Source organism: Carboxydothermus ferrireducens DSM 11255, from assembly GCF_000427565.1.
GTDB classification, from domain to species: Bacteria; Bacillota; Z-2901; order Carboxydothermales; family Carboxydothermaceae; genus Carboxydothermus; species Carboxydothermus hydrogenoformans.
In genome coordinates this window covers 1-57,500 of record NZ_ATYG01000022.1, presented here as the reverse complement: position 1 = coordinate 57,500, position 57,500 = coordinate 1, and the positions used below count along the sequence as shown (strand labels likewise).

60 protein-coding genes and 1 pseudogene (1 of these 61 running past the window's edge) are annotated in these 57,500 nt (G+C 40.0%); 58 read left to right on the top strand and 3 right to left on the bottom strand.

What is annotated here, in order from left to right; translation table 11 throughout:
* The 23 genes from CARFE_RS0109155 to CARFE_RS0109035 form a co-directional block, all read left to right on the top strand.
* Positions 1–11: the 3' portion of a class II aldolase/adducin family protein gene (locus CARFE_RS0109155; protein WP_028052550.1), read on the top strand. The gene continues 622 nt to the left of window position 1, outside the view; 11 of the gene's 633 nt are visible here — the last part of the coding sequence; its start codon lies off the left edge, out of view; its stop codon occupies positions 9–11.
* Positions 12–20: 9 nt separating this feature from the next.
* Entirely contained in the window at positions 21–1,349 is a 1,329-nt protein-coding gene (locus CARFE_RS0109150; protein WP_028052549.1) for a pyrimidine-nucleoside phosphorylase, read from the top strand.
* A complete protein-coding gene (locus CARFE_RS0109145; RefSeq protein ID WP_028052548.1) occupies positions 1,342–1,764 on the top strand; it encodes a cytidine deaminase in 423 nt (140 codons plus the stop codon). Before CARFE_RS0109150 ends, CARFE_RS0109145 begins: the two co-directional genes overlap by 8 nt.
* 330 nt (positions 1,765–2,094) lie before the next feature.
* On the top strand, positions 2,095–2,781 hold the full coding sequence (deoC, locus tag CARFE_RS0109135; RefSeq protein ID WP_028052547.1) for a deoxyribose-phosphate aldolase: 687 nt from the start codon (positions 2,095–2,097) through the stop codon (positions 2,779–2,781).
* Between the two features lie 423 nt (positions 2,782–3,204).
* The gene (gene hydG / locus CARFE_RS0109125; protein WP_028052546.1) at positions 3,205–4,578 is read left to right on the top strand and encodes a [FeFe] hydrogenase H-cluster radical SAM maturase HydG; all 1,374 of its coding nucleotides are present in this window, start codon (positions 3,205–3,207) and stop codon (positions 4,576–4,578) included.
* Positions 4,579–4,587: 9 nt separating this feature from the next.
* Positions 4,588–5,781, top strand: a complete 1,194-nt coding sequence (gene hydF / locus CARFE_RS0109120) for a [FeFe] hydrogenase H-cluster maturation GTPase HydF (protein ID WP_028052545.1) — start codon at positions 4,588–4,590, stop codon at positions 5,779–5,781.
* Complete coding sequence (locus CARFE_RS0109115; RefSeq protein WP_051250258.1) at positions 5,774–7,972, top strand: sigma-54-dependent Fis family transcriptional regulator; 2,199 nt, start codon at positions 5,774–5,776, stop codon at positions 7,970–7,972. Before hydF ends, CARFE_RS0109115 begins: the two co-directional genes overlap by 8 nt.
* Positions 7,973–8,276: 304 nt before the next feature.
* On the top strand, positions 8,277–9,341 hold the full coding sequence (locus CARFE_RS0109110) for a hydrogenase small subunit (RefSeq protein ID WP_028052543.1): 1,065 nt from the start codon (positions 8,277–8,279) through the stop codon (positions 9,339–9,341).
* Positions 9,341–10,768: a nickel-dependent hydrogenase large subunit gene (locus CARFE_RS0109105; RefSeq protein WP_028052542.1), complete on the top strand. Its 1,428-nt coding sequence runs from the start codon at positions 9,341–9,343 to the stop codon at positions 10,766–10,768. The genes CARFE_RS0109110 and CARFE_RS0109105 overlap by 1 nt, the downstream gene beginning before the upstream one ends.
* Before the next feature lie 11 nt (positions 10,769–10,779).
* Complete coding sequence (cybH, locus tag CARFE_RS0109100) at positions 10,780–11,409, top strand: Ni/Fe-hydrogenase, b-type cytochrome subunit (RefSeq protein WP_028052541.1); 630 nt, start codon at positions 10,780–10,782, stop codon at positions 11,407–11,409.
* Positions 11,410–11,418: 9 nt separating this feature from the next.
* A complete protein-coding gene (locus tag CARFE_RS0109095) occupies positions 11,419–11,880 on the top strand; it encodes a HyaD/HybD family hydrogenase maturation endopeptidase (RefSeq protein WP_051250257.1) in 462 nt (153 codons plus the stop codon).
* 38 nt (positions 11,881–11,918) lie between these two features.
* Complete coding sequence (locus CARFE_RS0109090) at positions 11,919–12,260, top strand: hydrogenase maturation nickel metallochaperone HypA/HybF (RefSeq protein WP_028052539.1); 342 nt, start codon at positions 11,919–11,921, stop codon at positions 12,258–12,260.
* Positions 12,261–12,262: 2 nt separating this feature from the next.
* Positions 12,263–12,925, top strand: coding sequence for a hydrogenase nickel incorporation protein HypB (hypB, locus tag CARFE_RS0109085; RefSeq protein WP_028052538.1), 663 nt, complete (start codon positions 12,263–12,265; stop codon positions 12,923–12,925).
* Positions 12,926–15,190 carry a carbamoyltransferase HypF gene (gene hypF / locus CARFE_RS0109080; RefSeq protein WP_028052537.1) on the top strand — a complete coding sequence of 755 codons (2,265 nt, stop codon included), beginning with the start codon at positions 12,926–12,928 and terminating at the stop codon, positions 15,188–15,190.
* 7 nt (positions 15,191–15,197) lie between these two features.
* Positions 15,198–15,413 carry a HypC/HybG/HupF family hydrogenase formation chaperone gene (locus CARFE_RS0109075; protein WP_028052536.1) on the top strand — a complete coding sequence of 72 codons (216 nt, stop codon included), beginning with the start codon at positions 15,198–15,200 and terminating at the stop codon, positions 15,411–15,413.
* Positions 15,410–16,480: a hydrogenase formation protein HypD gene (gene hypD / locus CARFE_RS0109070; protein ID WP_245570773.1), complete on the top strand. Its 1,071-nt coding sequence runs from the start codon at positions 15,410–15,412 to the stop codon at positions 16,478–16,480. Before CARFE_RS0109075 ends, hypD begins: the two co-directional genes overlap by 4 nt.
* 5 nt (positions 16,481–16,485) lie before the next feature.
* On the top strand, positions 16,486–17,481 hold the full coding sequence (gene hypE, locus CARFE_RS0109065; RefSeq protein ID WP_028052534.1) for a hydrogenase expression/formation protein HypE: 996 nt from the start codon (positions 16,486–16,488) through the stop codon (positions 17,479–17,481).
* A 179-nt stretch (positions 17,482–17,660) separates the two neighbouring features.
* On the top strand, positions 17,661–18,728 hold the full coding sequence (locus CARFE_RS0109060; protein ID WP_028052533.1) for a BMP family lipoprotein: 1,068 nt from the start codon (positions 17,661–17,663) through the stop codon (positions 18,726–18,728).
* A 138-nt stretch (positions 18,729–18,866) separates the two neighbouring features.
* Positions 18,867–20,390, top strand: a complete 1,524-nt coding sequence (locus CARFE_RS0109055) for an ABC transporter ATP-binding protein (RefSeq protein ID WP_028052532.1) — start codon at positions 18,867–18,869, stop codon at positions 20,388–20,390.
* On the top strand, positions 20,390–21,499 hold the full coding sequence (locus tag CARFE_RS0109050) for an ABC transporter permease (RefSeq protein ID WP_028052531.1): 1,110 nt from the start codon (positions 20,390–20,392) through the stop codon (positions 21,497–21,499). Before CARFE_RS0109055 ends, CARFE_RS0109050 begins: the two co-directional genes overlap by 1 nt.
* 2 nt (positions 21,500–21,501) lie before the next feature.
* Positions 21,502–22,419 carry an ABC transporter permease gene (locus CARFE_RS0109045; RefSeq protein ID WP_028052530.1) on the top strand — a complete coding sequence of 306 codons (918 nt, stop codon included), beginning with the start codon at positions 21,502–21,504 and terminating at the stop codon, positions 22,417–22,419.
* A 96-nt stretch (positions 22,420–22,515) separates the two neighbouring features.
* Complete coding sequence (locus tag CARFE_RS16940) at positions 22,516–23,451, top strand: lytic transglycosylase domain-containing protein (RefSeq protein WP_051250256.1); 936 nt, start codon at positions 22,516–22,518, stop codon at positions 23,449–23,451.
* Complete coding sequence (locus CARFE_RS0109035; RefSeq protein WP_179393728.1) at positions 23,441–24,136, top strand: pseudouridine synthase; 696 nt, start codon at positions 23,441–23,443, stop codon at positions 24,134–24,136. Before CARFE_RS16940 ends, CARFE_RS0109035 begins: the two co-directional genes overlap by 11 nt.
* Here CARFE_RS0109035 and CARFE_RS0109030 read toward each other — a convergent pair.
* Positions 24,133–24,375, bottom strand: coding sequence for a hypothetical protein (locus CARFE_RS0109030; protein WP_011344437.1), 243 nt, complete (start codon positions 24,373–24,375; stop codon positions 24,133–24,135). The genes CARFE_RS0109035 and CARFE_RS0109030 overlap by 4 nt on opposite strands.
* A gap of 177 nt (positions 24,376–24,552) precedes the next feature.
* On the opposite strand from CARFE_RS0109030, the gene CARFE_RS0109025 reads away from it, so the two are divergent.
* The 25 genes from CARFE_RS0109025 (at position 24,553) to CARFE_RS0108905 (ending at position 44,559) form a co-directional block, all read left to right on the top strand.
* On the top strand, positions 24,553–25,389 hold the full coding sequence (locus CARFE_RS0109025) for a DegV family protein (protein WP_028052528.1): 837 nt from the start codon (positions 24,553–24,555) through the stop codon (positions 25,387–25,389).
* A 12-nt stretch (positions 25,390–25,401) separates the two neighbouring features.
* Positions 25,402–26,988: a DAK2 domain-containing protein gene (locus CARFE_RS0109020; RefSeq protein WP_051250255.1), complete on the top strand. Its 1,587-nt coding sequence runs from the start codon at positions 25,402–25,404 to the stop codon at positions 26,986–26,988.
* 11 nt (positions 26,989–26,999) lie between these two features.
* Positions 27,000–27,905: a selenium metabolism-associated LysR family transcriptional regulator gene (locus tag CARFE_RS0109015; RefSeq protein WP_011344434.1), complete on the top strand. Its 906-nt coding sequence runs from the start codon at positions 27,000–27,002 to the stop codon at positions 27,903–27,905.
* Complete coding sequence (locus CARFE_RS0109010) at positions 27,905–28,636, top strand: NAD+ synthase (RefSeq protein ID WP_028052526.1); 732 nt, start codon at positions 27,905–27,907, stop codon at positions 28,634–28,636. The genes CARFE_RS0109015 and CARFE_RS0109010 overlap by 1 nt, the downstream gene beginning before the upstream one ends.
* Before the next feature lie 23 nt (positions 28,637–28,659).
* Entirely contained in the window at positions 28,660–29,394 is a 735-nt protein-coding gene (locus CARFE_RS0109005) for a YebC/PmpR family DNA-binding transcriptional regulator (protein WP_028052525.1), read from the top strand.
* A 44-nt stretch (positions 29,395–29,438) separates the two neighbouring features.
* Complete coding sequence (gene ruvC, locus CARFE_RS0109000) at positions 29,439–29,915, top strand: crossover junction endodeoxyribonuclease RuvC (protein ID WP_028052524.1); 477 nt, start codon at positions 29,439–29,441, stop codon at positions 29,913–29,915.
* Positions 29,912–30,499, top strand: coding sequence for a Holliday junction branch migration protein RuvA (gene ruvA, locus CARFE_RS0108995; RefSeq protein WP_011344430.1), 588 nt, complete (start codon positions 29,912–29,914; stop codon positions 30,497–30,499). Before ruvC ends, ruvA begins: the two co-directional genes overlap by 4 nt.
* A 21-nt stretch (positions 30,500–30,520) precedes the next feature.
* The gene (ruvB, locus tag CARFE_RS0108990) at positions 30,521–31,540 is read left to right on the top strand and encodes a Holliday junction branch migration DNA helicase RuvB (protein ID WP_028052523.1); all 1,020 of its coding nucleotides are present in this window, start codon (positions 30,521–30,523) and stop codon (positions 31,538–31,540) included.
* A gap of 10 nt (positions 31,541–31,550) precedes the next feature.
* Entirely contained in the window at positions 31,551–32,087 is a 537-nt protein-coding gene (locus CARFE_RS0108985) for an epoxyqueuosine reductase QueH (protein WP_028052522.1), read from the top strand.
* A 3-nt stretch (positions 32,088–32,090) separates the two neighbouring features.
* Positions 32,091–32,306: a DUF2905 domain-containing protein gene (locus tag CARFE_RS0108980; RefSeq protein ID WP_011344427.1), complete on the top strand. Its 216-nt coding sequence runs from the start codon at positions 32,091–32,093 to the stop codon at positions 32,304–32,306.
* 50 nt (positions 32,307–32,356) lie between these two features.
* Positions 32,357–32,995: an RNA polymerase sigma factor SigI gene (gene sigI, locus CARFE_RS0108975; RefSeq protein WP_028052521.1), complete on the top strand. Its 639-nt coding sequence runs from the start codon at positions 32,357–32,359 to the stop codon at positions 32,993–32,995.
* A gap of 2 nt (positions 32,996–32,997) precedes the next feature.
* A complete protein-coding gene (locus tag CARFE_RS16575) occupies positions 32,998–33,831 on the top strand; it encodes an anti-sigma factor domain-containing protein (protein ID WP_028052520.1) in 834 nt (277 codons plus the stop codon).
* Complete coding sequence (locus CARFE_RS0108965) at positions 33,740–35,131, top strand: SpoIID/LytB domain-containing protein (RefSeq protein ID WP_245570774.1); 1,392 nt, start codon at positions 33,740–33,742, stop codon at positions 35,129–35,131. The genes CARFE_RS16575 and CARFE_RS0108965 overlap by 92 nt, the downstream gene beginning before the upstream one ends.
* 9 nt (positions 35,132–35,140) lie before the next feature.
* Positions 35,141–36,157 (top strand): tRNA preQ1(34) S-adenosylmethionine ribosyltransferase-isomerase QueA, encoded by a 1,017-nt coding sequence (queA, locus tag CARFE_RS0108960; RefSeq protein ID WP_028052518.1) that lies wholly within the window; start codon positions 35,141–35,143, stop codon positions 36,155–36,157.
* Between the two features lie 11 nt (positions 36,158–36,168).
* On the top strand, positions 36,169–37,284 hold the full coding sequence (gene tgt / locus CARFE_RS0108955) for a tRNA guanosine(34) transglycosylase Tgt (protein ID WP_154652753.1): 1,116 nt from the start codon (positions 36,169–36,171) through the stop codon (positions 37,282–37,284).
* Positions 37,285–37,338: 54 nt separating this feature from the next.
* Positions 37,339–37,617, top strand: a complete 279-nt coding sequence (gene yajC, locus CARFE_RS0108950; protein WP_051250254.1) for a preprotein translocase subunit YajC — start codon at positions 37,339–37,341, stop codon at positions 37,615–37,617.
* Between the two features lie 21 nt (positions 37,618–37,638).
* The gene (locus tag CARFE_RS0108945) at positions 37,639–38,298 is read left to right on the top strand and encodes an HD domain-containing protein (protein ID WP_011344420.1); all 660 of its coding nucleotides are present in this window, start codon (positions 37,639–37,641) and stop codon (positions 38,296–38,298) included.
* Positions 38,299–38,367: 69 nt separating this feature from the next.
* Entirely contained in the window at positions 38,368–39,594 is a 1,227-nt protein-coding gene (gene secD / locus CARFE_RS0108940) for a protein translocase subunit SecD (protein WP_011344419.1), read from the top strand.
* A gap of 12 nt (positions 39,595–39,606) precedes the next feature.
* Positions 39,607–40,470, top strand: coding sequence for a protein translocase subunit SecF (gene secF / locus CARFE_RS0108935; RefSeq protein ID WP_011344418.1), 864 nt, complete (start codon positions 39,607–39,609; stop codon positions 40,468–40,470).
* Positions 40,471–40,554: 84 nt separating this feature from the next.
* The gene (locus CARFE_RS0108930) at positions 40,555–40,830 is read left to right on the top strand and encodes an ACT domain-containing protein (RefSeq protein ID WP_011344417.1); all 276 of its coding nucleotides are present in this window, start codon (positions 40,555–40,557) and stop codon (positions 40,828–40,830) included.
* Positions 40,831–40,841: 11 nt separating this feature from the next.
* Positions 40,842–42,200, top strand: a complete 1,359-nt coding sequence (locus CARFE_RS0108925) for a PFL family protein (protein ID WP_028052515.1) — start codon at positions 40,842–40,844, stop codon at positions 42,198–42,200.
* A 37-nt stretch (positions 42,201–42,237) separates the two neighbouring features.
* On the top strand, positions 42,238–42,519 hold the full coding sequence (locus tag CARFE_RS0108920; RefSeq protein WP_028052514.1) for a DUF5665 domain-containing protein: 282 nt from the start codon (positions 42,238–42,240) through the stop codon (positions 42,517–42,519).
* A 23-nt stretch (positions 42,520–42,542) separates the two neighbouring features.
* Positions 42,543–43,184, top strand: coding sequence for a yteA family sporulation protein (locus CARFE_RS14860; RefSeq protein WP_051250253.1), 642 nt, complete (start codon positions 42,543–42,545; stop codon positions 43,182–43,184).
* Between the two features lie 17 nt (positions 43,185–43,201).
* On the top strand, positions 43,202–43,636 hold the full coding sequence (gene lspA, locus CARFE_RS14855; RefSeq protein ID WP_034541970.1) for a signal peptidase II: 435 nt from the start codon (positions 43,202–43,204) through the stop codon (positions 43,634–43,636).
* A gap of 5 nt (positions 43,637–43,641) precedes the next feature.
* On the top strand, positions 43,642–44,559 hold the full coding sequence (locus tag CARFE_RS0108905; RefSeq protein WP_028052513.1) for an RluA family pseudouridine synthase: 918 nt from the start codon (positions 43,642–43,644) through the stop codon (positions 44,557–44,559).
* Here CARFE_RS0108905 and CARFE_RS0108900 read toward each other — a convergent pair.
* On the bottom strand, positions 44,556–45,017 hold the full coding sequence (locus CARFE_RS0108900) for a bifunctional nuclease family protein (protein WP_028052512.1): 462 nt from the start codon (positions 45,015–45,017) through the stop codon (positions 44,556–44,558). The genes CARFE_RS0108905 and CARFE_RS0108900 overlap by 4 nt on opposite strands.
* Before the next feature lie 206 nt (positions 45,018–45,223).
* Between CARFE_RS0108900 and pyrR the strand changes: the two genes are divergently transcribed.
* From pyrR to pyrE, 9 genes are all read left to right on the top strand, one after another.
* On the top strand, positions 45,224–45,775 hold the full coding sequence (gene pyrR / locus CARFE_RS0108895) for a bifunctional pyr operon transcriptional regulator/uracil phosphoribosyltransferase PyrR (RefSeq protein ID WP_028052511.1): 552 nt from the start codon (positions 45,224–45,226) through the stop codon (positions 45,773–45,775).
* Between the two features lie 99 nt (positions 45,776–45,874).
* Positions 45,875–46,813 carry an aspartate carbamoyltransferase catalytic subunit gene (locus CARFE_RS0108890; protein WP_028052510.1) on the top strand — a complete coding sequence of 313 codons (939 nt, stop codon included), beginning with the start codon at positions 45,875–45,877 and terminating at the stop codon, positions 46,811–46,813.
* Complete coding sequence (locus tag CARFE_RS0108885) at positions 46,803–48,089, top strand: dihydroorotase (RefSeq protein ID WP_051250259.1); 1,287 nt, start codon at positions 46,803–46,805, stop codon at positions 48,087–48,089. Before CARFE_RS0108890 ends, CARFE_RS0108885 begins: the two co-directional genes overlap by 11 nt.
* A 1-nt stretch (position 48,090) precedes the next feature.
* Positions 48,091–49,179 (top strand): glutamine-hydrolyzing carbamoyl-phosphate synthase small subunit, encoded by a 1,089-nt coding sequence (gene carA, locus CARFE_RS0108880; protein ID WP_028052508.1) that lies wholly within the window; start codon positions 48,091–48,093, stop codon positions 49,177–49,179.
* Positions 49,172–52,366, top strand: a complete 3,195-nt coding sequence (carB, locus tag CARFE_RS0108875) for a carbamoyl-phosphate synthase large subunit (protein WP_028052507.1) — start codon at positions 49,172–49,174, stop codon at positions 52,364–52,366. Before carA ends, carB begins: the two co-directional genes overlap by 8 nt.
* Before the next feature lie 11 nt (positions 52,367–52,377).
* Positions 52,378–53,145, top strand: a complete 768-nt coding sequence (locus CARFE_RS0108870) for a dihydroorotate dehydrogenase electron transfer subunit (protein ID WP_028052506.1) — start codon at positions 52,378–52,380, stop codon at positions 53,143–53,145.
* Positions 53,142–54,065, top strand: a complete 924-nt coding sequence (locus tag CARFE_RS0108865) for a dihydroorotate dehydrogenase (protein ID WP_028052505.1) — start codon at positions 53,142–53,144, stop codon at positions 54,063–54,065. Before CARFE_RS0108870 ends, CARFE_RS0108865 begins: the two co-directional genes overlap by 4 nt.
* Complete coding sequence (gene pyrF / locus CARFE_RS0108860; protein ID WP_028052504.1) at positions 54,058–54,780, top strand: orotidine-5'-phosphate decarboxylase; 723 nt, start codon at positions 54,058–54,060, stop codon at positions 54,778–54,780. The genes CARFE_RS0108865 and pyrF overlap by 8 nt, the downstream gene beginning before the upstream one ends.
* On the top strand, positions 54,767–55,333 hold the full coding sequence (pyrE, locus tag CARFE_RS0108855) for an orotate phosphoribosyltransferase (RefSeq protein WP_034541963.1): 567 nt from the start codon (positions 54,767–54,769) through the stop codon (positions 55,331–55,333). The genes pyrF and pyrE overlap by 14 nt, the downstream gene beginning before the upstream one ends.
* Here the strand turns inward: pyrE and CARFE_RS0108850 are convergent.
* Positions 55,264–57,015, bottom strand: coding sequence for an Rqc2 family fibronectin-binding protein (locus CARFE_RS0108850; RefSeq protein ID WP_028052502.1), 1,752 nt, complete (start codon positions 57,013–57,015; stop codon positions 55,264–55,266). The two genes, pyrE and CARFE_RS0108850, sit on opposite strands and share 70 nt — an antisense overlap.
* Positions 57,016–57,234: 219 nt before the next feature.
* Here CARFE_RS0108850 and CARFE_RS14850 point away from each other — a divergent pair.
* Positions 57,235–57,500: pseudogene (locus CARFE_RS14850) on the top strand (IS200/IS605 family accessory protein TnpB-related protein); the annotation flags it as partial.

The following is a 57,500-nucleotide window of genomic DNA, read 5'->3' as shown; positions in this document are numbered from 1 at the left end:
GGCAAAGGTAGGGATAAAAAATGAGAGCGTACGACATTATCTTGAAAAAACGGAACGGAGAAAAACTTTCTAAAGAGGAAATTTACTTTTTTGTCCATGGTTTTACCCGGGGTGAGATTCCTGACTACCAAATGGCAGCCTTCCTAATGGCAGTTTATTTTCAAGGAATGGACGATGAAGAAGTTGCCGATTTGACCATGGCAATGGTGGAGTCCGGGGATAAAGTAGATCTTTCAGCAATTTCCGGGATAAAGGTTGACAAGCATAGTACCGGGGGTGTAGGTGATAAAACAACTTTAGTTTTAGCACCGCTTGTGGCTGCGGTGGGGGTTCCGGTTGCCAAAATGTCCGGACGCGGCTTGGGACACACCGGTGGAACTTTAGATAAGTTAGAATCCATTGCCGGATTTAATGTAGCTTTATCCCCGGAAAAGTTTATAAAGCAGGTTAATGATATAGGTATAGCGGTTATAGGGCAGACGGCAAAACTTGCTCCAGCTGATGGCAAAATGTACGCTTTAAGAGATGTAACAGCTACGGTGGATAGTCTCCCGCTGATTGCTTCCAGCATCATGTCCAAGAAAATTGCTGGTGGCGCCGATGCCATAGTCTTAGATGTTAAAACCGGTAGCGGAGCTTTTATGAAGGATTTAGAAGGAAGCATTCGGTTGGCACAAGCCATGGTGAAGATCGGCGAGAGGGTTGGGAGAGAAACGATCGCTGTTATATCAGAAATGGGTGAACCTCTGGGGTTTGCCGTGGGTAATAGCTTGGAAGTGAAAGAGGCAATAGCGACCTTAAAGGGTGAAGGGCCGGAGGATTTAACAGAACTTTGTCTTACCTTAGGTGGATATATGGTTTTTCTCGCCCGGAAGGCCGATACTTTTGAAACCGGTAAGGAGATGTTAAAAGAAGCATTGCAATCGGGTAAGGCTTTTGCCAAGTTAAAAGAGTTTGTAAAAAGCCAGGGAGGTAATGTGCACCAAATTGACGACCCTGCGCTTTTACCAAAAGCTCAAGCGATATCCCAAATTAAAGCGGAACAAGAAGGCTTTGTTATTGAGGTTGATGCGTTAAAGGTTGGTTTAGGTGCCATGTACTTAGGAGCTGGCAGGGCAAAGAAAGAAGACAAAATTGACCACAGTGTTGGGATTGTTTTAAGGAAAAAAGTTGGAGATAAAGTGCTAAGAGGAGATGTCTTAGCCGAACTTCACTATAATGATGAAAAGAAATTGGAAGATGCGCAAAAAATTGTATTTGCAGCTTTTAAAATTGATAGTAGGCCCCCTCAAAAGGCTCCATTTATTAAAGCTGTGGTGACGTCTAAGGGAGTAGAGAAATATGTCTGATTTAAAAAACCTATTGTATGAAAAAGCCAAAGAAGCCAGAGAAAATGCTTATGTTCCTTATTCGGGGTTTAAAGTTGGTGCTGCAGTATTAGGAGAGTCGGGAAAAATTTATCAAGGGGCTAATATAGAAAATGCCTCTTACGGGCTAACTATATGTGCCGAAAGGGTAGCTATAACAAAAGCAATAAGTGAAGGTGAGAAAAAGTTAAAAGCCATTCTGGTAGTAGGGGACACACCAGGACCTATCTCGCCCTGCGGCGCTTGCCGTCAATTCATGGCCGAATTTAAGATTGAGACAATTTACTTAGCTAATCTGGCAGGGGACATAAAAGAATTTACTTTAGAGCAAATTTTACCTTATTACTTTACCTTAGAGAAGGAGGCAGCAACAGTTAAGCCAAACAATGCAGAATAGTGCAATAATACTTACTCAGCAATGGATAAAGTTTAATTGTACAAAATCGTAAATGTGGTGAAAGCCGTGAAGTAAGTCATAACAATACAGGCACGGTTATTTCCAAAGGCAGAGGAGAAAGAGGTAGTAGATCCGCTGAAGAGAATACTCGTAAGCGGTATGGGAGAAGGTGGCTGAAAGGCCACGGCCAGTTCCTGCTTCTTGGGGCAGGGGCTATGGCTGTCCCAAATTCCGCCAGTTGGGGCTGGGACAGTCTGAAAGGCGGACAACAAATACCCCAACCTTCTAAACTGATGCAGTTTTGCACAGTTTGGATGACCAGGAAAATTAATGGTAAGTTCTACTGAAATTGCGCAAATGATTGACCATACTCTCTTAAAAGCGACGGCAACTTATGCCGATATTGAAAAATTATGTCAAGAAGCTAAGGAGTTTAATTTTAAGAGTGTCTGCGTTAATCCTGCTTTTGTACCGTTTGCATCCCAATTATTAAAAGACTCTGAAATTAAAGTTTGTACTGTAATTGGCTTTCCGCTGGGGGCAACCAGCACTGCGGTAAAGGCCTATGAAGCTTCCTGGGCCGTTGAAAATGGAGCATTGGAAGTTGATATGGTAATTAATATTGGTGCTTTAAAAGCGGGAAGGTACGAAGAAGTTTTAGAGGACATAAAAGAGGTAGTAAGTGCGGCAAAGGGAAAAAATCCCACCGTTGTGGTTAAGGTCATTATCGAAACCTGTTACCTAACCGATGAAGAAAAAATTAAAGCTTGTGAATTGGCTGTTGAAGCGGGAGCAGATTTTGTAAAGACTTCAACGGGGTTTGGAACCGGAGGGGCAACCGTTGAAGATGTTCGTTTAATGAAACGGACTGTAGGCGAAAAAGCAGAAGTTAAAGCTTCCGGGGGAATACGGTCCTTTGCTGATGCCATTAAAATGATCGAAGCCGGGGCAACGAGACTGGGGACCAGTTCCGGTGTTTTAATAATGCAGGGGTTGGTTAGCGGCGAAGATTATTGATACAAAGCAGGGCAATTTGCCCTGTTTTTTAAGTGGTGACAGAAAATTTATAAAATAAAAAAATATTAAGTGAAAGTTGACACAATAACAAACATCGTTTACAATATAATTAAAAGAAAGTTTTGGAAAAAATACTATTTAACTAAAAGGCAGGTGGCATAACGATGGTTGTATATATAATTGTATTTCTAATGCTTTGTCTTGTGGCTATAAACGGAATTATCGGAATTGGAGGGTTATATTTTGCTCTCAAAAGTTACAAAAGTCACAATAAAATGGCTTTAATGAGGAAAACTCTATCGGCAGTAGATAATTAGTTTTTAAAGGAATTTAACACTAAGGAGCGCAAATTTGCGCTCTTTTTTTTTGTGTTAAAAAAAGTTATTATTAATAAAAAATATCAAAAAAAGAAGGGATTAAAAGATGACTCAGGAAATTATCACGTTAGTGCAAAGAACTTATGAAATTGTAAATAAAGTTAACCGGAATCCCAAGGAGGAGATTTCCCAAATAATTCAAAAATTGCAAAAGGGAGAGCGCCTAAGCCTGATTGAAGCGGGCATAGCTTTTGCCAATGACACTGAAGAGTTAGATCAAATTTTATTTTGGCAGGCCAGGAAGGTAAAAGAAGAGATTTACGGTAAAAGAATTGTTTTATTTGCACCCCTTTATTTAAGCAATATTTGCATTAATAACTGCAGTTACTGCAGTTTTCGTCGGGAAAATAAGGAATTATCTCGTGTTCGCCTGCCATTGGAAGAGGCTGTGGATGAGGCTAAAGCTATTCGGGAGATGGGACATACGCGCATCCTGTTAGTTATGGGAGAGGAACCGGAAGATAAAACATTATCTTATTTAGAGGAAATAATTCCTGCTATCTATTCCGAGGTAGATATTCGGAGAATAAATGTAAATATAGCTCCTCTTACCCTTAAGGGGTATGAGCGCTTAAAAAAACTAAAAATTGGAACGTACCAGCTGTTTCAGGAAAGCTATAATCCGGAAGTTTACCGCGAAGTCCATCTGGAGGGTCCGAAAACAAACTTTCTCTGGAGGCTTACCGCTGTTGAGCGGGCGATCGAAGCGGGAATTGATGATATAGGAATTGGAGCGTTATTTGGGCTTGGAGATCCGCTTTTTGAATTACTTGGAGTTATTGCTCATGCCGATTATCTAAAGAAAAAATTTGGAATTGGACCTCATACAGTTTCGGTTCCGCGTTTAAAGCCTGCACTGAATTCGGTATTTTCTAATGACTATAAGATAAGTGACCACAAATTTAAAAAGATAGTCGCTCTACTTAGAATAATGCTGCCTTACACCGGCATAATTCTATCTACCCGGGAACCGCAGCATTTACGGGATGAATTAGTAGAACTTGGTGTTTCCCAAATGAGTGCTGCGTCCCAAACCGGTCCGGGAGAATACCGGGGAAAAAAAGGCGAAGAAGAAAGACAACAATTTTTACTTTCGGATCATCGCTCCTTAGCAGAAATTGTCGAGGTTTTAATTGATAAAGGGTTTCTTCCCAGTTTTTGTACCGCCTGCTATCGCAAACGAAGAACTGGAAAAACATTTATGGGATTGGCTGACCGAGGGCAGATCAAAGATTTTTGTACTCCCAATGCGCTTTTTTCGTTTGCGGAATATCTTTATGAGATAAGAGACAAGCATCCTGAACTATATAAAAAAGGTAATGGATATTTGTTGCAGGTGGTAAAGGACTTACCCAACTTTGAAAGCATAGGGCGGGCTATTGAGTACATTTTAAAGGGCGAAAAAGATGTATTTATATAGGTGATGAATATGGAAAATTCATTACGACTGTTTCGGAAAACGATTGGTATTTTTGGACGGTGTAATGCTGGGAAATCAACATTGTTAAACAATATTATCGGTGAGGAAAGAGCCATAACCTCTTCAATTCCTGGTACTACCACCGATCCTAACCGTAGAGCTTTTGAACTTTTACCTTATGGTCCGGTTGAATTTATCGATACACCAGGATTGGACGATACTTCCGTTTTGGGAGAAATAAGAAAGGCTAAAACCCGAGAAGTTTTAGCTACTTGTAGTGTTGTTATTTTGGTTGGTAATACAGGATTTAAGCCGGAGGATTGGGAATTACAGTTTATTGAAGAGAATCAAACCACGAAAAAGATAATTGGGATTATTAATATGGTTGAAAGCAAAACGGAAAACTTAGAATCTTGGAAAAAGTTTTTTGAAAAATTTAATATTCCCTATTTACTTCATGATTGTAAAAATGGTGCAAGTTCAGCGGTGCGTAATTTTTTAGTTCAAAATCTTCAGGAAAAAGTTCAAAAAACAGTGGTAGCGGACTTAGTACCTGAGGGAAAATCCGTTGTCTTAGTGATACCAATCGATGCTGGAGCCCCTAAAGGTAGGCTAATTCAACCCCAAATGCTTGTGTTAAGAGAACTCTTAGATTATCATATTATAGCGCATGTGGTTCAACCGGAAAGCCTAAAAGAGCTATTTTTAAGTCTTAAAGAGGAACCTGGCTTAGTTATTACTGATTCTCAGGCCTTTGCTCAGGTTCGGGAACAACTTCCGGATAAGATTCCTTTAACATCTTTTTCAATACTTATGGCGAGATTTCGCGGCGAACTTGCCTTTTTTTTGGAAGGAATACAGCATATGAAGCGTTTAGAAGAGGGTGCAAAGATTGGAATTTTTGAAGCCTGTGTTCACCACGTTCAGAAAAATGATATTGGTTCGGAGAAAATACCAGCAATTTTAAAAAAACTTACCGGGTTAAATTTTAATTATACGTTTTACAAAGGAAGAGAGTTTAAAATTAACGGTGATTTGGATTTGGCAATTCACTGTGGAGGATGTATGTTAACCCAGGAAGAAATGGAAAAACGAATTGAGTTTTTTAAAGAAAAGGGTATTAAAATAATTAATTACGGCATGCTTTTTGCTTACGATGCAGGAATTTTAGAACGGGCTCTAAAACCTTTAGGGGGTGCGTAGATTGCAAATTGTAACAACCGATAAGGAAAAATGCAAAGCTTGCTATGCTTGTGTTAGAAACTGTCCGGTTAAAGCAATAAAAATTGAAGAGCAAAAAGCGGAAGTGTTAGAGGAGAGATGTATTGCTTGCGGCAATTGCGTTCGGGTTTGCAGTCAGGGGGCAAAAAAAATTTATTCGTTTAAAGAAATTGTTTTAGAAAAAATAAAAAACGGTGGCAAAGTAATAGCGCTTTTGGCCCCTTCCTACCCGGTGTCTTTTTATCCGTTAAAACCCGGGGAGGTCCACGGTAAGTTAAAAGCTTTTGGTTTTACCAGAGTGGAGGAAGTAACCGCTGGAGTTGAAATAATTTTACCGGAGTACGGAAAATATTTGAAGGAAACACAGGATTATGTTATTAGTTCTGCCTGTCCTGCTATTGTATCCTTAATTGAAAAACATTATCCAACTTTGGTAAATCACTTGGCTCCTATAAAATCACCTATGGAAGCATTAGCAAAGTATATAAAAATGGAGGAACCGGATGCGTTTTTGGTTTTTATAGGTCCCTGTATTGCTAAGAAAAATGAGGCCTTAAATTTTAGAGAAAATTATATTGATGCAGTTTTAACTTTTAAAGAAATAAAGGAATTGTTAAAAGGTGTCAATGGTGGGGATACTTACGAGTATCCGCGAAACTTTACTCAGTCCTTTCCAATACCTGGAGGTTTAATTTTGTCCTTAAAACAACGAGGTTATGAAATTGAAAGCCGGCGGAGTATTTCAGTGGAAGGAAAGGAACAAATAATCGAGACTTTAGAAAGCCTTACAAATAATAGAACGTCGGGAGTATTGTTTTACGATTTATTATTTTGCAGAGGATGTATCGATGGGCCGGAAATAGATAGTGAATTAACGTATATCGAAAGACGACAGTATTTATTAGAATTAAGTAAAGGGAATAAAACAATTTTGTCCAAGAAACCTGCTGGAACCTTTAGAGCAAGATATACGGTAAAAGCCAGAAAACTACCGTTGCCCACCGAAGAAGAAATAAGAGAGATCTTGGCTTATACCGATAAATTTACCCCCGAAGATGAATTAAATTGTGGAGCTTGCGGATATAATTCTTGTCGGGAAAAGGCGATAGCTGTATATCAGGGACTTGCGGAAATTGATATGTGCCTTCCTTTTTTATTAAAGAAAACCCGGGGTGAAGCGGAGTTTTATCGTAATAAATACGAAATGGAAAATCGCAAAAAATACTATTTGGATGGTATTACCGGCCAGACTGAAAAAATAATTGAAGTAAAAAAATTAATTGAAAAAGCGGCCATGTCCGATGGTAATGTGCTTATTCAAGGAGAAAGTGGAGTTGGTAAGGAAATTGCGGCCCGAACTATCCATTATTTAAGTGAGAGGGCGGACAAGCCGTTTGTAGCCATAAATTGTGCTGCAATACCGGAAAGCTTGCTTGAATCGGAGCTTTTTGGCTACGAAGAAGGGGCTTTTACCGGTGCTAAAAGAGGAGGTAAGGCGGGAAAAATAGAACAGGCTGATGGGGGAACATTATTTCTCGATGAGATAGGCGATATGCCACTAAGTATGCAGGTTAAACTTTTACGTTTTATTCAAAATCGCGAATTTGAACGGATTGGTAGTAACACGCCGAGAAAGGTGGACATACGAATTATTGCTGCTACCAATCAACCGCTTGCCAAATTGGTAAAAGAAGGCCGTTTCCGGATGGATCTTTATTACCGTTTAAATGTTTTTAACATAAATATTCCGCCTTTACGCGAACGCCGGGATGATATCCCGCTGTTAGTTAATAGATTTATGAACGAATTTTGTGAGCGAAGAAAAATGGCTCCCAAAATTGTAACGAGCGAAGCTATGAATATCTTAATGAATTATTCGTGGCCGGGAAACATTCGCGAGTTGCAAAACGTTATTGAACGTGCCTATTACCTGGCCGAGGGCAATTTAATAAAACCTGAACACCTTCCTGCACAGTTAACCTCCAAAGCGCTGTCGGGGGAGAGAATTACAAAAATTACAACTTTCAAGGAGGCAGTAGCGGAAGTTGAGAAAAAACTTATAATTGAGGGTTTAAAAGCTACTAACTATAATAAATTAGCCTGTGCAAAACTTCTGGGTATTCCCCGGGCTACTTTGTATCAAAAAATCAAGGAGTATGGAATTGAAGCTTAAATCTCAACTTGTACCTGGATGAAAAAGCATATAAAAAAAACTTATAACATAATCCTGAGAAAATTATTATTTTCACAAGTTTGTGCGAAAGTTATAGCTTAAAGATTAAATGTCTAAAAAATAGACATGTATAAAAAATAGACAAATTAATTAAAAATTACGAAACTCAAGGATTTTTGCAACAAACTGTCTAAAAAATAGACAAATTTATGTTCCCGGATTAAGGAATCCGGGGTTTTTTATTTTGGTATAAAAATTGCTAGAAAGAGGTTATTGCGAAAATTAATAAGAGGGGGTTTCGGGATTGAACAAGATATCCAGAAGGGAATTTTTAAAGTTTGCGTCGTTTACCGCTGCGACCCTTGGGTTGTCCCAGAGTGTTCCGGAAGTTGCTTATGCCCTGGAAAATGCCGCTAAGGGTCAGCCGCCAGTTATTTGGATTCAGGGAGCTTCCTGTACCGGATGTTCGGTTTCCCTGTTAAACTCCGTCCATCCGGATATTAAGGAAATTCTTTTAGAGATTATTAACTTAAAATTCCATCCCAATATAAGCGCTGCTACTGGACATGTCGCTGTTGAAGCTTTTTTAGGTGAAGCGGAGAAAAATAAAGGTAAATTCTTTTTGGTGGTCGAAGGTGCAGTACCAACAAAAGATAACGGGGTTTACTGCTCAATTGGTGAAAAAGACGGTCGGGAACTTTATTTTAGCGAAGTGGTAAAAGAACTGGGGGAAAAGGCCAAAGCGGTTATTGCAATTGGTACATGTGCTGCTTTTGGTGGTATTCCGGCAGCTGACCCCAATCCCACCGGATGTGTTCCAGTAACTGAGATAATTGACCCCAAGAAAGTACTGAATATCCCGGGTTGTCCACCACATCCTGACTGGTTTGTTGGAAGTTTGGCGCATGTGCTTTTGTACAATGAACTTCCGAAAACCGATAAATTTGGTCGGCCCAAGATGTTTTACGAAGGTATAATTCACGACAACTGCCCACGACGCCAGTATTTTGACAACAGTATTTTTGCCAAGGATTTTAGCGAGCCGGGATGTTTACTTCTTTTAGGCTGTAAGGGACCTGTAACCCATTCTGATTGTCCTACAAGGCTTTGGAACGGTGGGGTAAATTGGTGTATAAAAGCAGGTCACCCGTGTATCGGTTGTACTGAGCCGGGATTTCCGGATAAGACCGGTCCGATTTACGAAAAAATGCCGGAAATTAAATTACCGGGGATTTCCGCTTCGGCGGATACCTTTGGTGAAGTGGTTGGAGCGGCTACAGCTATTGGGCTTGGTGCTCATTTAATTGGCAATATTGCTACTGGCCGCTTGGGTGGACATAAGAAAAAGAAAAAGGAAGGTGAAGAGTAATGGCCCAAAAAATAGTTGTGGATCCGGTTACGAGGATTGAAGGACATTTAAAAATTGAAGTAATGGTTGACGGGGGTAAAGTTGTAGATGCCAAAAGTTCGGGAGTCCTTTACCGGGGAATTGAAACTATTTTGGTAGGACGGGATCCACGGGATGCCCAACAAATTACGCAAAGAATTTGCGGGGTTTGTCCTACCGCTCATGCTACCGCTGCCACCTTTAATTTAGACAACGCTTTTGGGATTCACCCACCAAAAAATGGCCGGATTTTAAGAAATTTAATTTTTGGAGCTAATTACCTGCAATCACATATACTTCACTTTTACCACTTAACGGCTTTAGACTATGTCAAAGGGCCGGACGCTTCACCGTTTATCCCCCGTTATGAAGGGGATTACCGGTTACCGACTGCGGTTAACCAAAAAGCGGTTGAACATTATATATTAGCCTTGGAGATGAGAAAAAAAGCTCATGAGATGTTGGCGATTTTTGGTGGAAAAATGCCACATGTGGTAGGGATAGTACCCGGAGGGTCTTCGGAAACTGTTGATGCGCAGAAGATTATTGATTTTCGTTCGCGTTTAAAAGAACTCATTTCGTTTATTGATAACGTTTATATTCCGGATGTTTTAACGATTGCTGAATATTATAAAGATTATTTTGAGATTGGCAGGGGCTGCCAAAATCTTATGAGTTATGGTAGTTTCCCCCAAAAAGAAGATGGTAGCGAAAGATTTTTTAAAGCGGGTGTTTATATAAATGGCCAAGAACAAGAACTGAATCCTGAAAAAATTACCGAACATTTAAAATATTCCTGGTTTGATGATGCCAATTCCCAGAAGCACCCCAGGGAAGGAGTTACAGCGCCCAAACCGGGTAAAGATGGAGCCTATTCCTGGATGAAAGCTCCGCGTTATGATGGCCATCCGATGGAAGTTGGACCGCTGGCACGAATGTGGATAAGTGGAGAGAGTAAAATAAAAGGTCTTGGCGAGAAAGCTTTTTCCGTGTTGGGCCGTCACTTAGCACGAGCCCTGGAAGCCTCCAGGGTAGCCCATGCTATGGATGAATGGTTGTTAGAGCTTGAACCAGGTAAACCAACCCACACTCCCTTTGAAATTCCCAAGGAGAGTGAAGGGATGGGGCTTACGGAGGCTCCCCGGGGGGCATTGGGGCATTGGATTAAAATTAAAAATTACAAAATTGCCAATTACCAGGCGGTGGTGCCAACTACCTGGAATGCTTCTCCCCGGGACGATAACGGAGTATTGGGGCCAATAGAACAAGCTTTAATCGGGACACCGGTAAGGGATCCGGAAAATCCAATAGAAGTGGCTCGGGTAGTTCGGGCTTTTGACCCGTGCCTTGCCTGTGCCGTTCACCTGTTTACTCCGGGTCAGGATTTAGGCAAGTTCAAAATTTATTAGGAGGTGTGATCATGGCCCGGAAGGTGTTGCGCCATCCCCTGTTTATTAGAGTAACCCATTGGGTTAATATGATAGCAATCACTTCATTGATTATTTCAGGCTTTTATATTCACAATCCTTTAAAGTACAACTTCTTTTCAACTATGGATGCAGCAAGAAAGCTTCACTTTTATATGATGTACGTTGTCATGGCTGGATTATTAGCTCGGGTCTATTATGCAATTGCTACCAAAGATTATCAAAATATCTGGTTTAGATTTAGAGACTTAAAAAACTTTCCGGCCCTTTTAAGATATTATCTGTTCTTGACTGATGAACACCCTAACTGGGGGAAGTACAACCCGGGACAAAAGTTAGTTTATTCGGGGTGGGGTGTTTTACTGATTATACAAATCTTGACTGGACTTGCTTTATATAAACCTGATACCTTTCCAACTTTAGCTTACCTCTTTGGTGGTTTAAACATTGCCCGGCTTATCCACTATTTAGTAAACTGGATTTTTGTCATAACAGTTGCCATCCATTTGTATCTCGATTTAACCGAAGGTTTGGGGATTATCAAATCGATGATTACCGGCTATGTTACCGTTGATGAGGAAGAGACAGTGGTAACAAAGGAACAATTAAGGCAAACCATGTAGGTGATTTCTTTGGGAAAAACGTTAGTTTTGGGCATAGGTAACAGCATATTTAAAGACGAAGGGATTGGCGTTCACATTGTTAGAGAGTTAGCAGCTGAATACCATTTAGAAGATGTCGAATTTATTGATGGTGGCACCGCTTCTTTAGACCTTCTTGATTTTATCGAGGGTAAGGATAAGGTCATTATTGTCGATGCGGTCCAGGGAGGAGGTGTCCCGGGAACTGTTTACCGCTTCAAGCCTACAGATATTGAGATTAATTTTCCCCTTTCCCTTTCCCTACACCAGGTAGGCTTGATGGAGGTTTTGGGAATGCTTAAGTTTCAGGACCCCTCCTCCTTAAATAAAATCATTATTTATGGTGTTGAGCCAAAGGAAATGGGCTGGGGGTTAGATTTAAGCCCTGAATTGGAAGCGGTGAAAGAAAAAGTAAAAAGAGAAATCATAAAGGAGTTAAGTTCCGGGTATTAACCCGGTTTTCTCTTTTTGAAGGGAAGGGTAATGTTGTTATGCATGAAACTGCTTTAATGGAAAGTGTCTTGGAAATTCTCCGGGAAAGTGCAAAGGCCAATGGCATTCAAAAGATTACCAAAGTCAAGTTAAAAGTTGGGGAGCTAACCAATGCTTTACCGGAAGCTTTAGAGCTTGCCTTTGAAGCGGCCAAAGGGGACCTTCTGGCGAAAAATGCTGTTTTGGAAATTGAACAGGTAAAAGCCCAGATCTTTTGCCGGAATTGTCGGAAAATAAGTACGATAGATTGTTTTTCTTCTTACTGCTCGCACTGCTTTAGTAGTAATGTTAAAATAATAGCTGGAGACGAATTGTTAATCGACTACTATGAGGGGGAATAAAAATGCAGGTTCAACTTACCACCAATATTTTAAAGGCAAACGATGCTATAGCTGCTCTGAACCGGAAGATATTTAACGAAAAAAATATTTTCGTAATTAATATCATTAGTTCTCCCGGAGCCGGGAAAACTACGCTTTTAGAAAAAATTTTGCCGAAACTTCCTCCTGATATAAAACCGGCTGTAATTGAAGGAGATTTGACCACTACTAAAGATGCTGAAAGAATAGAAAAAACCGGCGTTTTCGCTTTGCAAATTAATACCTTAGGTGGATGTCATCTCGATGCCAATATGATAAGCCAGGTGTTAGAAAAACTTCCCCTTGACGAGATTAATCTATTGGTTATCGAAAATGTGGGAAATCTTGTTTGCCCTGCAGGTTTTGATTTGGGGGAAGATATGAAAATGGTCATATTGAGTGTTACCGAAGGAAATGATAAACCATTGAAATATCCGGTGATTTTTCGGGAAGCGGCAGTTTCGGTACTCAATAAAATTGATCTTTTAAATTACGTTGACTTCGATTTAAAACAATACGAAGAAGACCTTCAAGCTATAAATCCCAACCAGCAACGTTTTTATGTAAGTGCTCGTACGGAAGAAGGGTTAGAACCGCTAATTATGTTTATAGCAGAAAAGGTTCGAAGCAAAAGAGGCGGCGCATAAATGAAAGTTACTAAAAAAATTGTAGTTTCGGGATTGGTGCAAGGAATCGGATTTCGTCCTTTTATCTGGCGGATTGCCCGGAAGTGGGGGATAAAGGGCTGGGTTAAAAATAGCCTGGCAGGAGTAGAAATTTTAGCTGAAGGTGAGGAAGAAAATGTAAATAAATTTCTAACGGCAATTAAAAAGGAAAAACCGCCTTTGGCGGTTATTGAAAAAATTTCGGTAATGCCTTTAAACCTATCCGGTAATTTTGAAACCTTTGAAATCATTGAAAGTCAGCGCGACCGAAAAGGGGTTTTGATTGTTCCCGCCGATTTACCAGTTTGCGATGACTGTTTGCAGGAATTAAGGGATTCTTCTGACCGGAGATATCAATATCCCTTTATAAATTGCACCAATTGCGGGCCGCGTTATACGATTATTGAAAAATTACCGTATGACCGTCCGCATACTTCAATGAAAAAATTTCCCCTCTGTCCGGAATGTGCTAAAGAATACAGGAATCCCGAAGACAGGCGTTTTCACGCCGAACCGGTTGCTTGTCCTGCTTGTGGGCCTAGGCTTTTCTTGTATGATAAAGAAAAAAATTTACTGGCTAAAGACGGTGAAGTCATCCATAAAACGCAAGAATTACTAAAAAAGGGGTTTATTGTTGCATTAAAAGGGCTTGGTGGTTACCATTTGGCGGCTGATCCTTTTAATGTAAAGACGGTTTTACTTTTAAGACAGCGTAAACACCGGGAAGCAAAGCCTTTTGCCCTGATGGTAAAAAATTTAACGGCGGCAAAAAAGCATGTATATATATCAAAAGCGGAAGAAAAGCTTTTAACCTCTAATGTTTGCCCGATTGTTTTATGCCGCAAAAAGAAAAGTTCAAAAATTGTTAAGGAAGTAAGCCCGGACAACGACTATTTAGGTATTATGCTTCCCTATACCCCTTTTCATTATCTTTTGTTGGAGCATTTTGAGGCGTTAATAATGACCAGTGCCAATCTTTCAGAAGAACCTATAGTTTATCAAGACGATGAAGTTTTTTTAAAGTTAAAAGATATTGCCGATTTTTTTGTAGTTAATAATCGGCCGATTTTACGTCCGGTGGACGATTCGGTGGCAATGGTCTATAAAAAAAGCCCAGTAATTTTACGACGGGCTCGGGGACTTGCGCCTTTACCTCTTAAAGTACGGGGGATGAAAGAGGGAATTTTAGCCTTAGGCGGTCAGTTAAAAAACAGTTTTGCCATCACTAAGGATAATTATGTTTATCTAAGCCAGTATTTTGGCGATTTAGATAATCTACCGTCGCGCTTAGCATACATGAAAGGTATAGACGATTTTTGCAGGTTTTTTGAATTTACTCCCCAAATAGTGGCGTATGATTTGCATCCCGGTTATTTTTCTTCGGAACTGGTGGAAGAAAAATATTCTAAGCTTAAAAAGTGTCCAATTCAGCATCACAAAGCCCATTTGGCTGCAGTTGTTGCTGAAAAACGAATAAAAGCTCCCTTTATGGGGGTAATCTTTGATGGAACCGGTTACGGTGAAGATGGGATGATCTGGGGAGGCGAGTTTTTTGTAGCCTTTACGCCAGAAAACTACCAGCGAATAGCCCATTTAAAATATTTTCCTTTATTGGATGGGGATGAGGCCATTAAAAAGCCCTGGAAATCTGCCCTCAGTTTATTAAACGAGGTGCAGGTGGATGTAGGTAATTTAATTTTTCAGGATATTGAAAGGATGGAGTTAGAGTTTGCGCAAAAACGTTTGGCAAAGCAGAAAATTTTTACTTCCAGCGTCGGACGGCTTTTTGATGGCATTAGTGCTTTGCTTGGTTTAAAAACCACCATAAGTTACGAGGGACAGGCTGCAATTTTACTTGAAACAATTGCCGACAGAAGTGAACGGGGATGCTATGATTTTACAATATTACAGGAAAAAATTCCTTACGAAATTGACTTTAGACCTCTTCTGCTTGATGTTCTTGCCGATTTAAAAAAGGGTGTTAATAAAAAAGTTATCTCCGGCAAGTTTCATAATACTATTGTTGAGATGATTGCGGGGCTTGGCAAAATTGTTAATAAACAATACGGTATTCAAAAAGTAATTTTGGCGGGAGGAGTATTTCAAAATCGTGTTTTACTGGAAAAAACTTTTATTAGTTTAAAAAGATTAGGCTTAAAACCTATCATACCTTCTTATATTCCCATCAATGATCAAGGGATTGCATTGGGACAGGCCTATCTTGCAAATAAGCTTTGTGAGGAGTGATAGTTTTATGTGCCTTGCAGTTGCCGGTAAAATTGAAAAAATAGAGGGCGATATTGGGGTAGTTGATTTAGGGGGAGTAAGGCAACCAGTTAGCCTTATAATGGTTCCTGAAGCCAAAGAAGGGGATTACGTCTTGATTCACACCGGTTATGCAGTGGAAATAATTTCCAAGGAGGCTTATCAAGAAACGGTGGAATTGTTAAAGGAGTTAAGATGGGAATGACAAACAGCAGCATATTAAAATCTTTTCGTGAAATTATGGAAATAGTTCAGAAAAGCGACTTAACCATTAATATTATGGAAGTTTGTGGCACGCACACAATGGCGTTGTTCGAGCATGGGATTCGGAGTTTACTTCCTCAAAATATCAACCTTATTTCTGGGCCTGGTTGCCCGGTATGTGTAACTGGAGAGGAAATAATGGTAGAGGCTTTTGAGCTTCTTGAGAAACATAAAGTTACCCTATTTACTTTTGGGGATATGCTGAAAGTTCCCGGAGAGGGGCGAGCTTTAAGTATTTTAAAAGCCCAGGGCTTTTCTGTAAAAGTTGCTTATTCTCCCCGGAATGCAATTGAATTTGCCGAAAAAAATCCCAATATTGAAGTGGTATTTTTTGGAGCCGGGTTTGAAACCACTGCGCCGGCTTTAGGAGCGACAATTTTGGAAGCATATACGAAAAAACTTAAAAATTTTTCCATGTTTTTGGCGGTAAAAACAGTGCCTCCTGCCCTTGAATTTTTGGTGGAGCACAACAGCTTAATTGACGGATTTATTTTACCCGGCCATGTTTCAGCAGTAATTGGAGCCAAAGCTTTTAGATTTATTACCGAAAATTATCAAATACCTGCTGCGGTTACAGGATTTACCGCCGAAGAGCTTCTTTTAGGAATAAGTTTGGTAGTTAAATCAATTTTAAAAAAAGAACCAAGTTATTATAACGCTTATCCCCATGTCGTAAGGGAACAAGGAAATGTGGAAGCCCAGAGGATTATCGAGGAAGTTTTTGAAAAAGGCGATGCCAATTGGCGGGGAATAGGTACTATCCCGTTGTCAGGATTATTTATTCGTGAAAGGTATTCCCAATATGATGCGCGAAAAAAATATGGTTTGAGAGAAAAGCCGCCGATTGTTCCCCGGGGTTGCAAGTGCGGTGAAATTATGTTGGGGAGGATGCTACCTCCCGAGTGCCCTCTTTTTGCCAAAGGGTGTACCCCGGAAAAGCCCGTAGGCGCTTGTATGGTATCCAGCGAAGGTAGTTGTGCAGCTTATTATAAATACGGTAGGAGGTAAATATGATGGAAATAGTTACGCTGGCCCATGGGGCGGGGGGACGGTTAACCGAACGATTAATTGAAAACCTTTTTAAAAAATATTTAAATAACGAATACCTTCAGCAGGGGGACGATGGTGCGGTATTATCCCTTCCTGGAACAAAAGTTGTGTTTTCTACCGATAGTTTTGTAGTAAACCCACTATTTTTTCCCGGCGGAGATATTGGTAAATTAGCAGTATACGGAACCGTAAATGATTTAGCGGTGATGGGGGCAGAACCCTTATTTTTGTCTTTGGGACTCATTTTAGAAGAGGGATTAGAACTAAGCGAGTTAGAAAAAATTATCCAATCAATTGCTCAAGCGGCAGAAAAAGCGGGAGTAAAAATTGTTACCGGGGATACTAAAGTGGTAGAAAAAGGTAAAGGGGATAAAATTTATATAAATACCGCGGGTCTTGGTATAATTAACACCCCGAATAATCCGTCAGGGAAAAAGGCCAGACCCGGGGATAAAATTCTCGTCAACGGCTATTTAGGAGATCACGGAGCCGCAATATTAGCAGTACGGGAAAATATTCCGGGAGATTTTACGAGCGACTGTGCGCCTTTAAATGAACTTGTAAAGTCTATTATTCAGGAATATCCGGTTCATGCTATGCGGGACCCGAGCCGGGGGGGATTAGCGGCAACCTTAAATGAAATTGCCAAACAAAGCAATGTGGGTATTGAGCTCTGGGAGGAGAAAGTTCCCATTAGGCCGCAGGTTAAAACTTTATGCGGATATTTGGGATTGGATGTTTATGCTTTAGCAAATGAAGGGAAGGTAATTATGATTGTGCCTCCAGAGATAGCGGAAAAAGCTTTAGAAAAAATAAAGGCTCATCCTTTAGGGAAAGATGCCGCGATAATTGGAGAAGTTAAGGAAGCTCCGGCAGGGTTGGTTTACGTAAAGAACCGTATTGGTGGTGAAAGAATTATCAACATGCCTTTGGGGGAAAATTTACCGCGAATTTGTTAATCCAGCAGGAATATAAAAGAATTTGTCGAATAAATTACGAGGCAGGAAAAAGGGTAACTTGAGAAAAAAAGAATACTGTGTACTGTATTAGGAGGTGACGGGGTAAAAAATTTATTTTTTTTGGTTATGTTAATGTATGTAAAGTAAATTTTAAGTAAGTTTATAAAGGAGGAAAAGGGATGCGTAAATTTAAATCTTTGTTGGTTGCCTTTGTCTTAGTGATTTTTGCAACTTCAACGTTATTAGCTGGATGTGCCAAGAAAACCGAAGAGCCTGCCAAACAGGAGGAAACTAAGAAAATTAAAGTTGGACTTGTTTTTGACGTTGGCGGCCGGGGAGATAAATCTTTTAACGATGCAGCATATGCGGGTTTAGAAAGAGCCCAGAAAGAGTTTGGTGACAAAATTGAAGTTAAATATCTTGAACCTTCGGCCGGTGGGGAAAACCGGGAGCAACTCTTAAGATTACTGGCTCAAGATAAGTATGATCTGGTGTTTGGTGTAGGTTTCATGTTTACCGATGCCATAGCAAAAGTGGCCAAGGACTTTCCGGAAACCAAGTTCGCTTTAATTGACGGGTATGTACCTGATTTAAAGGAAGACAGCAATATTTCTTGTTTGCTTTTTAAAGAACATGAAGGCTCTTTCTTGGTAGGTGCTGCGGCAGCTTTAAAGAGTAAAACTGGCAAAATTGGATTTGTGGGCGGAATGAAAATTCCTTTAATTGAAAAATTTGAAGCTGGTTATATTGCCGGAGCAAAATACATTAACCCCAATATTCAGGTTTTATCCGATTACATTGGTACTACTGGTGATGCCTTTAAAGATCCTGTTAAAGGTAAGGAATTGACCTTGAAGCAAATTAAAAACGGTGCAGATGTTATTTATCATGCTTCCGGAGCTTCCGGGGTAGGGGTAATTGAAGCAGCTGCTAGTCAGAAAAAATTTGTGATTGGGGTTGACTCCGACCAATCGTTAACTGCTCCTGAAGCGCAAAGACCTTACATTTTAACCAGTATGTTAAAACGGGTTGATACCGCGGTATTTGAGACCATTAAAAGCATGGTAGAGAACAACTTTAAGGGCGGGTACAAGGAATTTGGTCTTAAAGAAAATGGCGTTGGGTATGCGGAAAATGAGTTTAACAAGGATTTGATCGCCGACATTAAACCAAGACTTGAAGAAATCAAAACAAAAATTATCAATGGAGAAATTAAAGTACCCACCAGTAAAAAGGAAATAAAGTAGCATTTTAAAATTAACTTAATAAAAACTTTACAAAAACGTTTAAAACCGTTATACTGAGCGAGGGGGGATGACAGTTTTGTCATCTCCTCTTATTAGTTTTATTGCTATTTTGGTAAAAACGAGGAAAGGGGAAATACGGTGGAAAAAGTTCTGGAACTAAAGGGAATTACCAAACGTTTTCCCGGGCTGGTAGCCAACGACAACATCTCCTTTGATGCCCTCAAAGGGGAAGTGCATGCTTTGGTTGGAGAAAATGGCGCCGGGAAAAGTACGCTAATGAAAATTATTACCGGATTGTATCAGCCGGATGAGGGAGAGATGTTTTTAAAAGGAGAAAAAGTGAGGATTAACGGCCCCCGGGATGCCATTAATAAAGGTATCGGAATGGTTCACCAGCATTTTATGTTAATAAACCGTTTTAATGTAGTTCAAAACATTATTCTTGGTTACGAAAATAGTCCCGGTGGAGTGATAGACTTTGCCAAGGCCAAGAAAAAAGTGGAAGAATTATGTGAATTGTACGACTTTAAGTTAGACCTAAATGCCCAGGTCGGGGATTTATCGGTAGGGCACCAGCAACGGGTAGAGATTTTAAAAATTTTATACCGCGGGGCTGAGATACTAATCCTGGATGAGCCCACCGCGGTTTTGACACCTCAGGAAGTTAAAGAACTGTTTGTAAACCTAAGGAAATTAAAACAGGAAGGGAAAACAATTTTATTTATCAGCCATAAACTTGACGAAGTGCTGGAGATTTCGGATAGAATTACGGTTTTGCGGCGGGGGAAAGTTGTTGGTACCGTAAAAGCTTCCGAAACCAGTAAAAAACAGTTAGCAGAAATGATGGTAGGGAGACCGGTATTGTTTAGACTTGAAAAGCCGATCGTAAAAACCGGTGATGTAATTTTAGAAGTAAGGAACTTAGAAGTAAAAGGCAGCATTGACCGCCATCAGTTAAATAAACTTAGTTTGGCCATTCGTGCCGGAGAAATTTACGGTATAGCCGGTGTGGAAGGGAACGGTCAAAGAGAACTGGTAGAAGCAATTATGGGACTATTACCTTATGATGGCGGGGAAATATTAATAAAGGGTAAGAGCAATAAAGGACTTGATACCAAAGCCATCAGGGAAATCGGGGTTGGTTATATTCCCGAGGACAGGCATCAGCGAGGACTGGTTTTACCGATGACCGTTTGGGAAAATATGGTCCTTGGCTTGGAACGCAAAAAAGAGTATAGCCGATGGTGGAAACTTTTCAGGGATAAAATCAAATCCCTGACCAATAAAAAGGTTGAAGAATTTGATATACGTTTAGGCTCTATTGAACTGGCAATTCGTAACCTTTCCGGTGGAAACCAGCAAAAGGTAATTTTAGCCCGCGAATTAAGTTATGAGCCTGATTTAATTATTGCTGCTCAGCCGGTTAGAGGACTGGATATAGGGGCCATTGAATTTGTTCATAAAAAATTAATTGAAGCCCGGAATAACGGAAAAGCTGTGCTTTTAATTTCTGCCGATTTAGAAGAAGTTCTTTCCCTTTCTGACCGGGTAGGTATTATGTTTAATGGGGAAATTGTCAAAGAGTTTGTGCCGGGTGAAATGGAATTGGAAGAAATAGGTCAGTATATGCTCGGGGCACATAAGGAAGTGGGGGTAGGTTAATGAATAAACGGTTCAAAATAATACTACTACAGCTTTTAACGCCAATAGTTGCCATATTGTTTGCCATTGCGTTAAGCTCGGTATTAATAGTTGCAATTGGCAAAAGTCCCATTGAAGTTTACCAAACAATGATTGAGTTTAGCCTGGGAAGGGCTGATAGTGTTGGCGCAATTTTATTTAACGCAACACCACTTATTTTTTCCGGGTTGGCAGTGGCCTTAAGTTTTAAAATGGGACTTTTTAACATTGGAGTGGAAGGCCAGTACTTTATAGGGGCTTTTTTTGCCGCCTTTGTGGGCTTTACTTTGAGCGGAATTCCGGCATTTATTCATTTGCCTCTGGCCATTTTGGCAGCCATGCTGGGAGGAGTATTATGGGCTTTTGTTCCCATTTACTTAAAGGTACGCCGCGGAGTTCATGAGGTTATCAGTACCATCATGCTTAATTATATTGCCTATTCGTTAATTCACTATTTTATTGCGGATCTTTTTATGGACCGCAACCAAAAAGTACCTGAAGGATTGGGTAGTCCTTTAATTCGGACTCCGCATTTTGCTGAAACGGCTTTAATGCCAAAGCTTCACGGGTTTTTAAGCTTTTTTGGTATAGATTTGCCAAACTATGTTTACCTGAACTGGTTTTTTGTAATTGGATTGCTTTTAGCGGTGGGAATGTATTATTTACTTTGGCACACTCCTTTTGGGTATGAAATTCGTGCGGTGGGAAGTAACCCCAAAGCTTCCGAAGCTGCAGGTATTAACCCTAATAAAGTATATTTTAAAGGCTTTTTATTAAGCGGAGCTATTGCGGGGTTGATCGGTCTTTCCCATTTACTGAGTTTCTATGGCTATATGGATTTGGACTTTCCGAAAAACTTTGGTTTTAACGGTATTGCCGTTGCTTTGATGGGTAACAATAACCCCTTCGGAATTGTTTTAGCAGCATTGCTTTTTGGTTTTCTCAATCGTGGTGCCGAGGGTGTACAAACCTTTATGGGTGTGCCCATGGAAACCATTGTTATCATGCAGGGAATAATTATTTTAAGTGTAGTAGTTGCTGCTAACATTTTGGGACGTTATGTAAAGAGATTAGAGAAGAAGGAGGCTTAATAATGGGCGATATTATGGAAATGTTAGCCTCGGCTCTTCGCATGACCATTCCTGTTTTAATTACCGCGTTAGGTGCGATTTACTCAGAACGCAGTGGTGTTACCAATATAGGCCTTGAAGGTATGATGATGACTGGAGCCTTTTGGGGAGCCTACGGTGCGTTGCATTATGGTCCTGTAGGTGGATTTTTGCTGGCAATTGCCATGGGGATGTTGGTGGCATTGATTCACGCGGTGGTTACCGTTACTTACCGGGTCGACCAAATCGTCTCGGGAGTGGCGATAAATATCCTGGCTTACGGCTTGGCCAGATTTTTTAGTATTGCGTTGTTTGGCATGGCTACTACCAGTCCCAGTGTTAATGGTTTACCGAAAATTGATATTCCGGTTTTAAAGAATATCAGCGTTTTAAAACCAATTGCTACGGATATTTCGCCGATAATTATTCTTGGGATTTTGCTTGTTTTTGTTACTTACTGGGTATTGGAAAAAACTGTTTTTGGCTTGCGTTTAAAAGCTGTCGGGGAAAATCCCTTAGCAGCGGATACTCTTGGTGTTAAAGTAATACCCTATCGTTATTTAGGGGTAATAATTAGCGGGGCTTTTGCTGGACTTGCTGGTGCTTATCTCTCGATTGAACACACCCATATGTATGTAGAAGGCATGACCCAGGGTAAGGGATTTATTGCTTTAGCAGCGATGATCTTTGGAAACTGGATGCCTTACGGTTCATTTTGGGCTTCCTTCCTCTTTGGTTTTGCCGAGGCCATTAGTATGAGGGTGGTTCAAAGTAAAGTAGTTCCCTATCAATTTATCAAAATGATACCGTATGTGTTAACGCTGTTAGTTCTCGCAGGGGTGGTGAGAAAAGCTCAACCACCGGCTTCAGTTGGTATTCCGTATTCTCGTGAAGGAGACTAAGGGTGTAGTGGCAAACTACACCCCTTTTTTTGCAGGAAATAAAGGAATAGAGGTAGAACATTAACATAACTAACCGATGCTTTGGGGGAGAAGGGTTTGAAACCAGTTTTAAATTTTCCGATGGGTAGACCGTTTAATAGACTTTGGAAGAAAGTTAAAGGGATTTTTTTAGAGTTAACCAAGGTAGTTGGTATTATATTACTCTTAATAATAATTTTTCTTTATTTTACACCGGCAAAGCTTGAAGATATGTTAATTATGAAAATAGCTAACTACAATCCCCCTTATAGTGTTGTCCCGAAAGAGTTTAAACTCGACAAAAAAGCAACTCTTTCCTTTAAAAAGGAAAAATATTATGAATTTAAGAATGGTTTAAAAGATACCATTGCTTTTTTGGGACATGAATTAACGAATTTTAACAGAAAAGACCGAAGTAATTTTGACCTTTCTCCCGGGGTTATTGTTAAAAGCAATTTAAAAAACGCCTTAACGGCTTTTGCCGACTTTTTGACCATGCGCATTTATATTTCCGGTGACCGGCAAAAAGTTGCTGTGGGTTCAAGGAATTTTATGGAGTATATTGACCAAAAGCACAGGGTTCTCCGTTGGTCAAAATACATTTTTAAAGCGGCGGAACTTTATAATTTAGATCCTGCGCTTATTGCCGCGGTGATTGAGCAAGAGTCCGGAGGAAATCCCAATGCGATAAGTCCGGCGGGAGCAATTGGTCTCATGCAATTGATGCCCAAAACGGCCCGGGGTTTAGGGGTAGATCCTTACGATCCCGAGCAAAATATTATTGGCGGTGCCAGGTATTTAGCAATTCAATACAAACGGTTTGGTAACTGGCAGTTAGCTTTAGCGGCTTATAATGCTGGACCTGGCAACGTTTATAACAATAATTATCTTTATATTTCGGAAACGCAAAATTACATAAGGAAAGTTCCGCTTTTAATGGAGAAATACCGGGCGATTTTTGCAAATGCCAAGATTAATGCCGATGAAGCAAAGGGGGATGAAAATGCGGATTGATAAATTTTTAGCTCATATGGGTTTTGGTACCCGTAAAGAGGTTAGAAAACTCTTAAAGGCACGAAAGGTTGAAGTAAATGGCGTGGTGGTGAAGGACCCGGGATATAACTTGAATGTGGATACCGATAAGGTAATTGTTAAGGGTGAAGAAGTTAAATATAAACCCTTTGTTTATTTTATGTTAAACAAACCCAAAGGGTATGTTTCCGCTACCGTTGACCGGCATTATCCTACCGTTGTTGATTTAGTTCCGGTTCATCGGAAAATATTTCCGGTTGGCCGACTTGACATTGATACCGAAGGTTTGCTCATTTTGACCGATGATGGGCAGTTAGCGCATCATTTAACGTCTCCCAAAAAAGAGGTTGAGAAGGAATATTATTTTGAGCTGGATAAACCTTTAGAAGAGGAAGATTTTTCAAAAATAAAAACCGGTATCAGGCTTGAAGATAACTACCTTACCAAACCTGCCCGACTTCTCGGTAAAGTAGGAGATAAACATGGAACGATTGTTATAACCGAAGGAAGATATCATCAGGTAAAAAGGATGTTTTTAGCCTTGGGAAAGACCGTTGTTTACTTAAAAAGAATAAGGATTGGGGGCTTAATTTTAGATAATAAATTAAGCCCCGGGGAATATAGAGAATTAACTCCAAAAGAAATTTTGGTACTTAAAAATTCTTAACTTATTTTTTGGCTTAACATTTCCTGTTTGGCCTTACGGTTTTGCATTTCTTCGGCATAATCTGAAGCGATTAAATAAAGATTTACCCATAGGTCGTGTTCGTTACTTTTTCCTTCAAACTCCCGGGCGATTTCTTTAAATTTTTTGTTAACCCGATCTTTAAAAGAGGAAAACTCTACCAAAAGCTCAATTACATCTTTTTGACCGAAGGTTGTCCCTTCTCTTACCAGTTTAACCATTTATTAACACCTCCGTTTTTATCATACCAGAGGTATGTTGATTTGGTAAGGGTATTTTATTGTCGATTTATGAAAAATGTTGAATTTGATTATTTCTTTGATTAAAATCTTAAAGTAGTATAAAAAATTTTTATTTTTGTTAAAAAAATTGTAATAATTGTGAAATGGGGGAACGTAATGTCTAAGACTTTTATAGTGGCAGATTCCATTGGCTATTTGACTTCCGATTACGTTGGGGGTAATAAGGAATACTTGGAAATAGTTCCGCTTACTGCGCATATTGGACCACATGATTTTGTTGACGATTTAGCCGAAACCAAAAGATTTTATGAAATATTAATGAGTACCAAAGAACGACCTTCTACTTCGCAACCGCCTATCGCAGCTTTTAAAAAAGTGTTTGAAGAAAAGTTAAGTCTCGGGTACGAGATTGTGTGCATTACTATTTCTTCAAAATTCAGCGGGACGTATAATAGTGCCCTTACGGCTGCAAATGAGGTTGGAAAAGATAAAATTTACGTGTTGGATTCCAAGGCAATTGTGGGAGCTGAAACTTACTTGATAAAATATGCGGTACAGAAAGCCCGGGAGGGTGAACCTGCGAAAAAAATCTTTGAGGAACTGACTGGTATGGTTCCAAGAATGAAGCTTTATTTTGTTCCCGATAGCTTGGAGTTTTTGCATCGGGGAGGACGGATTGGCGGTGCTGCGGCTCTTTTTGGAAGTATCTTGCAAATTAAACCGGTTTTGACCATGGTTGATGGGGCAATTGAGGTTGTGGAAAAAATAAGAACTTTTAATAAAGCCTTTGAAAAATTATACGAATTAATTCCCGACGATGCGGTTTGGGCTGGAGTAGTTGAATTTTATGCGCGGGATGCTGCGGTGAAAATGCAAGCTAAATTGACAGAAAAGTTAAAGAGAAATGATATAGAAATATATTCTGCCGGACCGGTTATTGGAAGCCATATCGGACCTGGTGCTCTTGGTACGGTATATTTAGCAAAGGATTAGGGAGTGGTATTGTTGGAAAAAATTAATGGTATTGATTATGCCAAGATGATTATTGCTGCTGCTGCGAATCTAGAGCGCAATAAGGAGAAATTAAATCAGCTAAATGTGTTTCCTGTTCCTGATGGTGATACCGGAACAAACATGGCGGCAACTTTAAAGGTAGCTGCGGAAAAAATATCTCAAGCGATGGATGTACATTTGGGCAAGGTGGCTGATATTGCTGCGCAGGGTGCTCTGTTTGGGGCCCGGGGAAATTCGGGGGTTATTTTGTCCCAGGTTTTGCGCGGATTTGCCCGGGGATTTAAAAACAAGCGCGAGGCAGGTGTTTCGGAATTATCAAAAGCTTTTCAATACGGAGTGGTTTACGCCTACCGGGCTGTAGCGCAACCGGTGGAAGGAACAATCCTTACGGTATTAAGGGAAATCGGTAAGGGATTTAAGAAAAGCATTCGTAACAAAGTTAACATTATTGAATTAATTGACGAAGCAATTCGTTACGGAGAAGTGGCTTTAGCTAAAACCCCTGAACTTTTACCTGCCTTAAAAAAAGCAGGGGTTGTTGATTCTGGTGGTATGGGGCTTGTTTTATTTTTGCAAGGCTGTTTAGCCGGGTTAAAAGATGAAAGTATTACATTAAATTTACCGGAAGCAGATTTTTCCATAAAAAAGGAAGAACAAGAGTTAGATGAAGTTGGTATGGATTATATTTACTGTACCGAGTTTATTATCAAAGGGGAAAAATTATTCTTGGAGAAAATTCGGCAGGAATTAATGGAAATTGGAGGTTCTTTAATCGTTGCCGGTGATGAAAACGTTGTAAAAGTTCACATCCATACTAATCACCCCGGAGAAGCCTTAGAATTGGGGTTAAGGTGGGGTTTAATTTACAATATAAAAATTGATAATATGTTGGAGCAAAGTCAGGAAAAGCAAAAGCCTGCCAAAAAGCTGGGAATGGTTGCGGTTTCGCCGGGTAAAGGATTTAGCGAAATTTTTCAAAAACTGGGTATAGATGAAATCGTTGATGGTGGACAAACGGCAAATCCTCCTGTATCGGCTATTGTGGAGGCAATTAATCGTGTTCCGGCAACGAAAGTAATAGTATTTCCAAACAATAAAAACATTATCTTGGCTGCCGAACAGGCTAAAAATCTTACCAATAAAAGTGTTACCATTGTTAATACAAAGAATCCGGCCCAAACGGTGGCGGTTTCCTTATATTTTGATGAAAATGCCGAACCCGAAGAATTAATTACCAAAATAAACGAACACTTAAAAAATTTAAAAGTTATTGAAGTTACCAGAGCTGTAAGAGAGGTAAGGTTTGGTGAATTAGAAATAAAAAGTGATGATTATATAGCGATTTTTAACGGTGATATTATTGCTGCAGGAAAAGATGTGCTCTTAACTTCAATGGAAGCAGTTGCTAAGGTAATTAATGAAGATAACAGCTTAATTTCGGTCTTTACGGGAGAGGAAGTTTTAGAAGATGTAGCAGAAAAATTTGTGTCATTACTGGAAGAGAAGTATGCTTTTTGCGATGTAGAAAAGTTTTATGGGGGGCAGAAAAATTATCCCTTTTATATCGTTGTGGAGTAGCGGAGGGTTTTATGAAAGTAGAGTATTTTAAGACCTTTATAACTGTAGTAAATGAAAAAAGTTTAAGTAAAGCGGGAAAGTTGCTAAACTTAACGCAGCCAGCGATAACCAAGCATTTGCAGTCGCTGGAAGAGTATTTTAATACAATATTATTAGAAAGAAATGTAAAAGGAATCAAACTTACCGATGATGGGGCCCTTTTGTACAAATATGCTCAGGAAATTTTAAAGATTCTTGAGGAAGCAGAACAAAACATTTCCGGCAACAAAGAAAATCCCAAGGGAATCTTAAATATCGGGGCAAGTAATATCCCCGGGCAATATCTTTTGCCCTTGCTCTTGGGGAGATATAATTTGGCTTACCCCCAGGTAAAGGTAAATCTTGAGATTAGTGATACGGGAGATGTGGTAGCTAAAATTTTGGATGGTATCTATGATGTTGGGGCGGTAGGTTCGGAAATAAAAAACCCGCGTTTGGAATTTGTTCCTTTTTATAAAGACGAGTTAGTGTTTATCTTACCGGCCAATCACCCCCTCACCCAAAAAGAAGTTTTGGAACCGGACGATTTGCTAAAAATTCCGCTTATTTGGCGGGAAAAGGGTTCGGGCACCCGCATGTTCCTGGAAAAAGCCTTAAAAAATTTTGGTATATCAGAAAAGAAACTTAAGATTGTTATGGAGCTGGGAAGTAATCAAGCGGTGTTAACGGCAGTAGAGGGGGGACTGGGGGGAGCTTTTTGCTCCGAAATTGCTGTAAGAAATGCAACCAAGTTAGGGTTAGTTTCGACTCACAGGATTAAGGGCTTAGCTTTGCAAAGGGATTTATTTTTGCTATATTTAAAGAGAAAAAAACAACACCCACTTATAAATCACTTTATTAATTTAGCTTTATCAGAATTTTCCTTGTTAAGGAGATGATGAGGGTGAATTGGGAAGAAAAGACTGAGAAATTAGTAAATTGGTTAAGGGAAAAAACAAGGGAAGCCAATGCCAGCGGGCTACTGGTTGGATTGTCCGGTGGAGTTGATTCTGCGGTAGTTGCTACTTTGATCAAAAAGGCCTTTCCTGAAAAAAGCTTGGGGATTATTATGCCTTGTTTTAGTAATCCAGAGGATGAAGAGGATGCGCGAATGGTAGCCAATCATTTAAATTTAAAATATATTGTTGTAAATTTAGATGAGCCTTATCAAGCTCTGGTTTCAAGCTTAAAGAATGCCACACCTCACGAGCCGGAAAAGCTTGCCTTGGCCAACATTAAACCGCGTCTTAGAATGACAACCCTTTATTACTGGGCTGCAAATTTAAATTATTTGGTTGCAGGGACGGGAAATCGAACAGAGTTAGAAATCGGTTATTTTACAAAATGGGGTGATGGCGGCGTTGACCTATTGCCTATCGGTAATTTAACCAAAACCGAAGTTTGGGAGTTTGCCCGCTATCTCGGACTTCCTGAAAAGATAATTACTAAAGCTCCTTCTGCCGGTTTGTGGGAAGGCCAAACCGATGAAGGTGAAATGGGCTTTACTTACAAAGACATTGATCATTATTTATTAACGGGTGAAGGTTCGGCGGAGTTAGTGGATTTTGTAAAAAGAATGCAGAGAAAATCTCAACATAAAAAGAGAATACCGGAGGTTCCGATGCTGTAAATATCTTGGGGAGGTTGTTTTATATGGCTGGTCATTCCAAATGGGCAAATATTAAACATAGAAAAGAAAAGATGGATTCCCTGCGGGGTAAAGTTTTTACCAAGCTTGCCCGGGAGATAATGGTAGCAGCAAGACTTGGGGGAGGAGATCCGGAAGCCAATCCCAGGCTTAAGGCGGCTATTGCTCGAGCCAGGGAAGCAAATATCCCTAACGAGAATATTCAGCGGGCAATAATGAAAGGAACCGGTGAGTTAGCTGCGGAAAGTTACGAAGAAGTTTTTTACGAAGGATACGGTCCTGGGGGTGTTGCTATTCTTCTAAAAATAATGACCGATAACCGCAACCGTACTGCCGGCGAAATCAGGCATCTTTTTTCCAAGCACGGCGGCAGTATGGGGGAAGCGGGGAGCGTTCAGTGGATATTTGAGGAAAAAGGGTATATTACCATACCCAAAGAAGATAATCCGGGAATTAATGAAGAAGAGATTTTGCTTTTAGTTTTGGATGCTGGCGCTGAAGATTTAAAGGATGAAGGAGACCAGTTTGAGGTTATAACTGCGCCTGAAGCTTTTGAAAAGGTTAAGGATGCTTTAAATAATGCAAGCATCAAAACAAGTATTGCCGAAATTACCATGCTTCCTAAAACTACAGTACCGGTTTCTGGAGAAGAGGCTCAGAAGCTTTTAAAACTTTTAGATCTTTTTGAAGAACATGATGATGTACAAGAGGTATATGCCAACTTTGAACTGGTTGACTAAAAAGAGCCGTATAAAGGCTCTTATTTCTCTTTTTGGAGGTTAAAATGAAGATTATTGGTATTGATCCGGGAACGGCTATAGTTGGAGTTGGTGTACTTGAGAAAAAAAATGGAAAACTTATTGTAAAAAATTATCAAGCAATAACCACGCCCCCAATTGCCAAGGAGAAAAGATTGAAGATAATTTTTCAAAAGCTTAATGAAATACTTATTCAAGAAAAACCGGAAATAGTGGTGGTTGAAGAATTGTTCTTTAGCAAAAATGTAAAAACGGCAATTTCTGTTGGCGAAGCCCGAGGAGTTGTTTTATTAGCATCGGCTTTAAATGATATTCCTGTTTTAGAGCTTAAGCCGGTCGAAGTGAAAACCATTGTAACCGGTTACGGGCATGCTCCTAAAAGTCAGGTTGAGTATATGATAGCTAAGCTTTTGGGGCTTAAAACTCCTCCCAAACCCGATGATGTGGCTGATGCTTTAGCTATTGCCTATGCAGGTTTTCTAAAAATGGGGGGATTGCTTTGATAGCCGTTTTAAAAGGAAAAGTACTGGATAAAACTCTTGACTCGGTGGTTGTTGATGTTAATGGAATTGGTTTTAAGGTAGCGGTTCTTCCCCGGGAATTGGGAAGCCTTAACTTAAATTCGGAAGTAGTAATGTATACTTCCCTTCAAGTTAGGGAAGACGGTTGGTTCTTATATGGTTTTAGCGATGAAGAAACAAGAAAGTTTTTTGATTTGTTGCTAAGCGTTTCTGGTATTGGTCCCAAAGCTGCGTTAGCAATATTAAATGAATTTACTCCGGAAAAGTTAAATTGGGTTATTGCCAATAAAGATGAAAAAGCATTAACAAAGGTACCGGGGGTCGGTAAAAAAAATGCTCAGAGACTCTTTCTTGAATTGAAAGATAAAATTGGCTATACTTCTTTTACAAGCAATGAAGAGAGCGTGGAAAATTTCCAGGATTTGTGGGGAGATGTGTACAAGGGACTTTTGAGTTTAGGACTGTCGGCTGCTGAAGCCCGGGAAATTTTAGGTAAAATAGATAAAAAAAGCGTTAAAACTCCCGAGGAAGGTATTGCCCTTGCTTTAAGATTTTTAAACAAATAAATAGAAATAAGGTGAAAAAATATGGAGGAAAGATTAGTTTCGGGATATGAGTTAACGGAAGATGAAAATGAGTTTAGCCTAAGACCGCGAAGATTAAGTGAATATATTGGACAGCAGAAGGTAAAAGAAACAATTTCAATTTTTATTGAAGCAGCAAAAAAACGAAATGAAGCCTTAGACCATGTTCTTTTGTTTGGACCTCCCGGTCTGGGTAAAACTACTCTTGCTACCATTATTGCTAATGAACTGGGAGTAAATATTAAAATAACGTCCGGCCCAGCCCTTGAACGCCCTGGGGATTTAGCCGCAATTTTAACTAATCTTGGGGAAAAAGATGTGTTGTTTATCGATGAAATTCATAGACTTCCCAGGATTGTAGAAGAAGTTTTATATTCTGCTATGGAGGATTTTGCTCTTGATATTATGTTAGGCAAAGGTCCGGGGGCCAGAAGCTTGAGGCTGAGTTTGCCTAAATTTACCTTAATTGGGGCTACTACCCGGGCGGGGCTTTTAACTTCGCCTCTGCGCGACCGTTTTGGTATGGTCCACCGCTTGGAGTTTTATTCGGTGGAAGAATTAATGCTAATAATAAATCGGTCGGCAGCATTATTAAAAACCGAAATTACCCCTGAAGGTAGTTTTGAAATTGCCAAACGTTCCCGGGGTACACCGCGCATAGCTAATAGATTATTAAAACGAGTAAGGGATTATGCAGAAGTTCGGAGCAGCGGGGTAATAAATCTTGATAACGCTAAGGCAGCGTTAGATTTATTGGAAATTGATGAGCTGGGTTTAGATCCAACCGATCGTTTAATTTTAAAAACAATGATTGAAAAATACCAGGGGGGGCCGGTGGGCATTGAGGCTATTGCCGCTTCCATTTCTGAAGAGGTTGATACCATAGAAGATGTGTATGAGCCATTTTTACTCCAAATTGGGTTCATAAAAAGAACCCCAAGGGGGCGTGTGGTAACCAAGCTTGCCTATGACCACTTAGGTATTGCTTACAACAAAAATGATGGGGAACTGTCGTTATGGTAGAGGTGAAAACATGGAACTTTTACTGCACATTTGCTGTGCTCCATGCAGTATTTACCCGGTGGAAAGGTTAAGAGAAATGGGATATAACATAACAGGGTATTTTTATAATCCTAATATCCACCCCTATCAGGAGTTTAAAAGACGAAGAGAAACTTTAAAACAGTACGCTTCTCTAATAAACTTAGAAGTTATCTATGAAAACGATTATCCTCTCACTGAGTTTCTAAAAGGCAGTCTGGAATATCCGGGCATACGCTGCGGATTTTGTTATGAAACCCGTTTGGAAAAAAGCTTTCAAAAAGCCAAAAGTTTAGGAATTAATCACGTTTCCACAACCCTTTTGGTTAGCCCCTATCAGAAACACGACTTAATTAAGGAGATAGGACTGAACTTAGCAGAAAAATATGGTTTAAACTTCGTTTATGAAGATTTTCGTCCGGGTTATCGGGCCGCTTATCAAAAAGCTAAAGAACTCGATTTATACAGGCAGCCGTATTGCGGCTGTATCTTTAGTGAAAAGGAAAGATACTATAAGGAAGGGAAGTAAGCTATGGGAGAAATGGGAAAATTTCTAATGTTAATCGGGATAATCTTAATTATCACCGGTTTTTTCTTTTTTATGGGAGAGAAATTTTTACACTTAGGGCGTTTGCCTGGGGATATTTTAATCCGGAAGGGAAATTTTACTTTCTTTTTTCCACTGGCTAGTTCTATATTGTTAAGTCTTTTGTTAACTTTAATACTTAACTTACTTTTTCGCCGGTAAGACCCCATGAAAAATTTATTGCTTAACGAATACATTTTTGGGGGTTAATTATGCAGCCCAACAATCCAATTAATGACGAAATATTCGAGCAAATGATTCGCCAACATGAAAGTCTTATTTTTGGGATTGCGGCCCGATTGACGGGACGTTTTATTACTAAGTCCGATGATGAATACAGCATTGGCCTCCTGGCTTTAAGTGAGGCTATACAAAGTTATAATTCCGCTAAAGGGGTAGGATTTGAAAAATTTGCTGCTCAAATAATCAGACGAAGATTAATTGATTTTTACCGGCAAAATAAGTCTTATCAGCAAAATTTGCCGCTGGATGAAAGTTTTTTATCGCAAAGAAATTTAATTGACGAAGTGGATGTACGCCTGGAAATTGCTGAATATGAAAAGCTTTTAAAACAATTTAATATAACTTTTGCCGAATTGGTTAAAGTTTCGCCAAAGCATAAAGATAGCCGGCAGAAATTAATAATGCTTGCTAAAGGTATAGCGGAAGATGAAGAATTTGTTCGACAGCTTATCAGAACTAAAAAGCTACCCCTGCAAAGCATTTCCGAACGTTTTAAGATTAAGCAAAAGACCATAGAAAAGTATCGGAAATACTTGGTAGCCATTATCTTGATTTACTGGGGAAGGTTTACCGGTTTACAGGCCTACCTTGGCTGGGGAGGTGAATAATAATGGGCCGGGGCGTAATTGTGGAAAAAGTAAATGAAAACTCTTATCTAATCTTGTCTGAAGGCCGATTTTTGCAAGTGAAATTAGCGGGAAGTTATAATGTTGGGGATGAAGTTGAATTTCCCGAACGGACAGTTTATTCTTTGGGCTTTAGCCTTAAAATTGTTGCCCTGGTTGCTTCTTTATTGTTATTTTTTGCCCCGGTTTACCTTACCTATGCCAAGGAAAAGGAAGTGGTTGCCTATCTAACTGTCGGTGGAACCAAGGGAGTAAAAATAGGCATAAATTACCGGGATAAGGTGATTAAAGTTTTACCTCTTTCTTCGGAGGGTGAAAAATACCGCGATGAATTAAAAGGATTAAAGGTTGAACAGGCAATTACTAAAGTTACTTCGGAATTAGGAACAAGTGAGGAAATTAAGCTGGAGGTATTACCCGGAAAAAAATTTAACGTTCATAAACTGCAAAAATATCTTCCAGACCAAAAACCCAAACCCCAACCTCAACCTTCGATTTCTGGAAAAAATAAAAAACCTGTCGAAAACGTAAATAAGAAAGAGAAGATAAAAACAAAGGAAAACAGGAAAAACTTTCGGGAAAATCCAAAAGATGATAAAATTAAAAAGGAATCAGGGAAAAAACAAGAAAAGGTTTTAACCGGGGGAGGAGGCAAAAATAGTGAAAAAACCACTGAAAAAATTAATGATACTGCTGCTAATCGTAGCGGCTCTTCTCCTAAGGGTAATGCCGACTCTGGCTGGAGAGCAGGTAAAGGTTCGAATTTTGCTGAAAGATCTACCCAAGACCGAGAGCCAAAAGGTAAAGCTAAGCGGTAAATATCAAATTTATGACGGAAGTATCTTAAAAAACGTGGAAGATTTAATTTATAAAGATCCCAATGAAACTATTTTTACAATTAAACTAAAAACCATTGAGATAGCAGCAAATCTTTCGGAATATTGGCTTGAGCTTTACAAAGACAATGACCCGACACCATTTTTAGTTACTAAAAATCCTGTTATTTTTCAGGCTTATAGTGATACTACAGAAAATTTTAACTTAACACCGGAACGTACCTTACCTCAACGCTTAGAACGTTACCGCGGTGATTTAATAATAATACCAAAAGCTACCGGTATAAGGTTAGTTAATCGCCTTTCCTTAGAAAAATACCTTTATGGTGTGGTTCCCAATGAAGCTTCTGCTTCCTGGCCGGTAAATGCAATAAAAGCCCAGATTTTAGCAGCCAGAACCTATGCCTATAGCCATCTAAATCCTGATAAAGAATTTGATTTGTACCCGGATCAAAGAAGCCAGGTTTACGGAGGCTTGAGCTCCGAATTTAGCTCGGTAAATGCTCTGGTTGATCAAACTGCCGGAGAAGTGATAACTTATAATGGAAAGGTTATTACTGCTTTGTTTCATTCCAGTAACGGCGGATATATTGAATCCAATAGTACCATTTACGGTACAACGGAGTTACCGTACCTGAAAGCGAAAAAGGATATTTATGATGATGAAGCCGCTCTTCTTTTAAAAGCTCGCGGGTCAAGTAGTTATAATGTTATCCGGTGGATAAAAGAATATACGGCTTCTGAGTTGCGGGAGCAGCTAAAAAAATCGGGATATGATGTTGGAGAGGTAAAAGAAGTAAAAATAACCAAAACCGCAACAACCGGACGGGCAATGGAAGTAACGGTTACAGGGGAAAAGGGTAGTAAAATATTAAAATATGATGGAGCCATCAGAAAAGCTCTCGGTTTAAATAGCTCGCGTTTTACCGTTAAAGTTTCTGAAAAGAAATACGAAACCAAGTTTGTCCCGTTGAATGCTACCGAACAACCCAAGATATATGTGATAACCGGGGATGGAGAGACAAAAGAGGTGGATAAAGAGAATTTAAATGTGATTGGTAGTAAGGAAGTTGCAATGGAAAACGGCGGAGCTGGATATAATATTGTTGAAGAAATACCGCAAAAATTTACTTTCATAGGTCAGGGCTGGGGGCACGGCCTTGGCATGTCCCAGTGGGGAGCCTGGGCAATGGCGCAGCAGACCAAAAACCATCCTCCCTTTGACTACAGGGAGATAATCAAGTATTATTATACTGGTGTTGAAATAACTAAGATATATTAGAGGTGAATGATGAAGCTTAAGGATTTTGATTACTACCTTCCCGAGGAACTGATTGCCCAAACTCCCCTGGAAAAAAGAGATGAATCGCGGCTTTTGGTCTTAAAACGCCAAACCGGTGAAATTACCCATGATGTATTTAAAAATTTAAAGAGATATTTGGTGCCCGGTGATTTGTTAGTAGTAAATAAGACGAGGGTCATACCTGCCAGACTTTTTGGGGTACGTGAGCAGGGAGGAGAAGTGGAGATCCTCTTGTTAAAAAGGATGAACTTCAGGGAGTGGGAGGTCCTGGTGAAGCCCGGAAGGCGTGCCCGGGTTGGCACCAGGCTTATTTTTGCACCCGGGGTTTTAGAAGGAGAAATTGTGGCCCAAACGGAAGTGGGAAGGATAATTAAATTTAGCTTTCAGGGAGTATTTGAAGAAATTTTAAATCAGTTGGGGCAAACTCCCCTTCCGCCTTATATTAAAGAAAAATTAAAAGACCCGGAGCGCTATCAAACGATTTATGCTAAAGAACCCGGGTCGGCGGCTGCCCCTACGGCAGGATTACATTTTACCAGGGAATTAATTTCCGAACTAAAAGATTACGGGGTTGAGTTTGCCGAGGTTTTACTTCATGTGGGGCTGGGCACTTTTAAACCGGTAAAGACGGAAAATATTTTAGAACACAAGATGCACGAAGAGTATTATGAAATTGAAAACGAGGCCGCGGAAAAAGTAAATAAAGCAAAAAGAGAGGGAAGAAGGGTCATTGCTGTTGGAACCACGGTGGTAAGGGTGTTAGAAAGCGTTGCCGATAAAGGACAGGTAGCTCCTGCCAAGGGTTATACCGACCTCTTTATATATCCAGGATTTAATTTTCAAATCATCGACGGTTTAATTACTAATTTTCACTTACCAAAATCAACCCTGCTCATGCTGGTTTCTGCTTTTGCTGGCAGGGAAAAAGTTCTCAATGCTTACGAAATTGCTGTTAGATTAAGGTATCGCTTTTTTAGCTTTGGTGATGCCATGTTAATAATTTAAGGAGGTTTATGATGTTTTCTTTTAAACTGCTAAAAAAAGACCCCAATACCAGAGCGAGACTTGGACTTTTAAAAACCTTTCATAATGTGGTGGAGACTCCGGTTTTTATGCCTGTTGGTACCCTGGCAACGGTTAAGACCATGAGCCCAGAAGAGTTAAAGGGTATCGGAGCTCAAATAATTTTATCCAATACCTATCATTTATATTTACGGCCAGGGGAGGAGCTTATTGCTAAAGCCGGAGGTTTACATAAATTCATGAACTGGGACCGGGCTATCTTAACCGATTCGGGTGGTTTTCAGGTGTTTAGCTTGGGACCGTTGCGGACAATTAGTGAGGAAGGTGTCACTTTTAAATCCCACATTGATGGGAGCACGCATTTTATGAGCCCGGAAAAGGCGGTAAAAATTCAAGAAGCTCTTGGTTCAGATATTGCTATGGTTTTTGATGAATGTGCCCCGTATCCGTCCGAATATTCTTATGCTAAGGAAGCAATGAAGCGAACTTACCGCTGGGCAAAAAGGTGTAAAGAAGTTCACCGCCGGGAAGACCAGGTGCTTTTTGGGATTGTTCAAGGAAGCATTTACCCCGATTTAAGGGTGGAAAGTGCCAAGTATTTAACGGAACTTGATTTTCCGGGATATGCTGTTGGTGGATTAAGTGTCGGTGAGCCAAAACCTTTAATGTATGAGATGTTAGAAGTTTTGGAACCGCATTTACCCCAGGACAAGCCCCGTTATTTAATGGGGGTTGGGTCTCCGGATGCTTTAATTGAAGGGGTAATCCGGGGTATAGATATGTTTGACTGCGTCTTACCCACCAGGATTGCCCGCAATGGAACGGTTTTTACCAGGTATGGTAAATTAGTGGTAAGAAATGCTGCTTACAAAGAAGATTTTCGTCCAATTGAAGAGGACTGCCAGTGCTACACCTGCCGCAATTACAGCCGGGCTTACATTCGCCATTTGTTACATAATGATGAGGTGCTTGGAATTCGCCTGACAACTATCCATAACCTCCATTTTTTAATAAACTTAATGAAGGAAATCAGAAAAGCAATTAAAGAGGAGAGGTTGTTGGTTTTTGCCCGAGAATTTTTACAAAATTATGAGCAGGGAAAAGATTAAAAAAGTCGAATATAGTTTTAGGTGTTTTTTATACAATAGAAGGGGGTAAGATAAATGTCCAGTAAGATTTTTACACCACAAGTAGTAACAATTATTTACCTTGTAGTCTTCTTTCTCATTGTCTATTTTTTTATGATTCGACCGCAAAACCAAAGACAAAAGCAGCATCAGGAATTTTTAAATGCCCTTAAAGTGGACGACAAAGTATTAACGGCGGGAGGATTAATTGGTGAGGTAATTAAAATTAAAGAAAAAACGGTGGTTCTTAGATTATCCGATAATGTAAAGGTAGAAATTTTAAAATCTGCGATAACCGGACCGTACAAGGAATAATTCAAGCTGGGTGATGGCTCTGTGCTGACCTTGGCCGATGTAAAAAAGGATCCGATGGTGGAAGCGTTCATAAAGAAAAGTAACGAACATCTTGGAACCCTCGGGTATACCGAACACGGGTTTAGACATTTGGGGCTGGTTTCGGCAATTGCCAAAAACATTTTGGACCGTTTGGGCCATCCCGAGCGGGAAGGAGAGCTGGCAGCAATCGCTGGATATCTCCATGATATAGGAAATGCTATTAATCGCCAGGAACACGGTTTAACCGGAGCGCTTTTGGCTGCGCAAATTTTAGAAAGGCTTGGGATGGATTATGAAGAGATAGCCATTGTTATTTCTGCCATAGGCAATCATGAAGAACAGTATGGCCAGCCGGTTAATAACGTTGCTGCGGCCCTGATCTTGGCGGATAAGTCCGATGTTCACCGGTCCCGGGTGAGGAATCAGGATCCTGCTACTTATGATATTCACGACCGCGTAAATTCTGCGGTAGAGCACTCTTTTGTCTGGGTAAACGAACAAAAAAGAACGATAACTTTGGAATTAATAATAAATACCGAGATTTGTCCGGTAATGGAGTATTTTGAGATTTTTCTAAGCAGAATGGTATTATGCCGGAAGGCAGCCGAGTTTTTAAAATGTAAGTTTGAGTTAGTGATAAATGGCACAAAATTGCTTTAAGAAATTGACAATTAGATGCAAGCAAAAGTATAATAGCTTTGTTAATGTCAACAGAGGAGGAATTTGGGAGTGAGGTTAGGTAAATTTACCCTATTTAGTGGCGTATTAATTTTAATCTTGATCCTTGGATGGTATACATTTTTAGGTTTTGGAGCGGTCAAGCCCTTGGTAAAATATACCACCTTGGGACTTGATTTGCAAGGTGGAGTGCACGTGGTATTTCAGGCCAAGGAGCTTCCCGGCAGTCCAGTTAACGACAAAACTATGCAGAGTACCATTTCCATTATTGAAACGCGGGTAAATGAATTGGGTATTTCAGAACCCATCATTCAAAAGCAGGGAAAAGATCGAATTATTGTGGAAATCGCCGGCTATAAAAATCCCGAGGAAGCGGTAAGAACTTTAATTAAACCGGCGGTGCTGGAGTTTAAATCGCCTGAAGGGGAAGTTATTGTTTCGGGTAAAGATTTAAGGGATGCCATTGAAGCCAAAGACCCCAATACCGGCTTAGCCGAAGTGGATCTTACTTTTAATGCTGAGGGTGCGAAAAAATTTGCTGACTTTACTACTAAAAATGTTAATCGCAATTTAGGTATATACCTTGACGGTAAGCTTTTGCAAAATCCAGTTATTAAGGAACCGATAACGAACGGTAAGGCACGGATAACCGGATACAAAGATTTAGAGGAAGCCCATCGCATTGCTGTTTTGCTTCGTTCTGGTGCTTTGCCTTTAAAACTTGAGATTCTGGAAAAGAAGGTTGTAGGTCCAACTTTAGGGGCCGATTCTTTAAGACGTTCGGTAAGAGCAAGTATTATAGGCGTGATAGCCATCTTTGTGTTTATGATTTTATATTATCGTTTTCCCGGATTTATCGCTGATTTTGCGCTAATTTTATACGCAACTATTGTTTTAGGGGTGATGATTGCTCTAAAGGCTACTTTAACTTTACCCGGAATTGCAGGTTTTGTTTTGTCCATGGGTATGGCGGTTGATGCGAATATTTTGATTTTTGAGAGGTTAAAAGAAGAATTGAGAATGGGTAAAACTTTACGGTCAGCTATCGATGCCGGTTTTAAACGGGCCTTTTTAACGGTTTTTGACTCCAACGCTACCACCCTTATTGCCGCCGTAATCCTCTACTTCCTGGGTACCGGGCCAATTCGGGGATTTGCGGTTACCTTGAGTATCGGTATCATCGCCAGTATGTTTACGGCAATTACCTTTACCCGCTGGCTGTTGTTCTTAGCGGCAGATTCTAAAGTCGTTAAAAATCCTAAACTGTACGGGGCATAAGGGGGTAAGGCCATGTTTCACATCATAAAGAATAGAAAATACTGGTATATAATATCACTATTAATTATTGTTCCCGGGATTATTTCCCTTTTTATTCAGGGTCTTAATTGGGGTATAGACTTTACCGGCGGAACGATTTTAGAAGTAAAGTTTAGCAAAAATGTAGTTTCCCAGGACATCAGAAATGTTATAACCCAAATGGGGTTTAAAGTTAGCTCAATTCAGTTAACCGGTGAAGGAAATTATCTAATTCGTACTGAAGAGTTAGACACGGTGAAAAGGGATGCTGTAATTAAAGCTTTGGAAGATAAACTGGGGAAGGTAGAGGTTTTACGTGAGGACCGGATTGGGAGCGTTGTTAGCCGCGAATTGCTGCAAAAAGCTTTTTTGGCTTTATTAATTGCTTCGGTGTTAATGTTACTTTATATTACCTTTCGCTTTGAATTTTACTTTGGGGTTGCGGCGATTATTGCTTTACTTCATGACGTATTTGTTACCATCGGGCTTTTCTCGATATTTCAATGGGAAGTGGACAGCAGTTTTGTGGCTGCGATATTAACGATTATCGGTTATTCCATTAACGATACCATTGTTATCTTTGACCGAATTAGGGAAAATCTGAAGAAACGGGAAAAGGGAGAGGCCTTAGATGATCTAATAAACAAAAGCTTGTGGCAAACAATGGCTCGCTCGATAAATACGGTATTAACGGTTATCTTTGTTTTGGTTTCCCTGTTGCTTTTTGGAGGTTCAAGTATCAAAGTATTTGTTACTGCCATGTTAATTGGGGTAACCAGTGGTGCTTATTCATCGATATTTAATGCAAGTCCCATTTGGTTTGATTTAAAACGCTTGAGTTCAAAGAGAAAAAATTAAAAGAATAAAAGTATAAAACACGAGGTTTGCGCCTCGTTTTTTTTTAAAGTTGAAAAAAATATAAAAGAGAAAGGGGTAGTTAAATTGCAGGAAAAAGCTTTAATTACGGTTATCGGTGAAGATCGGGTAGGAATAATTGCAAAAGTGGCTACTCTTTTAGCTGAGGCTAACGTTAATATTTTGGATATCAGTCAGACCATCACCGGTGGACTCTTTACCATGATTATGATGGTAGATATTACTCACTGTAACCTTGAGTTTGAAGCGTTAAAAAAGTCTTTGAGTGATTTGGGAGCACAATTAAATTTAAAAATTGAAATTCAACATGAAAATATTTTTCGAGCTATGCACCGAATTTAGGGGGGGGTTAAATGTTTAACTTTGGAGAAATTTTAGAAACTCTTAAAATGATTCAGGAGGAAAACCTGGATATCAGAACGATCACATTAGGAGTAAGTCTTCTGGATTGTGTCGATAGCAGTATCGCGAAAACCTGTGAAAACATAAAGCAGAAAATCAGAGAAAAAGGGCAGTACTTGGTGGAAACTGCCAAGAAATTAGAGATAAAGTATGGAATACCGATTGTCAACGCCCGGGTTGCGGTTACCCCGATTTCGCTGTTAGCAGGGGGATTTACTGAAACCGAAACGGTTAAAATAGGTTATGCTTTAGAAGAAATTGCGCAGGAAATTGGGGTAAATTTTATCGGTGGATTTTCGGCGTTAGTACATAAGGGCTTTACAAAGGGGGACATAAATGTATTAAATACTATTCCCCGGGTACTGGCGGAGACGGAACGGGTATGTGCTTCAATCAATGTGGCGACCACCAGAGCAGGGATTAATATGGATGGAATTAATTTTTCGGCACGCATAATAAAGGAAACGGCTGAACGGACCAGAGATAAGGATGGACTGGGATGTGCCAAAATTGTAGTCTTTGCCAATGCCCCGGAGGACAATCCTTTTATGGCTGGAGCTTTTCATGGAGTGGGTGAAGCGGATTACGTTGTTAATGTTGGGGTAAGCGGTCCGGGTGTGGTCAAACGGGTTGTAGAAAAAATTCCTGGAGCGGACTTGGAGGAACTGGCCAATGAGATTAAGAAAACGGCCTTTAAAATAACCAGGGTGGGGGAGTTAATCGGTAAAGAAGCGGCAAAAATGTTAGGGGTAAAATTTGGCATAGTTGACTTATCCCTTGCACCAACTCCTGCCATGGGTGATAGTGTTGCAGAGATTATTGAAGCTATGGGCTTGGAGTATTGCGGTGCGCCGGGGACAACGGCTGCTTTAATGATGTTAACCGACGCGGTAAAAAAGGGAGGTGCTATGGCGTCGTCCATGGTAGGTGGCTTATCCGGTGCATTTATTCCCGTGAGCGAGGATATGGGGATGGTTCGAGCGGTTGAGGTAGGCGCGCTCAATATTGAAAAGTTAGAAGCGATGACTGCGGTTTGTTCGGTTGGCCTGGATATGATAGCTATCCCCGGTGAGACACCGGTTTCGACCATTGCGGGTATTATTGCCGATGAGATAAGTATTGGCGTTATTAATGGAAAAACCACCGCGGTACGCATCATTCCGGTCCCTGGGAAAAAAGCTGGCGAATATGTGGAATTTGGCGGCTTATTGGGCCGTACTGTCATAATGGATGTCAATCGGTTTAGCAGTGAAAAATTTGTAATGCGCGGCGGACGAATTCCTGCTCCCATCCAAAGTTTAAGAAATTAAGTAACCGGTTATAATAATTTTGAAAGTAGGGGTAAAGGTGGAGCGGGATAACATCGCCGAAGCTGTCGAGAAATTGGTAGTGAAGTTAGAGCAGGTGAAAATCAAGGAATATGTTGAAATGTTAGAAAATCCCGGAAGACTTATTTTTTTAAATTTTCTTTTGGGGATTGGGCGGGGGATTGGGGCTGCTATTGGATTTTCTGTGGTAAGTGTAGTTTTAATTTATCTTTTAAAGCACTTACTGGTTTTGAATCTACCGGTTATCAGTGATTTTATCGCTAAAATTATTCAGTTAGTTAATTTAAGACTTGGGTATTAAACGCAAAAAAGGAGTTAGTTATAATGGATATTGCAATATTTAAGAAGATGCTTTTAAAGCAAAAAGAGGAATACGAAAAAAGGCTTTTAGAATTAAAGAAAAGTGAAGAAAATCCTTTTTTTGAGAGTACCCAGGAACTTTCTTTTTACGATAATCACCCCGGAGATTTAGGCAGTGAAAGTTTTGAAAGAAGCAAAGATTTGGCCCTTATCGATAATCTAAAATTAAAGTTAAGACAAATTGACGAAGCTATAGCCCTGATAAATCAAGGAAAGTATGGCCGCTGTATAGATTGTGGCCAGAAAATTCCAGTTGACAGGCTTTTAGCTAATCCTGTAGCAATTCGTTGTGTTGCCTGCCAAAAACGAGTGGAAGAAAGAACTGTACCTTCTATAAGACCGGTAGAAGAACAAGTGCTTTCACCTTTTATGGAAAAATTTAATCATGATAATACTTCCCAAGCCCTTTTTGATGGAGAAGATTCCTGGCAGGCGGTGGCAAATTTTAATACCCGGGAGAATATTTTTTATGAAGATTTGCCGCCCGAAGAAGAAAACAGCAGCACCGATGAGGTAGATTCTATTCCTTTTGAAATTGGGGATGATGGAGTTATTTACCAAAACATTAAAGGGGTAGATGATGAAAGTAGACCACAACACCGGTAAAAGTGAGGTTGGCGAAAGTGGTGTATTTTTTACTGCTTTCTTTTGGCTTTTTTTTATTGGACCAATTGTCAAAATATTTTATTATAAAAAATTTTGCCCTGGGGCAATCGGTTAAAATACTTTCCTTTTTCAGCATTACTCATGTAAAAAATCCGGGGGCAGCATTTAGTATGTTACCCAATCAACGAGGAATATTTATATTAATAACCATTTTTGTTTTAAGCGGAATCTTAATTTATTTGGTAACTACCGGTAATAGAAATCGTTTTCTTTTAACATCATTAGCTCTTATTTTTGGTGGAGCTCTGGGAAACTTTTACGACCGTCTGACGCAGGGACAGGTGACGGACTTTTTGGATTTTCACTTCTGGCCTGTATTTAATTTGGCCGATAGTTTTATTACCATAGGGCTTTTGCTTTTTACCTATCAGTTTTTGCTGAAAAAGGAGTAGCAAAAATGGATACAGAAATAAAAGTAGTGGTAAATTCAGAGTATAGCGGTTTACGACTGGATAAGTTTTTAGCTGAACAGGAAGAATTGGAATTATCTCGAAGTTTTATTAAAAAGTTAATTGAGGAAGGAAAAGTTACGGTAAATGGATTACATCGCAAAGCAAGTTATAAAGTAAGGGGAGGAGAGATTATAGCGGTTTTACTTCCTCCTCCCCGCGAACTATCGGTTAAACCCGAAGAAATTCCGTTAGACATTGTTTATGAAGATGAGGATTTGGTTGTGGTAAATAAAAAAGCGGGCATGGTGGTTCACCCGGCTGAAGGAAATTGGGATGGAACTTTGGTGAATGCCCTTTTATATCATTGTCAAAATTTATCGGGCATTGGTGGAGTGCTGCGACCGGGTATTGTTCACCGTTTGGACAAAGATACTTCTGGTTTACTGGTGGTGGCGAAAAATGACCTGGCCCATCAGTCATTAGCAGAACAAATTAAAGAGAAAAAAGCTGTTCGGGAATACTGGACAATTGTCCATGGTTATTTGAAAAATAAAGAAGGAATTATTGATCTTCCTATTGGACGCCATCCCAGAGACCGCCAGAAGATGGCGGTAGTTTCCAACGGAAAAACTGCCCAGACGGTCTATAAGGTTTTAGAAGAGTTTAATAAGGGATTTACCTTAATTCAGGCTAAACTTTTAACGGGACGTACTCATCAAATCCGGGTTCATTTTAGTTACTTGGGTCATCCGGTTTTGGGAGACCCAAAATACGGACCCCAGAATAATCCTTTTGGGGTCAAAAGACAAATGCTTCACGCTATAAAGCTATCTTTTATTCATCCCCGTTCTGGAGAATTACTTGAGTTTACCGCTCCATTGCCGGAAGACTTTCAAAGGGTGCTTGCAAAATTAAGGGGTTAATTAAGAGATTTTTTCCATTCCTCTATTAACGGTTGGAGCTCTTTTTCCAGGTCATCCGGTAAACTGGTCACAGGATAGGTGGATAATTCTACTTTTTCGGTAATGTAAATGGGAGCTTTGAAATATATTGCCAGGGCAAGTCCGTCATTGATACGGCAGTTATAAAACTGTTCTTTCCGACCTTTTTTTAATGATAATACAGAAAATACTCTATCGGCAAAGATGTCGGTAATAGTTAGCTCCTTAACTTTTAAGTTATTTGTTTTGATAATTTCTAAAAGAAGGTTATAAGTTTCCGGTTGTTCAGGAATAAAGTTTTCCAAAGAAAAAAGAATAGGTTCTAATTCTTTGGGAGTAAAAAATAAAGGAAGGACAAATTCCTGATTTTCATCAATAAGTAATACAACTGGATTCATATCGCTATCAAAGACTATTGTTTGGAACGCTACTTTTTTCATGCTTGGTACCTCCTTCTTTAAAACATTTATTTTCGCCTTTTGTGAGATAATTTCCTTCTTGACAAAGAAAAAAAAAGTTGTTACTCTTAGTATAACTGAATGACCTTTAAACTGGTCCTGTGAGGCTAGTAAGGGTTTAATAAGGCAATACTAAACCTGCACGCGCCTCACGTGTGCAGGTTTTAAATTTATATGGAGGGGTATAAATGGGTTTAAAAACTAAAGCTAAAATTATGGATGAAGACGGGATTAGACGGGCAATACGGCGTATTGCGCACGAAATTGTGGAGAAAAACAATGGCGTGGAAAATTTAGCCTTAATTGGGATAAGGAGACGGGGTGTGCCTATTGCCCGGAGGATAGCGGAAGAAATTAAGCAGTTTGAAGGGGTAGAGGTCCCTGTGGGGATCCTGGATATTACTCTTTACCGGGATGATCTCTCGTCATTGAGCCATCAGCCGGTGGTACACCAAACGGAAATTAATTTTCCGGTAACAGGGAAAAAACTTGTTTTAGTGGATGATGTTTTATATACCGGTCGTACCGTGCGGGCAGCTTTGGATGCCTTAATGGATTTAGGGCGTCCTATGTTAGTGCAGCTGGCGGTTTTAATCGACCGGGGTCACAGGGAGATTCCGGTTCGAGCTGATTATGTAGGTAAAAATGTTCCAACCTCAAAAAAGGAAGTAATTCATGTGCATTTAGCTGAAATCGATGGGGACGAAGCGGTTTATATAATGGAAAAAGAAGATGAATAAAAGGCGACCCTTTTAAATAGGTCCTGAGAGGCCTAAAAGGGGTTGACGGGTTTTGTTAACTCCCGGAGGCCTCCGGGAGTTTTTTTATAAGGAGGTAATATGGTGAAACGGAAACACTTGCTTGGTCTTCAAGAATTAAGTAAAGAAGAAATTAATACTATCTTAGATATTGCCCGCCCGATGCGTGACATAATAATGCGGGACATAAAGAAAGTTCCAACATTAAGAGGGAAAACGGTTGCAACCCTTTTTTACGAACCTTCAACCCGTACCAGAAGTTCCTTTGAGTTGGCCGCCAAATTTTTAAGTGCCGACACACTGAGTATCAACGTTAGCAGTTCCAGTGTGCAAAAAGGGGAATCACTCATTGACACCATCCGGACTTTGGAAGCAATGGGCGTGGAAATCATAGCCGTACGTCACCAGCAGTCGGGAGTTCCCAAGTTTATTTCTCTCAATACAAAAATGTCGGTTATTAACGCCGGGGATGGGTTTCACGAGCATCCAACCCAGGCCTTGTTAGATTTATTTACCATAAAGCAAAAGCTTTATAAAATTGAAGGTTTAAAAGTGGCAATAATTGGTGACATTTACCACAGCCGGGTGGCTCGCTCTAATATTTGGGGGTTAATCAAATTAGGGGCCGAAGTAACCGTTTGCGGTCCTCCTTCTTTAATACCGGTGGAAATCGAAAAACTTGGGGTAAGAGTAGAAATAAATCTTCAGCGAACTCTGGAGTGGGCTGACGTTGTCAATGTGTTACGAATTCAAAAAGAACGGCAGGATGCAGGATATTTAACGACCTTAGATGAATATCGCGACTGGTATGGTTTAACCCAGGAAAAGCTGGAAAAATTAAAAGGTAAAAAATTGCTTATTCTTCACCCGGGGCCGATGAACCGTGGTGTAGAAATTGACGATTATGTTGCCGATAGCCCTAATGCGGTGGTAAATGAACAGGTTACCAATGGGGTAGCGGTCAGAATGGCGGTTTTATATTTGTTAGCCGGGGGGAACGAAAGTGGGAATGTTGATTAAAAACGGTAATGTGGTAATGGTTGAAGACGGGAAAATAAGAAAAATGGATGTCTTGATAGACAAAGGTATCATAGTTGAAATTTCCCCTGAAATCAACCGCAGTGATGTTGAGGTAATTGACATTGAAGGAAAATTTTTAATTCCCGGATTAATTGATATGCACGTTCATTTCCGGGATCCAGGATATACCCACAAGGAAGACATTCATTCCGGAAGTAACGCCGCTCTGGCCGGGGGGTTTACCGGTGTTTTAATGATGCCCAATACCGACCCGCCACCGGACAATGCGACGGTTATTTATTACTGGAAGGAAAAAAGCAAAAGTATTCCTCTAAATATACTTTTTTCCGGATGCATTACTAAAAATAGAGCAGGAAAAGAGCTTAGTAAATTTTATGAACTAAAAGAGGCTGGGGCTGTGGCTATTACCGATGATGGGAACTGGGTTGCCGATGGTGCTGTATTCAGACATGCTATGGAATATGCTGCTGCCCTCGACCTCTTGGTAATAACTCATGCTGAAGAACCGACAATTGCCAACCGGGGAGTTATAAATGAAGGTTACTGGTCTACCGTACTGGGGTTAAGGGGCATACCGAAAGCAGCGGAAAACATTGCAATATACCGGGACATTGAAATTGCCAAAATGACTGGAGCAAAACTTCATGTTGCTCATTTAAGTACGGCGGAAGGGGTGCGGTTGGTGGCGGCTGCGAAAAAACTTGGTCTTAAAGTAACGGCTGAAGTTACACCGCACCATTTAGTTTTGACCGATGAAGCTTTAGCCGGGTACGATACTAATTTAAAAGTAAATCCCCCGCTGCGCGAGGCAGAAGAGCAGAAAGCTTTACTTAAAGGTTTGTTAGAGGGGGTAATAGATGTTATAGCTACTGATCATGCTCCCCATGCTTCCTATGAAAAAAATGTAGAGTTTAACGATGCACCTTTTGGGATTGAAGGGTTAGAAACGGCTTTTCCGGTGTTGTATACCGAGCTGGTACTCAAGAAAAAGATTACATTAGAAAAGCTCCTTTTAAAAATGACGGTTAATCCAGCAAAAATCTTACAGCTGCCAAAGCAGGGAGATATAAAAAAGGGAAATTATGCTAATTTAACAGTAATAGATCCAAAGCTTACCTTAAAGGTAAGCGAAGAGTTGCTGGTTGGAAAGTCAAAGAATAATCCTTTTCTCGGGAGAACATTAACCGGTTGGCCAGTAATGACCATTTATCAGGGTATAGTGGCCTATCAGCGAATATTGAAAGGAGTGCAGTAGCTTGCCAAAAGGGATACTGATTTTAGAAGACGGATCTTGCTATGAAGGAGAAATTTACGGGTATGTTGGGGAAAATTTTGGGGAAGTAGTTTTTAATACGGGAATGACCGGCTATCAGGAAATATTAACCGATCCTTCCTATGCCGGACAAATAGTTGTCATGACTTATCCATTAATCGGTAATTACGGTTTTATACCCGAAGATAAGGAACGGGAAAAAAGCTTTGTACGCGGGCTGGTGGTCCGGGAATTGTGCGATTTTCCCAGTAACTGGCGCCAAAAAGAGCGATTAGAACACTTTCTTAATGAGGAAAAAATTGTTACTTTAGCGGGGGTAGATACCCGGGAAATTACAAAGAAATTACGCTTGTACGGAGTTATGAAAGGAATCATTTCAGCTTTTCCGGAAAAAAGGGCGGAATATCAGGAAAAAGTTAAGCTGCTCCCGGATATTTCTGGACAAAAACTTGCCTATCAGGTGGCAGGAGACGAGGTTCTTCATTATCCAGGCCAAAAACCGCGGGTAGTACTTGTTGACTATGGCGCAAAAAATAGTATTTTGCAATCGTTGTTAAAAAGGGGAGCAGAGGTTTTTGTTGTGCCTCCTCTAATGCCTGCTGAGCAAATATTAGCCTTAGCTCCCCAGGGGGTAGTGCTTTCTAACGGCCCTGGTGATCCCGCGGATTTACAGGAAAGTATTTTTGTCATCAGGCAATTAATTGGCAAGCTTCCCATTTTAGGAATATGTCTTGGACATCAACTTTTAGCTTTGGCCCACGGAGCTCAAACCTACAAATTAAAATTTGGCCACAGGGGTAGCAATCATCCGGTAATTGAAACGGAAAGTAAGAGAGTTTTCATAACTTCTCATAACCACGGTTTTGCTGTGCGGGAAGAAAGCTTAATTGGAACCGGTCTTGAGATCTGGTTTCGCAACTTAAATGATAATACCATTGAAGGCCTGCGAAGTAGATATAGTAAAATTCTTTCGGTACAGTTTCATCCGGAGGCGGCACCGGGACCCAATGATGCAGACTTTATTTTTGATTTGTTTTTAGAAATGATTGACAAGGGGGACAGCTATGCCTAAAAGAACAGATATTCAAAAAGTTATGGTAATTGGTTCGGGACCAATTGTCATTGGACAAGCAGCAGAATTTGATTATGCTGGCACCCAGGCCTGTAGAGCGTTAAAAGAAGAAGGATATGAAGTGGTGCTGGTAAATAGTAATCCGGCAACAATTATGACCGATGCCAATATTGCCGATAGGGTCTATATTGAACCATTAACTGTTGAATTTTTAGAAAAAGTAATAATTCAAGAAAAGCCGCAGGGAATAGTTGCTACTTTAGGAGGACAGGCCGGTTTAAACTTAACGGTAGAATTGTTTGAGCGAGGAATCTTGCAAAGGGAGAGCGTTCAGGTCCTCGGAACGCCCCTTGAAGCTATCAAGAAAGCTGAAGACCGGGAGTTATTTAAGGAAACCATGTTAGCCATTGGCGAACCGGTACCGGAAAGTACCATTGTAACCAATGTTGAGGATGGCCTTAATTTTGCACGCAGTATTGGCTATCCGGTAATAATTCGTCCTGCTTATACTTTGGGAGGTTCCGGTGGCGGAATTGCCCATAATGATGAAGAGTTTAAGGAAATTTGCCAGAGAGGTCTTAAGCAAAGTTTAATTCAACAGGTTTTGGTGGAAAAAAGTGTTGCCGGCTGGAAGGAAATTGAATACGAAGTTCTAAGAGATGCGATGGATAATGCCATTATAGTTTGTAACATGGAAAATATCGATCCGGTAGGCGTGCATACCGGCGATTCAATAGTGGTAGCTCCTTCCCAGACTTTATCCGATAAAGAGTACCAGCTTTTGCGTAATGCTTCGCTAAAAATAATTCGGGCTCTTAAGATAGAAGGGGGCTGTAATGTTCAATTTGCTTTAGATCCAAAAAGCTTTAAATACTATGTTATTGAAGTAAACCCGCGGGTTTCCCGTTCTAGTGCATTGGCGTCAAAAGCTACCGGCTATCCCATTGCTAAAGTTGCGGCAAAAATTGCGGTGGGTTTAACTTTACCGGAAATAACCAATGCGGTAACCGGTAAAACCACAGCAGCTTTTGAACCGGCTTTGGATTACGTGGTGGTAAAGATTCCCCGCTGGCCCTTTGATAAGTTTCGGACAATGGATAAAAGAATTGGTACCCAGATGAAAGCCACGGGAGAGGTAATGGCCATAGATCGAACTTTTGAAGGGGCATTGAACAAAGCATTACGTTCCTTGGAAATTGGAGTTTATGGTCTTTCCAAGAAGGGTTTAGACCTTACAAAGCTTGAGGAAAAGTTAAAATACCCCGATGATGAAAGGCTTTTTTACCTGCGGGAGGCGATAATTCAGGGTTATAGCCTTGAAAAGCTTTCGGAACTTACGGGGATTGACCAGTTCTTCTTAAAAAAGATTGAAAATATTGTACGTTTTGAGCAAAAAATTGCCCGCGAAGACCTAACAGCAGAACTTTTACTGGAAGCAAAGAAGCTCAATTTTTCCGACAGGGAAATTGCGGCTCTGAAAGGCTTGACGGAAGGGGAAGTTCGAAATTTAAGAGAAAAATACGGAATAAAACCGGTTTATAAAATGGTTGACACCTGTGCCGGGGAATTTGAAGCCAAAACTCCGTACTTTTATTCCACCTATGAAAAGGAAAATGAAGCTAAGGAAACTTCAGGCAAAAAAGCTATTGTTTTGGGTTCCGGACCTATCAGGATAGGTCAGGGAATAGAGTTTGACTACTGTTCGGTACATGCGGTCTGGACTTTAAGAGAGGAAGGGTACAAAGCAGTAATTATTAATAACAACCCAGAAACGGTCAGTACCGATTTTGACACATCCGATCGCCTTTATTTTGATCCTTTAACTTTTGAGGACGTTAAAAATATCATTGATCATGAAAAGCCGGAAGGAGTAGTTGTGCAGTTTGGAGGACAGACTGCCATAAATTTAGTTAAACCTCTTGCTCAGGCAGGGATCAAACTGTTTGGCAGCAGTGTGGAGGCCATTGATACGGCCGAAGACCGGCAAAAATTTGACGCTTTTTTAAACTCCTTGGGGTTAAAACGACCTGCAGGTAAAGGTGTTTTTGCTATTTCGGAAGCCGTGCAAACGGCTAAAGAAATTGGATATCCGGTGGTGGTTCGCCCATCTTACGTTTTGGGTGGCCGGGCAATGGAAATTGTTTATAATGAAGAGGAACTTAAAAATTACATGAAGTGGGCAACCCAAATTTCTCCGGAGCATCCGGTTTTAATTGACCGTTACTTGGAAGGACTGGAAATAGAAGTGGACGCGTTAGCGGATGGGAAAGAAGTGTTTATACCCGGGATTATGGAGCATATTGAACGGGCGGGAGTTCATTCCGGAGATAGTATAGCGGTTTATCCGACTTTACATTTAGATGCCGAGATGATCGATAAAATTTACGAGTATACCTGTAAAATTGCTTTGGGGTTGGGGATTAAAGGACTTTTAAATATTCAGTATGTGGTTTACGAAAACGAATTATATGTTCTTGAGGTTAATCCCCGGGCAAGTAGAACGATACCGTTTTTGAGTAAAATTACCGGAGTTCCCATGGTTAAAATTGCTACCCTATTATCCTTAGGGAAAACCTTACGAGAAGTTGGTTATCAAGGAGGAATTTTACCCACGAGAAATTTATGGGGTGTAAAAGCTCCGGTCTTTTCCTTTGCCAAGCTTACCAACTTAGATGTAAGTTTAGGACCGGAAATGAAATCGACGGGAGAGGTTATGGGAGTTGCCCAAACTTTTCCCGAAGCATTGTATAAAGCTTTGATTGCTTCAGGAATTAAAGTTCCATTAAAAGGAACCGTCCTTGCTACCATAGCCGACCGGGATAAGGAAGAAGCATATGCTATCATTAAAAAATTTGCCGATTTAGGGTTTAGAATTTTTGCCACCGAAGGAACGGCAAACTTCCTGACAAGCAAAGGGTTAGATGTAGTTAAAGTGAAAAAACTTTCGGAGGGAACGTATAATATTCTTGACTTACTGCGGGATGACCAAATTCAATTGGTGATCAACACGCTCACCTCTGGAAGTCAGCCGGAAAAGGAAGGCTTTAGAATTCGCCGTACTGCCGTTGAGCTGGGCGTTCCGTGTCTTACTTCCTTAGATACGGCCCGGGCGATGGCCAATATGCTGGAATATTTAATCGACAAAGAAGAAGAAATTAAAGTTTATGCCCTTCAAGATTATCATTAAGGAGAGAGTTTATGCAGGATCTAAAAGGTTTAGTGGTGGAAAATATCCCTATTACAAAAGAAATCTATAAGCTGCAAGTTTCCGTACCGGAGGAAATATTGCCCGAAATTGTTCCGGGAAGTTTTGCCATGGTAAAGGTTGAAGCTAAAGGGGTGTTTTTGCGTCGCCCCTTTAGCTTTGCCGATGTGGATTTGAAAACTGGTTTGGTTACTTTTTACATTAAAACGGTTGGCCAGGGGACAAGAGCTTTACGGGAATTACCTCCCGGTCAGGAAATAAGGATGCTGCTTCCCTTGGGGCGGGGTTTTACAGTAATGCCCGGGAAAAGCCTGCTGGTTGCCGGAGGCATAGGGATTGCTCCGTTAAAATTTTTGGCTAAGGAAATTACCAAAAACGGGGGAGAAGTCCGCATAATTTATGGCGTGAAAAATACTGAAATGTTTATTCCGGAAATTGTTAATGCTTTTGAGGATGTAGAAGTTTACGCGGAAGTTTCAGGACTGGGAAAGAGAGGTTTGGTGTTAGATGGGCTTAAATCCACAGATCTTTCCACTTATAACCAGATTTATCTTTGCGGCCCCGAGGCTATGTTAAAAGCGGCAAAACCAGTATTACAGAACTATTCAGGACTGATAGAAGTTTCGCTGGAAAGCTTTATGGCGTGCGGGTTTGGAGCGTGTCTTGGATGTGCTGTTAAAGTTTTCTCCAACAATGAATTTGTCTATAAAAAAGTTTGTAAGGACGGTCCCGTATTTAACTTTAAGGAAGTGGTTTTATGAATCTAAAAGTTAAAATTGGCGAGCTTACTTTAAAAAATCCGGTGATGCCGGCCTCGGGAACCTTTGGTTTTGGCTTAGAATTTAAAGATATTTTTGACTTAAAAAACTTGGGAGCGTTAGTGGTAAAGACTATTACCAAAAATCCCCGGTTGGGGAACAGACCACCGCGGGTTTATGAAGTATCCTGCGGAATGATTAATTCAATTGGACTGGCCAATCCCGGGTGGGATTATTTTTGTGAGAAAATTTTACCGCAAATAAAGGACTTAAATGATATTTTAATTTTAAATATTGCCGGGGAGAGTGTTGAAGAGTTTCAATATTTAGCTCGGGAAGCTCAACGGTTTGACGAAATAAAAGCCTTAGAATTAAACGTATCTTGTCCCAATGTCAGTAAAGGTGGCATTGCTTTTGGGACCGATTTGGAAGCTTTAAAACAAATTGTGTCTTCCGTTAGAAAAATATATAGCAAAACTTTAATAGTAAAACTAACTCCAAATGTTACAGATATAACCGTTTACGCTAAAGCTGCGGAAAATGCGGGAGCTGATGCTTTAACCCTGATTAATACTTTTACCGGCATGGTAATTGATGTAAAAAGCAAAAAACCAGTATTGGGCAACAAGCACGGCGGGGTTTCGGGCCCGGCAATTCGACCCATGGCTGTAAAGATGGTTTATGATTGCTTTAAGGCGGTTTCTATTCCAATTATTGGGGTAGGAGGAATAGATAGCAAGGAGGCAGCCCTGGAATTTTTCCTGGCCGGAGCAACCGCCATTCAGGTCGGCAGCCAAAATTTTGTCGAACCGGGCTTTATGCCGCGGCTTATAAGGGAACTGGAAGAGTATTTACAGGAGGAAAATATTGAAAGTATTGCTAAATTAACTGGACTTGCCCATCGGGGGGAAGAAAATGTCTGAAAGATTAATTGTGGCGTTAGATGTTTCTGATAAGGAAAAAGCAATGGATATAGTTGAAGAGTTAAAGGATGTGGTTTCCTTTTTTAAGGTTGGGATGGAGTTATTTTACCGGGAGGGGCCTAAATTAATAGATGACCTAAAAAATTTGGGGCTGAAAGTATTTTTGGATTTGAAACTTCACGATATTCCCAATACCGTAGCAAGAGCATTAAAAAACTTAATAGACTTAGAAGTTGATATGGTTAACATCCATGCCCTGGGTGGAAAAGAAATGTTAAGAGCAGCATATTTGGTAAAGGATGAGGCATTAAAAAGAAAAGGCAAAGCCCCAATAATTCTCGGGGTTACTGTTCTTACCAGCATGAATCAGGAGAGTTTGGAGCAAGTTGGGTTTAAAATTAAACTATCTCAATTAGTGGCAGTTTTAGCTAAAGAGACCAAAGAAGCTGGTTTGGATGGGGTTGTGGCTTCGGCTCAGGAAGTTGCTTTAATAAAAAGTATTTGCGGTACGGAATTTATCACCGTAACTCCTGGAATTCGCCGTTTTGAAGATGCTAATTTTGACCAGAAGCGAGTATTAACTCCTAAAAAAGCTCTGGAGCTTGGAGCGGATTACTTGGTGGTGGGAAGGCCGATTATTGCTGCTTCCAACCGCAGATTGGCCGCCCAAAAATATTTGGAAGAGATGGAAGGTGTTTTGCATGGAGCTTTATAAGTTATTTTTAGAAAAGAAAGCGCTTTTAGAAGGACACTTTAAATTGTCATCTGGATTGCACAGCAATAAATACTTCCAGTGTGCATTATTAACTGCAGAGCCGGAAATTGCTGAGATGCTATGTAAAAACCTTGCTCAAAAGCTTAGAGCTGATAAAATAGAAGCTAATCTTGTAATCGGCCCGGCAATTGGGGGCATTATTTTGGCTTACGAAATGGCCAGGGCGTTAAAGGTCAAAGCATTTTTTGCCGAAAGGGAAGAGGGCCAAATGCGGCTTCGGCGAGGTTTTACGGTAAAACCTGATGACAAAGTTATAGTTGTTGAAGATGTGGTTACTACCGGTGGATCCACCAGGGAAGTGATGGATTTAGTGCAGAGCATGGGTGGTGAAGTGGTAGCGGTAGCTTCCCTGGTAGACCGCAGCGGCGGCAAGGTAGATTTTGGCGTTCCTTTTTACCCGTTATTAAAGGTAAATGTAGAAACTTATTCGCCGGAAAACTGCCCTCTCTGTGCTGAGGGAGTTCCCGTGGTTAAGCCGGGAAGCCGAAAATGAAGTAGTGATAGATCCGGGTCAACGTAAATTGTTTTTTCCTGACGGTATATTACAAATCCTGGTTTTGCTCCGGCTGGTTTTTGGACATGTTTACGCAAAGTATAATCTACCGGAATTTTTTTGCCGTAGCGGGCGCGGCTAAAAGTGGCTGCTATAACGGCAGCTTCCAGCAACGACTGTTGATCCGGCTCGCCATCGGTTTTTAATATAACATGCGCTCCCGGAATATTTTTAGCATGAAGCCAAATATCGTTGTCTTTGGCTACCTTAAAAGTTAAATAATCGTTTTGCCGGTTACTTTTTCCTACAAAAACTTTTAAACCCGATGAAGTAGTAAAGGTTAAAAAGTCCAGATGCTTATCTTTTACCTTTTTAACTTTTATATTATTTTCTAAACCCAACTCTTGCTTGATATCTTCTAACACTTCTAAAGTTTGGGCGTCATCAATTTGAAATTGAACAGTCTTGAAGTAATCAAGCTCTTCCAGAGCGAGATTTAACTGATTTTGGGCTGAAATAAGCCCATTTTTTGCTTTATGATATTTTTTATAGTAAAATTCAGCATTTTCTACCGCCGATTTTCCGGCATCCAATGGGATTTCTACTTCCTGCCCGTCCCAGTTTGGAAGCTTTACTATTGAACTTCCTTTAGTAATGTGCTGCTTGTAGGTTAAGAGTAGATCGCCAAAATTCTTAAACTGCTCGGCATTACTGTATTCTTTAACCTTGATTTTTAATTCATTAATGCGTTCCTGGAGGTTTTTAATTTTTTTAGCAACTTTAGCACTGAGAGAATTTTTCAGGTTCGCTATTTCTCGTAGTTCACGGAAATATAAATAATATTCTTCACATATTTCGTTGGCTGTTCCGGGTTTTTTTGCTAAGTTTTCTAATGAAGCAAATTCAAAGGGAGCCGGATAGTAAGGTATTCCTTCTTTATAATATAAAACGGGTTTTGGTTCTTTCTCTGTTAAAGAAATTAATGTAAAATACAAATCTTCTATTTGTTTTGAACTTAATTCTCTGCCAGGGGTTTTAACGTTTAAATTACAGTGGAAAAAAACCTCGTTTAATAACAAATTTCCAAGACCAACAATATTTTTTTTGAAAATTTCCCCCAAGGTTAAATTAGGATTTTTCAAAAAAAGCGTTTGAAATTTTTCCAAAGTTAACTGATGGATTAATAAAACTTCCGGTTGGGGAGGGGGAATATATGGTTTACCGGGAAGGACTTCCCGATACCGGCTTTGGTTTTCGCCATAACGTTTAATGCCATCAATAATTGTCTGGTCGTGATTAACGAGGATAAGATTACTGTGTTTACCCATGATTTCAACAAATAAATACACTTTATCATTGGTTTTGGGGTCCAAAAACTCCAAACAGACATTCCGTTCCCAGGGCTCTAAATTTATTTTAAAAAGCCTTTTCCCCAAGAGAATGTTTTGACAACTGTTTAAAAAAGGAGTAGTAGTTTTGGAAGACGAAAAAAAGGTTTTGGTTAGAAAAATTGCAGCTAAATCATTATTAGCGGAAAGATACAAAAATTTTTCTTTTTCTTTTGGGTGAAAAAAATTTATTAAGATTGATAAATTATCGGTAAACGCTATTCTGTCTACCCGATGGCCAATTATTGTTTGTGATAACTCTTCCACCACTGCTTTTAATAAAAGATAGTTCATAACTCCTACCTCCCATCCTATCGTAACGATATTTTTTCTTATTGGCAAGTATACAGTTTTTCTTGAAATAGCGAGGTTGACGAATAAATATAAAAAAATTTATTATAAAAAAAATGGATTTTTTAGAGGCAACAACAGTTACGCTAAACAATACAAAAAAATAGTATACTAATACTTATTCAGTAACAGATTAAAGTAATTGTACAAAATCGTAAGGTTGTGAAAACTTTGAAACAAATCATTACGATTCAGGCACGGTTATTCCCGAAGACAGAGGAGAAAAAAGCTTTAAATAACTTAATGCGAAAATGGAACTCCTGCAAAAGATATGCTTATAACCGTCTGCTTGAAGGAAAAACCCGAAAAGAACTCAAGAAAGAACTGCAACAAATGTTTAACCTAAATTCCAGATATGTAGACGATGCTATACTTGAAGCCAGCGAAGTTTTGCAAAGCACCAAAGAACTTGGAGAAAACCCTCGTAA

Bases quoted from the DNA above. Each gene is read 5' to 3' on its own strand.
- CARFE_RS0109150 (WP_028052549.1), top strand. From the start codon at position 21: ATGAGAGCGTACGACATTATCTTGAAAAAACGGAACGGAGAAAAACTT.
- CARFE_RS0109145 (WP_028052548.1), top strand. From the start codon at position 1,342: ATGTCTGATTTAAAAAACCTATTGTATGAAAAAGCCAAAGAAGCCAGA.
- deoC (WP_028052547.1), top strand. From the start codon at position 2,095: ATGGTAAGTTCTACTGAAATTGCGCAAATGATTGACCATACTCTCTTA.
- hydG (WP_028052546.1), top strand. From the start codon at position 3,205: ATGACTCAGGAAATTATCACGTTAGTGCAAAGAACTTATGAAATTGTA.
- hydF (WP_028052545.1), top strand. From the start codon at position 4,588: ATGGAAAATTCATTACGACTGTTTCGGAAAACGATTGGTATTTTTGGA.
- CARFE_RS0109105 (WP_028052542.1), top strand. From the start codon at position 9,341: ATGGCCCAAAAAATAGTTGTGGATCCGGTTACGAGGATTGAAGGACAT.
- cybH (WP_028052541.1), top strand. From the start codon at position 10,780: ATGGCCCGGAAGGTGTTGCGCCATCCCCTGTTTATTAGAGTAACCCAT.
- CARFE_RS0109090 (WP_028052539.1), top strand. From the start codon at position 11,919: ATGCATGAAACTGCTTTAATGGAAAGTGTCTTGGAAATTCTCCGGGAA.
- hypB (WP_028052538.1), top strand. From the start codon at position 12,263: ATGCAGGTTCAACTTACCACCAATATTTTAAAGGCAAACGATGCTATA.
- hypF (WP_028052537.1), top strand. From the start codon at position 12,926: ATGAAAGTTACTAAAAAAATTGTAGTTTCGGGATTGGTGCAAGGAATC.
- CARFE_RS0109075 (WP_028052536.1), top strand. From the start codon at position 15,198: ATGTGCCTTGCAGTTGCCGGTAAAATTGAAAAAATAGAGGGCGATATT.
- hypD (WP_245570773.1), top strand. From the start codon at position 15,410: ATGACAAACAGCAGCATATTAAAATCTTTTCGTGAAATTATGGAAATA.
- hypE (WP_028052534.1), top strand. From the start codon at position 16,486: ATGGAAATAGTTACGCTGGCCCATGGGGCGGGGGGACGGTTAACCGAA.
- CARFE_RS0109060 (WP_028052533.1), top strand. From the start codon at position 17,661: ATGCGTAAATTTAAATCTTTGTTGGTTGCCTTTGTCTTAGTGATTTTT.
- CARFE_RS0109050 (WP_028052531.1), top strand. From the start codon at position 20,390: ATGAATAAACGGTTCAAAATAATACTACTACAGCTTTTAACGCCAATA.
- CARFE_RS0109045 (WP_028052530.1), top strand. From the start codon at position 21,502: ATGGGCGATATTATGGAAATGTTAGCCTCGGCTCTTCGCATGACCATT.
- CARFE_RS0109035 (WP_179393728.1), top strand. From the start codon at position 23,441: ATGCGGATTGATAAATTTTTAGCTCATATGGGTTTTGGTACCCGTAAA.
- CARFE_RS0109030 (WP_011344437.1), bottom strand. From the start codon at position 24,375: ATGGTTAAACTGGTAAGAGAAGGGACAACCTTCGGTCAAAAAGATGTA.
- CARFE_RS0109025 (WP_028052528.1), top strand. From the start codon at position 24,553: ATGTCTAAGACTTTTATAGTGGCAGATTCCATTGGCTATTTGACTTCC.
- CARFE_RS0109015 (WP_011344434.1), top strand. From the start codon at position 27,000: ATGAAAGTAGAGTATTTTAAGACCTTTATAACTGTAGTAAATGAAAAA.
- CARFE_RS0109010 (WP_028052526.1), top strand. From the start codon at position 27,905: ATGAGGGTGAATTGGGAAGAAAAGACTGAGAAATTAGTAAATTGGTTA.
- CARFE_RS0109005 (WP_028052525.1), top strand. From the start codon at position 28,660: ATGGCTGGTCATTCCAAATGGGCAAATATTAAACATAGAAAAGAAAAG.
- ruvC (WP_028052524.1), top strand. From the start codon at position 29,439: ATGAAGATTATTGGTATTGATCCGGGAACGGCTATAGTTGGAGTTGGT.
- ruvB (WP_028052523.1), top strand. From the start codon at position 30,521: ATGGAGGAAAGATTAGTTTCGGGATATGAGTTAACGGAAGATGAAAAT.
- CARFE_RS0108985 (WP_028052522.1), top strand. From the start codon at position 31,551: ATGGAACTTTTACTGCACATTTGCTGTGCTCCATGCAGTATTTACCCG.
- CARFE_RS0108980 (WP_011344427.1), top strand. From the start codon at position 32,091: ATGGGAGAAATGGGAAAATTTCTAATGTTAATCGGGATAATCTTAATT.
- sigI (WP_028052521.1), top strand. From the start codon at position 32,357: ATGCAGCCCAACAATCCAATTAATGACGAAATATTCGAGCAAATGATT.
- CARFE_RS16575 (WP_028052520.1), top strand. From the start codon at position 32,998: ATGGGCCGGGGCGTAATTGTGGAAAAAGTAAATGAAAACTCTTATCTA.
- CARFE_RS0108965 (WP_245570774.1), top strand. From the start codon at position 33,740: ATGCCGACTCTGGCTGGAGAGCAGGTAAAGGTTCGAATTTTGCTGAAA.
- queA (WP_028052518.1), top strand. From the start codon at position 35,141: ATGAAGCTTAAGGATTTTGATTACTACCTTCCCGAGGAACTGATTGCC.
- tgt (WP_154652753.1), top strand. From the start codon at position 36,169: ATGTTTTCTTTTAAACTGCTAAAAAAAGACCCCAATACCAGAGCGAGA.
- yajC (WP_051250254.1), top strand. From the start codon at position 37,339: ATGTCCAGTAAGATTTTTACACCACAAGTAGTAACAATTATTTACCTT.
- secF (WP_011344418.1), top strand. From the start codon at position 39,607: ATGTTTCACATCATAAAGAATAGAAAATACTGGTATATAATATCACTA.
- CARFE_RS0108925 (WP_028052515.1), top strand. From the start codon at position 40,842: ATGTTTAACTTTGGAGAAATTTTAGAAACTCTTAAAATGATTCAGGAG.
- CARFE_RS14860 (WP_051250253.1), top strand. From the start codon at position 42,543: ATGGATATTGCAATATTTAAGAAGATGCTTTTAAAGCAAAAAGAGGAA.
- CARFE_RS0108905 (WP_028052513.1), top strand. From the start codon at position 43,642: ATGGATACAGAAATAAAAGTAGTGGTAAATTCAGAGTATAGCGGTTTA.
- CARFE_RS0108900 (WP_028052512.1), bottom strand. From the start codon at position 45,017: ATGAAAAAAGTAGCGTTCCAAACAATAGTCTTTGATAGCGATATGAAT.
- pyrR (WP_028052511.1), top strand. From the start codon at position 45,224: ATGGGTTTAAAAACTAAAGCTAAAATTATGGATGAAGACGGGATTAGA.
- CARFE_RS0108890 (WP_028052510.1), top strand. From the start codon at position 45,875: ATGGTGAAACGGAAACACTTGCTTGGTCTTCAAGAATTAAGTAAAGAA.
- CARFE_RS0108885 (WP_051250259.1), top strand. From the start codon at position 46,803: ATGTTGATTAAAAACGGTAATGTGGTAATGGTTGAAGACGGGAAAATA.
- carB (WP_028052507.1), top strand. From the start codon at position 49,172: ATGCCTAAAAGAACAGATATTCAAAAAGTTATGGTAATTGGTTCGGGA.
- CARFE_RS0108870 (WP_028052506.1), top strand. From the start codon at position 52,378: ATGCAGGATCTAAAAGGTTTAGTGGTGGAAAATATCCCTATTACAAAA.
- CARFE_RS0108865 (WP_028052505.1), top strand. From the start codon at position 53,142: ATGAATCTAAAAGTTAAAATTGGCGAGCTTACTTTAAAAAATCCGGTG.
- pyrF (WP_028052504.1), top strand. From the start codon at position 54,058: ATGTCTGAAAGATTAATTGTGGCGTTAGATGTTTCTGATAAGGAAAAA.
- pyrE (WP_034541963.1), top strand. From the start codon at position 54,767: ATGGAGCTTTATAAGTTATTTTTAGAAAAGAAAGCGCTTTTAGAAGGA.
- CARFE_RS0108850 (WP_028052502.1), bottom strand. From the start codon at position 57,015: ATGAACTATCTTTTATTAAAAGCAGTGGTGGAAGAGTTATCACAAACA.